At 51.1% G+C, this 57671-nt stretch carries 59 protein-coding genes and 3 pseudogenes (1 of these 62 running past the window's edge); 33 read left to right on the forward strand and 29 right to left on the reverse strand.

Features of this window, described 5'->3' with window-relative positions; all coding sequences use genetic code 11:
- Positions 1 to 199: 199 nt before the first annotated feature.
- The 4 genes from dnaA to UNDKW_RS00020 all read left to right on the forward strand — a co-directional run bounded on the left by dnaA (position 200) and on the right by UNDKW_RS00020 (position 7496).
- On the forward strand, positions 200 to 1594 hold the full coding sequence (dnaA, locus tag UNDKW_RS00005; protein ID WP_162057057.1) for a chromosomal replication initiator protein DnaA: 1395 nt from the start codon (positions 200 to 202) through the stop codon (positions 1592 to 1594).
- A 445-nt stretch (positions 1595 to 2039) separates the two neighbouring features.
- On the forward strand, positions 2040 to 3146 hold the full coding sequence (gene dnaN, locus UNDKW_RS00010) for a DNA polymerase III subunit beta (protein WP_110254682.1): 1107 nt from the start codon (positions 2040 to 2042) through the stop codon (positions 3144 to 3146).
- Positions 3147 to 3408: 262 nt separating this feature from the next.
- Positions 3409 to 5904 (forward strand): DNA topoisomerase (ATP-hydrolyzing) subunit B, encoded by a 2496-nt coding sequence (gyrB, locus tag UNDKW_RS00015; RefSeq protein ID WP_162057058.1) that lies wholly within the window; start codon positions 3409 to 3411, stop codon positions 5902 to 5904.
- 248 nt (positions 5905 to 6152) lie between these two features.
- Positions 6153 to 7496 carry a hypothetical protein gene (locus UNDKW_RS00020; RefSeq protein ID WP_162057059.1) on the forward strand — a complete coding sequence of 448 codons (1344 nt, stop codon included), beginning with the start codon at positions 6153 to 6155 and terminating at the stop codon, positions 7494 to 7496.
- A gap of 42 nt (positions 7497 to 7538) precedes the next feature.
- Here UNDKW_RS00020 and UNDKW_RS00025 read toward each other — a convergent pair whose 3' ends face one another.
- The 6 genes from UNDKW_RS00025 to UNDKW_RS00050 form a co-directional block, all read right to left on the reverse strand.
- Complete coding sequence (locus tag UNDKW_RS00025) at positions 7539 to 9491, reverse strand: DUF2075 domain-containing protein (protein ID WP_162057060.1); 1953 nt, start codon at positions 9489 to 9491, stop codon at positions 7539 to 7541.
- Positions 9491 to 9715, reverse strand: coding sequence for a helix-turn-helix domain-containing protein (locus UNDKW_RS00030; RefSeq protein ID WP_162057061.1), 225 nt, complete (start codon positions 9713 to 9715; stop codon positions 9491 to 9493). The genes UNDKW_RS00025 and UNDKW_RS00030 overlap by 1 nt, the downstream gene beginning before the upstream one ends.
- Before the next feature lie 367 nt (positions 9716 to 10082).
- Positions 10083 to 10463, reverse strand: coding sequence for a hypothetical protein (locus tag UNDKW_RS00035; protein ID WP_162057062.1), 381 nt, complete (start codon positions 10461 to 10463; stop codon positions 10083 to 10085).
- 89 nt (positions 10464 to 10552) lie between these two features.
- On the reverse strand, positions 10553 to 11131 hold the full coding sequence (locus UNDKW_RS00040) for an ATP-dependent Clp protease proteolytic subunit (RefSeq protein WP_162057063.1): 579 nt from the start codon (positions 11129 to 11131) through the stop codon (positions 10553 to 10555).
- Positions 11132 to 11204: 73 nt separating this feature from the next.
- Complete coding sequence (locus tag UNDKW_RS00045) at positions 11205 to 12401, reverse strand: M20 aminoacylase family protein (protein WP_162057064.1); 1197 nt, start codon at positions 12399 to 12401, stop codon at positions 11205 to 11207.
- A 265-nt stretch (positions 12402 to 12666) separates the two neighbouring features.
- A complete protein-coding gene (locus UNDKW_RS00050; RefSeq protein ID WP_162057065.1) occupies positions 12667 to 13143 on the reverse strand; it encodes a hypothetical protein in 477 nt (158 codons plus the stop codon).
- Positions 13144 to 13402: 259 nt separating this feature from the next.
- Here UNDKW_RS00050 and UNDKW_RS00055 point away from each other — a divergent pair, with 259 nt between their 5' ends.
- The 6 genes from UNDKW_RS00055 (at position 13403) to UNDKW_RS00080 (ending at position 18904) form a co-directional block, all read left to right on the forward strand.
- Positions 13403 to 14380 (forward strand): ABC transporter permease, encoded by a 978-nt coding sequence (locus UNDKW_RS00055; RefSeq protein WP_162057066.1) that lies wholly within the window; start codon positions 13403 to 13405, stop codon positions 14378 to 14380.
- Between the two features lie 5 nt (positions 14381 to 14385).
- Positions 14386 to 15297: an ABC transporter permease gene (locus UNDKW_RS00060; protein WP_162057067.1), complete on the forward strand. Its 912-nt coding sequence runs from the start codon at positions 14386 to 14388 to the stop codon at positions 15295 to 15297.
- Between the two features lie 41 nt (positions 15298 to 15338).
- A complete protein-coding gene (locus UNDKW_RS00065) occupies positions 15339 to 16325 on the forward strand; it encodes an ABC transporter ATP-binding protein (RefSeq protein ID WP_162057068.1) in 987 nt (328 codons plus the stop codon).
- The gene (locus UNDKW_RS00070; RefSeq protein ID WP_162057069.1) at positions 16318 to 17322 is read left to right on the forward strand and encodes an ABC transporter ATP-binding protein; all 1005 of its coding nucleotides are present in this window, start codon (positions 16318 to 16320) and stop codon (positions 17320 to 17322) included. Before UNDKW_RS00065 ends, UNDKW_RS00070 begins: the two co-directional genes overlap by 8 nt.
- Positions 17323 to 17435: 113 nt before the next feature.
- A complete protein-coding gene (locus UNDKW_RS00075) occupies positions 17436 to 17729 on the forward strand; it encodes a hypothetical protein (RefSeq protein WP_162057070.1) in 294 nt (97 codons plus the stop codon).
- A gap of 632 nt (positions 17730 to 18361) precedes the next feature.
- Complete coding sequence (locus tag UNDKW_RS00080; RefSeq protein WP_162057071.1) at positions 18362 to 18904, forward strand: hypothetical protein; 543 nt, start codon at positions 18362 to 18364, stop codon at positions 18902 to 18904.
- A 328-nt stretch (positions 18905 to 19232) separates the two neighbouring features.
- Here UNDKW_RS00080 and UNDKW_RS00085 read toward each other — a convergent pair whose 3' ends face one another.
- Entirely contained in the window at positions 19233 to 20078 is an 846-nt protein-coding gene (locus UNDKW_RS00085) for a DUF817 domain-containing protein (RefSeq protein WP_162057072.1), read from the reverse strand.
- 351 nt (positions 20079 to 20429) lie between these two features.
- Here UNDKW_RS00085 and puuE point away from each other — a divergent pair, with 351 nt between their 5' ends.
- The 12 genes from puuE (at position 20430) to nuoB (ending at position 29436) form a co-directional block, all read left to right on the forward strand.
- The gene (gene puuE, locus UNDKW_RS00090; protein WP_162057073.1) at positions 20430 to 21383 is read left to right on the forward strand and encodes an allantoinase PuuE; all 954 of its coding nucleotides are present in this window, start codon (positions 20430 to 20432) and stop codon (positions 21381 to 21383) included.
- A 123-nt stretch (positions 21384 to 21506) separates the two neighbouring features.
- Positions 21507 to 22604 carry a porin gene (locus tag UNDKW_RS00095; protein ID WP_370529066.1) on the forward strand — a complete coding sequence of 366 codons (1098 nt, stop codon included), beginning with the start codon at positions 21507 to 21509 and terminating at the stop codon, positions 22602 to 22604.
- A 219-nt stretch (positions 22605 to 22823) separates the two neighbouring features.
- Positions 22824 to 23315 (forward strand): DUF2589 domain-containing protein, encoded by a 492-nt coding sequence (locus UNDKW_RS00100; RefSeq protein WP_162057074.1) that lies wholly within the window; start codon positions 22824 to 22826, stop codon positions 23313 to 23315.
- A 91-nt stretch (positions 23316 to 23406) separates the two neighbouring features.
- Positions 23407 to 23985: a DUF2589 domain-containing protein gene (locus UNDKW_RS00105; RefSeq protein ID WP_162057075.1), complete on the forward strand. Its 579-nt coding sequence runs from the start codon at positions 23407 to 23409 to the stop codon at positions 23983 to 23985.
- Positions 23986 to 24056: 71 nt separating this feature from the next.
- Positions 24057 to 25256 (forward strand): hypothetical protein, encoded by a 1200-nt coding sequence (locus UNDKW_RS00110; protein WP_162057076.1) that lies wholly within the window; start codon positions 24057 to 24059, stop codon positions 25254 to 25256.
- Positions 25257 to 25337: 81 nt separating this feature from the next.
- Positions 25338 to 25547, forward strand: a complete 210-nt coding sequence (locus tag UNDKW_RS00115) for a hypothetical protein (protein ID WP_232063173.1) — start codon at positions 25338 to 25340, stop codon at positions 25545 to 25547.
- Between the two features lie 41 nt (positions 25548 to 25588).
- The gene (locus UNDKW_RS00120) at positions 25589 to 26167 is read left to right on the forward strand and encodes a hypothetical protein (RefSeq protein ID WP_162057078.1); all 579 of its coding nucleotides are present in this window, start codon (positions 25589 to 25591) and stop codon (positions 26165 to 26167) included.
- Between the two features lie 277 nt (positions 26168 to 26444).
- On the forward strand, positions 26445 to 27344 hold the full coding sequence (gene sigJ / locus UNDKW_RS00125; protein ID WP_162057079.1) for an RNA polymerase sigma factor SigJ: 900 nt from the start codon (positions 26445 to 26447) through the stop codon (positions 27342 to 27344).
- 99 nt (positions 27345 to 27443) lie between these two features.
- The gene (locus UNDKW_RS00130; protein WP_162057080.1) at positions 27444 to 27887 is read left to right on the forward strand and encodes a carboxymuconolactone decarboxylase family protein; all 444 of its coding nucleotides are present in this window, start codon (positions 27444 to 27446) and stop codon (positions 27885 to 27887) included.
- 133 nt (positions 27888 to 28020) lie between these two features.
- Complete coding sequence (locus UNDKW_RS00135) at positions 28021 to 28620, forward strand: hypothetical protein (protein WP_162057081.1); 600 nt, start codon at positions 28021 to 28023, stop codon at positions 28618 to 28620.
- Positions 28617 to 28853: a CPBP family intramembrane glutamic endopeptidase gene (locus tag UNDKW_RS00140; protein WP_162057082.1), complete on the forward strand. Its 237-nt coding sequence runs from the start codon at positions 28617 to 28619 to the stop codon at positions 28851 to 28853. Before UNDKW_RS00135 ends, UNDKW_RS00140 begins: the two co-directional genes overlap by 4 nt.
- A gap of 232 nt (positions 28854 to 29085) precedes the next feature.
- On the forward strand, positions 29086 to 29436 hold the full coding sequence (gene nuoB / locus UNDKW_RS30040) for an NADH-quinone oxidoreductase subunit NuoB (RefSeq protein ID WP_197893059.1): 351 nt from the start codon (positions 29086 to 29088) through the stop codon (positions 29434 to 29436).
- A gap of 53 nt (positions 29437 to 29489) precedes the next feature.
- Here the strand turns inward: nuoB and UNDKW_RS30045 are convergent, their stop codons facing one another.
- The 7 genes from UNDKW_RS30045 to UNDKW_RS00170 form a co-directional block, all read right to left on the reverse strand.
- Positions 29490 to 29654 carry a hypothetical protein gene (locus UNDKW_RS30045; RefSeq protein WP_232063174.1) on the reverse strand — a complete coding sequence of 55 codons (165 nt, stop codon included), beginning with the start codon at positions 29652 to 29654 and terminating at the stop codon, positions 29490 to 29492.
- A 72-nt stretch (positions 29655 to 29726) separates the two neighbouring features.
- Positions 29727 to 30044: a hypothetical protein gene (locus UNDKW_RS00150; RefSeq protein WP_162057083.1), complete on the reverse strand. Its 318-nt coding sequence runs from the start codon at positions 30042 to 30044 to the stop codon at positions 29727 to 29729.
- Positions 30035 to 30316: a hypothetical protein gene (locus UNDKW_RS00155; RefSeq protein WP_162057084.1), complete on the reverse strand. Its 282-nt coding sequence runs from the start codon at positions 30314 to 30316 to the stop codon at positions 30035 to 30037. Before UNDKW_RS00155 ends, UNDKW_RS00150 begins: the two co-directional genes overlap by 10 nt.
- 70 nt (positions 30317 to 30386) lie before the next feature.
- Positions 30387 to 31541, reverse strand: coding sequence for an HDOD domain-containing protein (locus UNDKW_RS00160; protein ID WP_162057085.1), 1155 nt, complete (start codon positions 31539 to 31541; stop codon positions 30387 to 30389).
- A gap of 140 nt (positions 31542 to 31681) precedes the next feature.
- Positions 31682 to 32077, reverse strand: a complete 396-nt coding sequence (locus UNDKW_RS00165) for a gamma carbonic anhydrase family protein (protein ID WP_232063175.1) — start codon at positions 32075 to 32077, stop codon at positions 31682 to 31684.
- Positions 32061 to 32255 (reverse strand): hypothetical protein, encoded by a 195-nt coding sequence (locus UNDKW_RS30205; protein WP_232063176.1) that lies wholly within the window; start codon positions 32253 to 32255, stop codon positions 32061 to 32063. Before UNDKW_RS30205 ends, UNDKW_RS00165 begins: the two co-directional genes overlap by 17 nt.
- 74 nt (positions 32256 to 32329) lie before the next feature.
- Positions 32330 to 33022, reverse strand: coding sequence for an MAPEG family protein (locus UNDKW_RS00170; RefSeq protein WP_162057086.1), 693 nt, complete (start codon positions 33020 to 33022; stop codon positions 32330 to 32332).
- 254 nt (positions 33023 to 33276) lie between these two features.
- Between UNDKW_RS00170 and UNDKW_RS00175 the strand changes: the two genes are divergently transcribed.
- The 3 genes and pseudogenes from UNDKW_RS00175 to UNDKW_RS30215 all read left to right on the forward strand — a co-directional run bounded on the left by UNDKW_RS00175 (position 33277) and on the right by UNDKW_RS30215 (position 35232).
- Entirely contained in the window at positions 33277 to 33588 is a 312-nt protein-coding gene (locus UNDKW_RS00175) for a hypothetical protein (protein WP_162057087.1), read from the forward strand.
- Positions 33589 to 34405: 817 nt separating this feature from the next.
- A complete protein-coding gene (locus tag UNDKW_RS30210; RefSeq protein ID WP_232063177.1) occupies positions 34406 to 34642 on the forward strand; it encodes a hypothetical protein in 237 nt (78 codons plus the stop codon).
- Between the two features lie 16 nt (positions 34643 to 34658).
- Positions 34659 to 35232 (forward strand): annotated as a pseudogene (locus UNDKW_RS30215) (NAD(P)/FAD-dependent oxidoreductase).
- Positions 35233 to 35259: 27 nt separating this feature from the next.
- Here the strand turns inward: UNDKW_RS30215 and UNDKW_RS00185 are convergent.
- The 10 genes and pseudogenes from UNDKW_RS00185 to UNDKW_RS00230 all read right to left on the reverse strand — a co-directional run bounded on the left by UNDKW_RS00185 (position 35260) and on the right by UNDKW_RS00230 (position 45070).
- On the reverse strand, positions 35260 to 36288 hold the full coding sequence (locus UNDKW_RS00185; RefSeq protein ID WP_162057088.1) for an adenosine deaminase: 1029 nt from the start codon (positions 36286 to 36288) through the stop codon (positions 35260 to 35262).
- Positions 36289 to 36585: 297 nt separating this feature from the next.
- On the reverse strand, positions 36586 to 36843 hold the full coding sequence (locus tag UNDKW_RS00190; RefSeq protein ID WP_162039201.1) for a DUF3567 domain-containing protein: 258 nt from the start codon (positions 36841 to 36843) through the stop codon (positions 36586 to 36588).
- A 207-nt stretch (positions 36844 to 37050) separates the two neighbouring features.
- The gene (locus UNDKW_RS00195) at positions 37051 to 37446 is read right to left on the reverse strand and encodes a GTPase (protein WP_162057089.1); all 396 of its coding nucleotides are present in this window, start codon (positions 37444 to 37446) and stop codon (positions 37051 to 37053) included.
- Positions 37447 to 37509: 63 nt separating this feature from the next.
- Positions 37510 to 38232: a response regulator gene (locus UNDKW_RS00200; RefSeq protein ID WP_162057090.1), complete on the reverse strand. Its 723-nt coding sequence runs from the start codon at positions 38230 to 38232 to the stop codon at positions 37510 to 37512.
- A gap of 227 nt (positions 38233 to 38459) precedes the next feature.
- Positions 38460 to 40874: an ATP-binding protein gene (locus tag UNDKW_RS00205; protein WP_162057091.1), complete on the reverse strand. Its 2415-nt coding sequence runs from the start codon at positions 40872 to 40874 to the stop codon at positions 38460 to 38462.
- Complete coding sequence (locus tag UNDKW_RS00210) at positions 40871 to 41458, reverse strand: DUF4390 domain-containing protein (RefSeq protein ID WP_162057092.1); 588 nt, start codon at positions 41456 to 41458, stop codon at positions 40871 to 40873. Before UNDKW_RS00210 ends, UNDKW_RS00205 begins: the two co-directional genes overlap by 4 nt.
- Positions 41459 to 41514: 56 nt before the next feature.
- The gene (gene rsmB / locus UNDKW_RS00215) at positions 41515 to 42981 is read right to left on the reverse strand and encodes a 16S rRNA (cytosine(967)-C(5))-methyltransferase RsmB (RefSeq protein WP_162057093.1); all 1467 of its coding nucleotides are present in this window, start codon (positions 42979 to 42981) and stop codon (positions 41515 to 41517) included.
- Between the two features lie 217 nt (positions 42982 to 43198).
- Positions 43199 to 44082, reverse strand: a pseudogene (locus UNDKW_RS31015) (lysophospholipase).
- A gap of 4 nt (positions 44083 to 44086) precedes the next feature.
- Complete coding sequence (locus UNDKW_RS00225; RefSeq protein ID WP_162039206.1) at positions 44087 to 44431, reverse strand: DUF1840 domain-containing protein; 345 nt, start codon at positions 44429 to 44431, stop codon at positions 44087 to 44089.
- A gap of 135 nt (positions 44432 to 44566) precedes the next feature.
- Positions 44567 to 45070, reverse strand: coding sequence for a hypothetical protein (locus UNDKW_RS00230; protein ID WP_162057094.1), 504 nt, complete (start codon positions 45068 to 45070; stop codon positions 44567 to 44569).
- Here UNDKW_RS00230 and UNDKW_RS00235 point away from each other — a divergent pair.
- Genes UNDKW_RS00235 through UNDKW_RS00245 form a run of 3 tightly spaced genes read left to right on the forward strand, consistent with a single transcriptional unit; the run spans position 45069 to position 46191 of the window.
- Positions 45069 to 45296, forward strand: a complete 228-nt coding sequence (locus UNDKW_RS00235) for a hypothetical protein (protein WP_162057095.1) — start codon at positions 45069 to 45071, stop codon at positions 45294 to 45296. The genes UNDKW_RS00230 and UNDKW_RS00235 overlap by 2 nt on opposite strands.
- 51 nt (positions 45297 to 45347) lie before the next feature.
- Positions 45348 to 45686 (forward strand): hypothetical protein, encoded by a 339-nt coding sequence (locus UNDKW_RS00240; protein ID WP_162057096.1) that lies wholly within the window; start codon positions 45348 to 45350, stop codon positions 45684 to 45686.
- A 10-nt stretch (positions 45687 to 45696) separates the two neighbouring features.
- On the forward strand, positions 45697 to 46191 hold the full coding sequence (locus UNDKW_RS00245; RefSeq protein ID WP_162057097.1) for a GNAT family N-acetyltransferase: 495 nt from the start codon (positions 45697 to 45699) through the stop codon (positions 46189 to 46191).
- Between the two features lie 85 nt (positions 46192 to 46276).
- On the opposite strand, the gene UNDKW_RS00250 is transcribed toward UNDKW_RS00245, so the two are convergent.
- Positions 46277 to 46537, reverse strand: coding sequence for a DUF1161 domain-containing protein (locus tag UNDKW_RS00250; RefSeq protein ID WP_197740961.1), 261 nt, complete (start codon positions 46535 to 46537; stop codon positions 46277 to 46279).
- Between the two features lie 399 nt (positions 46538 to 46936).
- Between UNDKW_RS00250 and UNDKW_RS00255 the strand changes: the two genes are divergently transcribed.
- Entirely contained in the window at positions 46937 to 48841 is a 1905-nt protein-coding gene (locus tag UNDKW_RS00255; RefSeq protein WP_162057098.1) for a PAS domain S-box protein, read from the forward strand.
- A complete protein-coding gene (locus tag UNDKW_RS00260; protein ID WP_162057099.1) occupies positions 48829 to 49197 on the forward strand; it encodes an ATP-binding protein in 369 nt (122 codons plus the stop codon). Before UNDKW_RS00255 ends, UNDKW_RS00260 begins: the two co-directional genes overlap by 13 nt.
- On the opposite strand, the gene UNDKW_RS00265 is transcribed toward UNDKW_RS00260, so the two are convergent.
- From UNDKW_RS00265 to UNDKW_RS00280, 4 genes and pseudogenes are all read right to left on the reverse strand, one after another.
- The gene (locus UNDKW_RS00265; RefSeq protein WP_162057100.1) at positions 49169 to 50371 is read right to left on the reverse strand and encodes a DUF1501 domain-containing protein; all 1203 of its coding nucleotides are present in this window, start codon (positions 50369 to 50371) and stop codon (positions 49169 to 49171) included. The two genes, UNDKW_RS00260 and UNDKW_RS00265, sit on opposite strands and share 29 nt — an antisense overlap.
- A 19-nt stretch (positions 50372 to 50390) precedes the next feature.
- A complete protein-coding gene (locus UNDKW_RS00270; protein ID WP_162057101.1) occupies positions 50391 to 52106 on the reverse strand; it encodes a DUF1800 domain-containing protein in 1716 nt (571 codons plus the stop codon).
- A 204-nt stretch (positions 52107 to 52310) separates the two neighbouring features.
- Complete coding sequence (locus UNDKW_RS00275; protein WP_162057102.1) at positions 52311 to 53054, reverse strand: DUF2076 domain-containing protein; 744 nt, start codon at positions 53052 to 53054, stop codon at positions 52311 to 52313.
- A gap of 80 nt (positions 53055 to 53134) precedes the next feature.
- Positions 53135 to 53818 (reverse strand): annotated as a pseudogene (locus UNDKW_RS00280) (ATP-binding protein); the annotation flags it as partial.
- Between the two features lie 88 nt (positions 53819 to 53906).
- Between UNDKW_RS00280 and UNDKW_RS00285 the strand changes: the two are divergent.
- From UNDKW_RS00285 to UNDKW_RS00295, 3 genes are all read left to right on the forward strand, one after another.
- Entirely contained in the window at positions 53907 to 54611 is a 705-nt protein-coding gene (locus tag UNDKW_RS00285; RefSeq protein WP_162057103.1) for a TnsA endonuclease N-terminal domain-containing protein, read from the forward strand.
- On the forward strand, positions 54601 to 56358 hold the full coding sequence (locus UNDKW_RS00290; protein WP_232063180.1) for a Mu transposase C-terminal domain-containing protein: 1758 nt from the start codon (positions 54601 to 54603) through the stop codon (positions 56356 to 56358). Before UNDKW_RS00285 ends, UNDKW_RS00290 begins: the two co-directional genes overlap by 11 nt.
- Before the next feature lie 196 nt (positions 56359 to 56554).
- Positions 56555 to 57671 carry the 5' portion of a hypothetical protein gene (locus tag UNDKW_RS00295; RefSeq protein WP_162057104.1) on the forward strand. Its footprint extends 122 nt past the window's final position, so 1117 of the gene's 1239 nt are visible here — the first part of the coding sequence; it begins with the start codon at positions 56555 to 56557; its stop codon lies beyond the right edge, outside the window.

Genomic DNA, 57671 nt, shown 5'->3' on the forward strand with positions numbered 1-57671 from the left:
AGAATAAATTTAAACCCAAACCTGTGGATAACTCGGTCAAGCGGGGTTAAAATAGCGGATTAGCGCGGCACCGTTTTATGTCTTTCAGACAACTTACCAAGCGATAAGGCTACCAGCCTCTTAGTAATTCTTACTAAATATCGCCAGGGTAGAATTTAATTCGGCACCGCGCATTTGCATTTAATAATTAAAGTCATACATGGAAAATTTCTGGCAGGCCTGTTCTTCCCAACTTGAGCAAGAGCTTCCACCACAGCAATATAGCGCCTGGATCAAACCGCTAGTACCGCTTGACTTTGAAAACGGCAAGCTGCGTATCGCTGCGCCTAACCGTTTCAAGCTCGACTGGGTCAAAGCCCAGTTCGCTGGCCGCATCACCGACCTGGCTAACCAGTACTGGGATGAAGATGTCGAAGTACAGTTCGTGCTTGACCCGCGTGGTAACAGAAAAACTGCTCCCGCAGCAGCGGCCGCGCCACGCCCGCAGGGTTTGAATGCTGACCTGGATGCCCAGGGCAGCGTGCCAGAAATGATGTCTGAACCCGCCGCGCCAGAAGTATCACCGCGCCGCGAGCAAAGCCGTATCAATTCCGACCTGACTTTTGACAGCTTCGTCACCGGTAAGGCCAACCAGCTGGCGCGCGCTGCTGCCATCCAGGTGGCAAATAACCCAGGCGTATCGTACAACCCATTATTCCTGTATGGCGGCGTTGGCCTTGGTAAAACGCATTTGATCCACGCCATTGGCAACCAGATTCTGGTTGATAACCCTAACGCCAAGATACGCTACATCCACGCTGAACAATATGTGCGCGACGTAGTGACCGCTTACCAGCGCAAGGGCTTTGATGAATTCAAGCGTTATTACCATTCGCTGGATTTATTGCTGATCGATGATATTCAATTCTTTGGCGGCAAGAGCCGCACCCAAGAAGAATTCTTCTATGCCTTTGAAGCCCTGATCGCCGCCAAGAAGCAGATCATCATTACCAGTGATACTTATCCCAAAGAAATCACCGGCATGGATGACCGCCTGATCTCCCGCTTTGACTCTGGTCTGACGGTTGCGATTGAACCGCCAGAGCTGGAAATGCGCGTAGCGATTCTGCTCAAGAAAGCCCATTCAGAAGGCGTCAATATTTCCGACGACGTCGCCTTCTTCGTCGCCAAGCATTTGCGCTCGAATGTGCGCGAGCTTGAAGGTGCATTGCGCAAGATTTTGGCTTACTCACGCTTCCATGGTAAAGAAATCACCATCGACGTGGTGAAAGAAGCCCTGAAGGATTTGCTGTCGGTACAAAACCGCCAGATATCGGTAGAGAACATACAGAAGACCGTGGCTGACTTTTTCAACATCAAAGTCGCCGACATGTATTCGAAAAAACGTCCGGCCAATATCGCCAGACCGCGCCAGATTGCGATGTACCTGGCCAAGGAATTGACCCAAAAGAGCCTGCCAGAAATCGGCGAACTCTTCGGCGGCCGCGACCATACCACGGTCTTGCACGCAGTACGCAAGATCGCGGCAGACCGTACCAAGAACCCTGAGTGCAATCATGAGTTGCATGTATTAGAGCAAACTCTCAAGGGTTGATGGGCTGGATGTTGTAGGATGTGCAATTGGGATGGTTTTGCGTCTGGTTGCGGGTAATAAATGTTTGTAGGGTGCGCCATGCGCACCATGGCAGTAAAGTCAGCTAAAACGGTGCGCACGGCGCACCCTACGTGTTGGCAAGGGTTTTGCTCTGGAATCAGCGATATGCGTGAATAATGAAATACGTCGAATACGCGAAATCGTATTCACGTCATCCCTGCGAAGGCTGGGATCCATTTGCGCAAAAGCCGTTTGCCCAGAGCGACGAACAAAGTTTGTAGGGTGCGCCTGCGCACCAAAGTAGCAAAAGCCCTGAAGGTGCGCACGGCGCACCCTGCGAGGCAGCAAGCATGACAGTAGCAAATAGATGAAGTAGTAAAAAAAAGAAGCAAGGGAGCAAGCTAGCTTACTCCGATCCTTTAAACAAAATAGTGAGGATATTCAAATGCAATTGGTTAAAACCCACCGGGACACCCTGCTCCGGCCTTTGCAAATTGTGAGTGGTATTGTCGAGCGTCGGCATACATTGCCGATTCTGGCCAATATCCTCATTCGCAAAGACGGTGAACAGGTGTCGTTCCTGTCGACCGACATAGAAGTGCAGATCACGACCAAGGCAGCCATCGGTTCTGGCGGCGACAGCATAGCCACGACAGTTGCAGCCCGCAAATTGCTGGATATTTTGCGCGCCCTGCCAGATGACAATGATGTTGTCTTGAAGCTTGAAAACAAAAAGATGAGCGTACAGTCAGGCAAGTCGCGCTTCTCCTTGCAAACCCTGGCGGCAGAAGAATTCCCTACCGTGGCCCAGGCCGAGCATTTCAATGCCAGCGTCAACCTGCCACAAAAAACCCTGAAGCACCTGTTCAACATGGTGCATTTCTCGATGGCCCAACAAGACATTCGTTATTACCTGAATGGCTTGCTGCTGGTCGTCGATGGCAAGAACGTCATCGCCGTGGCAACTGATGGTCACCGTCTGGCGTTTTGCCAGGTTGAAGTCGAACAAGAGTTCCCGCGTCATGAAGTCATCATCCCACGCAAGACCATCATCGAGATGCAGCGCCTGCTGGAAGACAAAGAAGACCCGGTACAGATAGACATCGCCAACAACCAGGTCAAACTGACTTTTGCCGATATCGAACTGATTTCCAAACTGGTTGAAGGCAAGTTCCCTGACTTTAACCGCGTCATCCCCAAAGGCTATAAAAACAGCTTCACTTTGGGCCGTGAGCAATTGCTGCGTTCATTGCAGCGTGCCGCGATCATGACGTCAGACAAGTTCAAGGGCGTGCGTTGCGTCATCACCCCTGGCCTCATGCAGATATTATCGACCAATGCCGACCAGGAAGAAGCGATAGAAGAAATCGAAATCGACTACGGTGGCGACAGCGTGGATATCGGCTTCAACGTCAGCTATCTGCTCGATGTATTGAACAACCTCAAATGCGACCAGATATCGGTCTCTTTGGGTGACTCCAATTCATCCGCACTGATCACTATCCCCGACAACACCGACTTCAAATATGTCGTCATGCCGATGCGGATATAGTCCAGCGCAAACCTGAGCTTATTCCCTCCCCTTCAAGGGGAGGGTTAGGGTGGGGATGGGTTTCGGTTGATTAACAATGCAAACAAATTGCGTGGGAACCCCATCCCCATCCCAGCCTTCCCCAAGGTTCAATAAAATTCGAGGGAAGGAGCTTGGTAAATTCAAATCCTAGCGTCTTGTAAGTCCCTAGTTTTTTGCAGTTCGTTTTTGAACAAGCAGTAATCCAGAAGTGAAACAGTTGTAAATATTTCAGAAGGTAGCCATGTCCGATAACACCCAAGACAACACTCCAGCGCAGCCAAGTCAATATGGCGCATCCTCAATCCAGATTCTGGAAGGCCTGGAAGCCGTGCGGAAACGCCCCGGCATGTACATCGGTGACACCTCGGACGGCACCGGTCTGCATCACCTGGTTTTTGAAGTGCTGGATAACTCCATTGATGAATCCCTCGCAGGTCACTGTACCGAGATCAATGTCACTATCCATAGCGACAACTCCATCTCCATTACAGACAATGGCCGCGGCATCCCTACCGGCATCAAATGGGATGACAAGCACGACCCAAAACGCAGCGCCGCAGAAATCGTCATGACCGAGCTGCATGCTGGTGGCAAGTTCGATCAAAACTCTTACAAAGTATCCGGTGGCCTGCATGGCGTGGGTGTGTCCTGCGTGAATGGCCTGTCCAAGTTGCTCAAGCTGACCATCCGCCGCGACGGCAAAATGCACACCATGGAATTTGCCAAAGGTGTAGTGCAAAACCGCGAACTCGAAACCGTTGATGGTGTGCTCACTTCACCGATCAAGGTCGTTGGTGACACCGACAAGCGCGGTACCGAAGTCCACTTCTGGGCCGATGAAGAAATCTTCACCCACGTAGAATTCCATTATGAAATCCTGGCCAAGCGCATACGCGAATTGTCCTTCCTGAATAATGGCGTACGCATCAAGCTGAACGACCACCGCACAGGCAAAGAAGAATTGTTTGCCTTTGAAGGCGGCACCCGTGGCTTTGTTGAATACATCAATAAAAACAAAAGCATACTCAACCCAACGATATTCCAGGCCACAGGCGAGCGCCAGTCTGACCAGAACACCACCATCACGGTCGATGTCTCCATGCAATGGAACGACGCCTACAATGAACAGGTATTGTGCTTCACCAATAACATCCCGCAGCGCGACGGCGGCACCCATCTGACTGGCCTGCGTGCCGCGATGACCCGCGTCATCAACAAGTATATTGAAGAACACGAATTCGCCAAAAAAGCCAAGGTAGAAGTCAGTGGCGACGACATGCGTGAAGGCCTGACCTGCGTTTTGTCCGTTAAAGTGCCAGAACCAAAGTTCAGCTCCCAGACCAAGGACAAACTCGTCTCAAGTGAAGTGCGCGGCCCGGTAGAAGAAATTGTCGCCAAGACCCTGACCGACTTTTTGATGGAAAAACCCAACGACGCCAAGATCATTTGCGGCAAAATCGTTGAAGCAGCCCGCGCCCGTGAAGCAGCCCGCAAAGCCCGCGAACTGACACGCCGCAAAGGCGTCATGGACGGCCTGGGCCTGTCATCCAAACTGGCAGACTGCCAGGAAAAAGACCCGGCCCTGTGCGAACTGTACATCGTCGAAGGTGACTCTGCGGGTGGATCAGCCAAGCAAGGCCGCGACCGCAAGTTCCAGGCGATTTTGCCACTGCGCGGTAAAGTCCTCAACGTAGAAAAAGCCCGCTTTGAAAAAATGCTGTCCAGTGAGCAGATCACCACCCTGATCGCCACCCTGGGCACCAGCATAGGCCCGGACGAATTCAATGCCGACAAACTGCGCTACCACCGCATCATCATCATGACCGATGCTGACGTCGATGGCGCCCACATCCGCACCCTGCTACTGACCCTGTTCTATCGCCAGATGCCACAACTGGTAGAACGCGGCCACATCTACATCGCCCAGCCACCACTCTACAAAGTCAAGGCAGGCCGCGATGAACGTTATCTGAAAGATGATGCAGAAGAAGCCACCTACATGATGACCGTGGCCCTGACTGGCGCATCCCTCACGCCAGGCACAGGCGCAGCCCCCATCACTGGCGAAGCCCTGGGCGAACTGGTACGCCAGTACAACCTGGCCAACGCCATCATGATGCGCCTCACCCGCGTCATTGACCGCGCCGCCCTCACCGCCATCATGACCGGCGTCACGCTCAAACTGGACACCGCAGAAAATGCAGAAGCATCCGCCATCGCCCTGACCGCCGCCATTGGTGACAATGCCGTCAAAGCAGTAGTACGCAGCGACGAACTCTCAGGCGCATTCAGCCTGCGCATAGAACGCCTGTACCACGGCAACATCAAGGTCAGCAGCATCGACGCCGACTTTGTCGATGGTGCCGATTACCAGGTACTGGAAAACGCCGCCACCACCTTCAAAGGACTGCTCACAGAAGGCGCATTCATCCGCCGTGGCGAAGGCGAAAAAGCCAAGGAAATCGCCGTCCACGACTTCCACCAGGCCATGCTCTGGCTGCGCGACGAAGCCGAACGCGGCGTCAGCAAACAACGCTATAAAGGTCTGGGCGAAATGAACCCAAGCCAACTCTGGGAAACCACCATGGACCCCACAGTCCGCCGCCTGCTCAAAGTACAGATCGAAGACGCGATTGCCGCCGACCAGATCTTTACGACACTGATGGGCGACGACGTGGAACCACGCAGGGCGTTTATTGAATCGAATGCGTTAAGGGCGGGGAATATTGATGTTTGATAATCAAGCGCTTTTTAGATTGTAAAGACAACGACAAAGGCCCGTCATGCTTAATGCATGACGGGCCTTAGTTTTTGGGGCACAATCAATTTTAATCAGAAAACAAATTGAATAGAAAAACGATACGCTTGTTCGTTCATAAAATCATAAATAAGCCCATCGACTTTCGTTGTCGCGCCTAAAACATCTATAAAAATTACACCTATTTGCTATTTTCCATCAATTGCCAGCGATTAAATATTATCGACATGATCGAACTTGATATCTATTCCAATACTCCCGATGAGATTTCTATAGTTGAGCGTTATTGGGCCATGAATTCTGATGGTAAATTCAAAGAGAGCGTAAAAGATCTTCTTCCGTTTTACCATATCACAAGCACTACACAGCTATCTGCATTTATCCGAAGTATTTCGCAAGCTTGGGATATGAATCAAATTTGCAAACAGTGTGGCAGATACCAAGAAGTCGCTAGTCGATCTGAAATAAAAGCATCACGTCAAGAAATGCACCAACCATGTGCTGCCTGTCAGCGGGTCATCGATGAAGAACTGCGCGAGGCTGAAGCAAAAATTGGAGCTGACTTGCAACGTCGGTTAGCTACCGCTTCTGAATTGGCTTCATCACGCAAAATCGCTTACATCGACTTACCTGATGACATCGCTCTGATCTTAATTGCGCTAGAGCGAGCAATAAATCCACGTCTATTTACAAGTACATTTATGCGTTCCGACTGCCGAGCACTTGTACCGTGTTATGTAGGAGATTTCATAAAAAAATTGTACAAATCTGTAGCTATTATTGATAATCCGAGTGAAGCAGTAGCTGGGACATATTTTGTTAAAGACAATCAGCTTTGGCATAAGTCTGATCAAGTAGTTTATTCCCTAACTCCAAATTCTACTTTGGTTGCCAATGAAGATGCATTTAATACTCTAGTTTTACGGCCATTCGATAATAACAAAGCAATTCTAAATCTCTGGCTTGATTATGCAACTACCGACTGCATGCGTTATCTTTTGGATCAATGCGAAATGCACGGCCTTTACACAACAGCTGAAGACGATGAAGAAATTCAAAGTATATTTCGAACCGCGCTTAGGACTTACAGCGTTGCGCATATGTGGTCAGCAATTTGGAAGATTGTGAAGGATGCTGCCTCGCTATCTACTAGGACTTACTATAATCGAGAAAAAGCCGCCGCAACCATACCAGGGAAAATCTCACGATTCCTTGAAAAGGTGCAAGTGGGTCAAGTTACATTAAAAAGGTGGAATCGCCCCGAGAGCCAGCCTTCGGGAACGCTGGGACAAGTATTTAAGGAAATATTTGGAATAGATGAAGAAACGGAAGGCACAACGGTCATGTCTATTTTCGCAGATACAGAATTGCCTTATAGTGTGGATTCCAAATTGTCGATCGGTGAACTTGCTGAGCCAACTCGACAGCTCATGACTTGTGCTTTGGCTCGCGGGATGGAAGCTCAAGTTATGTTGTTATTTGCAGATATGGTCAGAAATGGGACTGATACTGCAAGCGCAATCAATTCAGTTTTTAAGGCATTTCCTGTATTTAAAAAACCGGAAAGCTAGATTTGAACAAAAATGAGAATATCCATAATAAAGTAAACATGGTTATATTACATCTAGTTCACACTTCACCAAATACGCAAAAGTCTCATCTAAATACTCGGGCAATCGTGTCCCGTCTTCTACAACACCCTCGGGCACAAAAATCACCATTCCTTGCCGCGCCCTTGTCAACAAGACGCGATATGCATTTTCCAAGTAACGCCGTTGCTTTTCATTCTGTCGACGTTTCCAAGTTGTGCCGGTAAATTTCCAATGCTCAAACTGTCCGTCCACATAGCGATAATCGGCATCCCATCCAATGAGACACCAATCGAGTTCTAAGCCTTGAATATCAAATTCGGTAGCTACATCTTCTAAGAAATGACATGAACGTATATCGTCTTGTTCATTCAAAAACCAATCAGCCGCGGAGAGCCTATTTTTTACGAATATACCTTCAGGTTTTAAACGTACTGCACCCGCTGAAGCAATAACTCCTTTAGTTTCATTAGCGCGAGCACGTTGTTTGATCCACGCTTTGGCTTGTTGTAAATCACGAGTGACGACAATGGGAAATTTATCTTTGAAGTTTTGGTAGCATGCACGCGCTTTTTCTGGCTCGTTATGTATCAAGTAATGCGCCATGTGCGAAAGTTTTTCTGCTCGAAAAGATCGCATCGATGTGGCTAGATGAAAACTATTTTGTGGTTGCGCTCTTGCAATGCCTGCAAAGCTAATGTCGCGCCCAGCATATTCGACTTGAGAGAGTTTGTTCGAATAGAAGACATGCCAATAAGAAAAATCTTTTTCCAATGCATCGACCCACCCTTGCAAACCTGCTTCACCTGTATTGATTTCTTGCCCACCGCCGATCAATGCAATGATTACACACCAATCGTGACGATCCATCACGCTGATCAAGAACTCTGGCTCAGATTGGGAAAAATCTTTTTGACCACGTTTAGTGGTCATAAATTTTGAAGTATTTTCTTGATCCCATGCTCGTTGTGCTTCATCAAAGATCACTACGCGCTCTGATGGGGCAGTTTTGTCTTTAATGTATTCGTCTCGGAATTTGTGAATATTTTGGATGGAAGCTGTCGCTGCACGTAAAGCCTCTGCTTTATTTTTATGCGCTTTGCGTGTTACCGAATCACGCGCAAGTGCCTCTGTCAAAACCTCTACCAATGGTCCGTTACCTGATAAGAAGACAGCATGCTCTTCTTTTTCGGCGCTGACATCTGTAGCTATATTTAGTCCGACTAAAGTCTTACCAGCACCTGGCACGCCTGTGACAAAACAAATAATTTTTCGTTGATATATTCTGGCTTGATGAATTACTTCTTTTAGTGCTTGCGAGGTGACATACAAGTTTTGTGCGCCCGCATCGTTGCGGGCAATGTCACTCACATCGTGACTCGCATAAAGTGCTTGCGCTGCTTCGACAATTGTAGGTGTAGGCTTATAGGAAGAATGGAGCCATGTATAGAACTCAATTGGCGGCGGATTGCTAATATGGTCAACACAATATTGCAATGTGTTACGTAAAGTGGTGCTATTGGCTCGCAATGGATCATAAACACTATCGACTTGCTGCATAGAGCCTCTTTGCCTTACTGATGCACGCGTTGCCACTAATATTGGAACGATAATCTTGTCGTGACTTCCTTCATGAAAATGGTGCAGATCAATAGCATAACCGTGTACTTGCCTGATATCTTGCGCGGCATAGTCTTCGGCGCCAACCTTAAATTCCAGAACAAAGATAATATTTTTGTAGATAAGCACTGCATCAGCACGCCTGCCCATACGTGGGATTTGAAACTCAAAAAATAAATAGCCTTCGTTAAAGCCTTGCATACTCTCTTGCAAGATATCTATCTGACTTAGCCATGCGCCAGTTTGCTGATGTAATAATTCCTGAGAATGGTTTTGTGTGATTTTGCCGATAATCGAATCGGTCGATTCATTCAAAAACGATGTCACGTCGGCTGTATAAAAAGCACGATTCGACATTATTGATTTTCTTTCGACGGAAAGAGTGTTGCTACTGATAAACCAAGTGCTTTGGCGATACGATAAATATTTACAAGACTGACGTTCCTCACACCTCGCTCTATACCGCTAATATAAGTGCGATCTAATTCTGCTATGAGTCCCAACTGTTCTTGGCTTAAGCCACGTGCAATACGTAACTGTTTTAGATGAAGTCCAAACTCGATTAAATTTTGATCCGCCATCACTTTACCAATTGTTGATTCATAAGTGATGATGTCGGCATGTGACTTATAGATCTACGGACTATGAGTCACATAATTAATTGAATGACAAAATTCAGCCATCACCTGCAAGATTTTTGGAATTTTAATTTCAGAAATTTGAAGGACAGGTTGAAGAACGCGTTGCCATGGGTGATAGGTGGTAGTGCCTAAACCGTGGGAAGAGTCTGGTCTAGCTATCAAGAAGCAATGACATGCTAGTGCCACTTAGCGGCGCGGCAACATGATTGCAAATACTTATCAAGTATAGATTGTTAATCAGCATGCGCTGATCGTAGGCTTCTAATAAGCCGGATTTGGTGCGCTAGCAACACTAGCAACAAGAAACTCATTGCTGTTGCCGCACAAAAAACTCCCAAATTATCTCCGCCCCATTCGGAGCCATCGGCGACGTGCCTAGCAGGCGGGCACGTCGGTAGTAGGGTTGCGGTAAGCCATGTCCACCGCCGTGGATGGTGACGAGTTCAACTTCGGTTCTGGCGTCCTGCTTCCAGCTTACTTGTTCTACATAGACACCTGATATGGCGTTGGTTTGCGCGGTTGGTGTGCTGGTGATCTTGTTCAGGTCTGCGATATATTGCGCGGATGCGCGTGCGTTGAGTACGTCGCCGCATTTGTAGAACAGGCCAAGCAGGTTCACTTCGCCGCCGTTGTAGGGCACCAGCGGGTCTTTGGTGCTGTTCATGATCATGACGGATAATTTGCCCAAAAAAAATGGCCCGCTAAACATAGCGAGCCATATCCTGATCCTGAGGGAGGAAAGCCTGTTCAGTGAAAACTGTTCAGTAAAGGCGGGTCTTAGGACAGTTCACTTTGATTGATGATAATCCGTGACACCAGGCCATATTCCTTGGCTTCAGCAGCGCTCATCCAGAAATCGCGGTCTATATCTGTCGTGACTTTTTCCAGGGTCTGGCCGGATTCCCTGGCGATCAGGGCGGCGATGCGTTCGCGTATCTTGACGATTTCGCGTGCCTGGATGGCGATGTCGGTTGCCTGGCCGCCTATGCCGCCGCTGGGCTGGTGTATCAAAAAGCGGGTGTTTGGCAGGCAGACACGGCGCTCTTTGGGGACAGACAGGAACACATTGACGGCAGCACTACCTACCCAGCCAGTGCCGACGATATTCACCGGTGCATCGATGAACTTGATGATGTCATGGATGACATCGCCAGATTCGACATGGCCGCCGGGGGACGATACCAGGATGGTGATGGGGTCTTTGGACTCTGCCGACAGGGCGATCAGGCGTTTGCTGACTTCAGCCGCCAGTTTGTCATTGATGGTGCCAAATACCAGCACGGTGCGGGATTTGAAGGCCTTTTCTTCGAGGAAAGGGCTGCGTTGTACTTCGTTGTTGTCTTTTTCGTCGGCCATGAAAGTCTTCTTAAGGTTGGACTGCTAGATGTAGATGGTATTTTTAGGGAATACAGGCTGGGTAAATGGCAGCTCAGGTGCTTTTTTTCAAGTAGGCCTCAGCCAGCCTGACCCAATAAGTTGCGCCTATGGGCAGCAAATCATCATTGAAGTCATAACTGGGGTTGTGCAAGTTGCAAGGCCCGAGGCCGTGGCCCATGTCGCGGTGGCCACCGTCACCATTGCCCAAAAACGCATAGCAACCCGGTTTGGCTTGCAGCATGAAGGAAAAATCTTCCGCGCCCATGGTGGGTTCTACCCTTTCATCGACATTGTCTGCACCGACCACGCTGCGCATGACTTCTGCCGCAAAGGCGGTTTCTTTGGCGTGGTTGATCAGGGGCGGGTAATTACGCTTGAAGCGGAAATCTACCTGGGCATCAAAAGCCGCTGCCGTATGCTCGGCAATGGTGCGCATGCGTTTTTCGATGAGGTCTATCATCTCGGTGCTGAAGGCGCGTACCGTGCCTATCAGCGTTGCTTCATCGGGGATGACATTGGTGGCACTGCCGGAATGGATTTGCGTGACTGAAAGCACGGCAGACTCCAGCGGGCTGGCATTGCGGCTGACGATGGTTTGCCAGCTCTGTGCCATCTGTATCGCTACGATGATGGGGTCTATGCCCTTGTGCGGTTGCGCCGCATGGGCACCCTTGCCCCTGACGATGACTTCAAATTCATTTGACGAGGCCATCATGGGGCCAGGTGTGACACCAAAAGTGCCCACGGCGGCGCCCGGCCAGTTATGCATGCCAAAGACTGCATCCATGGGGTATTTGTCGAACATGCCTTCTTCTATCATGCGCCGTGCACCGCCGCCGCCTTCTTCGGCAGGCTGGAAGATCAGATAGACCGTGCCATCGAATTCCTTGTATTTGGACAGATAATGCGCCGCTCCCAGCAGCATGGCTGTGTGGCCATCATGGCCACAGGCATGCATTTTTCCATCGTGTTTTGAGGTGTGGGCAAAGGTATTGATCTCTTGCATGGGCAGGGCATCCATATCGGCCCGCAAGCCTATGGCACGTTCGCTAGTGCCATTCTTGAGTACACCGACGATGCCTGTGCCTGCCAGGCCGCGGATGATGGGTATGCCCCAGGCCTCCAGCTTTTGCGCGACGACTTCAGAAGTGCGGTGTTCTTCAAAGCAAAGCTCAGGGTGGGCGTGGATATCACGCCGGATTTGCTGGATTTCGGCCTGGAATTGGACGATAGGGTCGATCAGGTTCATTTTTTGTCTCCGGATTGCATTGCATCAATGCGCTGGCAATAAGCTACTGGCACATATGCACAAGCTATTCTTTGCAGGATGTTATCCTGTTGATAAGAAAAATGATAGTCAGCACGGTATTGGGCTCAATACCCGCTGACGACATGTTTCTTCAGTATAGAGAAAGATACCAGATTCCGGGCAAACTGGTAGTGGTCCATCTGTGCCAGGATTGCATATGCATACTACAAAAACTGCTTTGACTAAATACTTTGACCAGCTTACCTTACCAGCGCATTCCAGACATGGCACTCATGCCCGCGCCATAAATGGCGAGCATGCTCAGAATCAGGCCTATGGGGCCAGACACCAGGCTGCTCCACAGGCAGTTGATTGCGAGTGCCCTTTGCATGCGCAGCCGGGCAATGGCAGCCGCAGGCAGCATGATCAAGCCCAAAATGGCAGGCAACAAGAGCATGATCAGAGGGGTAGTGCGGCCACTGGCATCGAGCATGAAGAAAGAGATCGTCAGCATGGCGATCAGATGCAGCAATATCAGTCTGGCGCGGTCGCTATGCAGGCGTGTTGCCAGATAAGAAAAATAAGCAGGGTAACTGAGGCCACCAAGCATGAGTATGCCAGGCACATTGCTGAGATTGGTGTGGCTGATGTAGTCATAGACCAAAGGTGGCAGTATCAGGACCAGCAGGATCAGGAAAAGATGCAGGCCAATACGCAATGCAATACGCTTGTTGATGGGCATGTAAGCTCAGTTTATACGGGTAGAGTCGCAGGCAAGGCCCGCAGCTTGCTTAGTGTAGCAGATGGCACGGCTTGCACGAGTCTGCGCACGAGCCTGCGCACAAGTCTGATATAAAGCCTGTAAAATTCGCTAAAAGACGGTAAAACATTTTATATACGCAATGCAGATACTCATGAAACTTTCATGCCGGAAAACCAGCCATGGGCCAGCCCAGGCGGATTCCCTGTGTCTGCCGATAATCTCAAGGCAGGTCTGATACATGCCAGGATTCATCTTGCGCCGCCTGCTGCAAAGCCTGGCTGTTTTGCTGCTTATGTCACTGCTGGTATTTGCTGGCGTGTATGCAATAGGCAATCCCATCGATATCCTGATCAGCCCTGAGGCAGACCAGCTTGAGCGTGCGCGCATCATCGCTGCATTTGGCCTGGACCAGAGCCTGCCGCAGCAATACTGGTTATTTTTGAAAAATGCCCTGGCTGGCGACATGGGGCGTTCCTTCGCTTATGCGACACCCGCCTTGGGTCTGATCCTGGAACGCATGCCCGCTACGCTGGAGCTGGCGGTGTTTGCCATCTTGATTGCGATAGCTCTGGGCATACCGCTGGGTCTGCTGGCCGGTTTGCGGCCAGACAGCATTGCTGCAAAAAGCATCATGGCGGTATCGATACTGGGTTTCTCCCTGCCTACCTTTTGGGTAGGGTTGATGCTGATCATGGTGTTTGCCGTGCAACTGGGCTGGCTGCCTTCCAGCGGGCGTGGCGAGACTACGCTGTTGCTGGGCATACCTGTGAGTTTTTTGAGTATCGATGGCCTCAAGCATTTGCTCTTGCCTGCGCTTAACCTCGCGCTTTTCAACATCGCCATGGTGATACGCCTGACGCGCTCTGGTGCGCAAGAAGCGCTGCTGCAAGACTATGTACGCTTTGCCCGCGCAAAGGGTTTGCGCAATAGCCGCATCATCGGTGTGCATGTACTCAAGAATATCCTGATCCCTATCGTCACCGTGATTGCCTTGCAATTCGGTTCTATCATCGCGTTTGCGATTGTCACTGAATCGGTGTTCGCCTGGCCAGGCATGGGCAAGCTCATTATTGATTCTATACGTGTGCTGGACAGGCCGGTCATCGTTGCCTATCTGCTGTTGATCGTCAGCCTGTTTATTCTCATCAACCTGGTGGTGGATGTGGTGTATTCATTGCTGGACCCGCGCGTGCGTTTGTCAGAAAGCCGGGGCTGATTGTTATGACGGCGATGACTGAAACGATCACTCCAAAAATTGAAACGCCTTTGCAGCGTTTTTTGCGCGACTTCTTTGCCAGCCGCATCGCCAGTCTGGGTAGCCTGATTTTATTGCTACTGGTTTTGCTGGCGATATTTGCGCCACTGATCTCGCCGCAAAACCCGTATGACCTGATGGCGCTGGATGTCATGGATTCACGCCTGGAGCCCGGCAAACTCTCTGCCGATGGCAAGCATACCTTTTTACTCGGTACTGATGAACAGGGGCGCGACATGTTGTCAGCCATCTTTTATGGTCTGCGCATTTCGCTCATCGTTGGTTTTTCCAGCACTGTGATTGCGCTGGTAATCGGGCTGAGTCTGGGCTTGCTGGCGGGTTATCTGGGTGGCCGTGTCGAAGCCATTATCATGCGCATTGCTGACATACAGTTATCTTTCCCCGCCATACTGATCGCCATGATTTTGCTGGCGCTGACAGGGCAGGGCGTGGGCAAGATCATTATCGCTCTGGTGCTGGTGCAATGGGCTTATTATGCACGCACTGCCCGCAGTGCGGCACTGGTGGAAAGACAGAAAGAATATATAGAAGCGGCAGTCGGTCTGGGCTTGTCACCGGCGCGCATTATCTGGCGTCACTTGCTGCCTAACTGCTTGCCACCGCTGATCGTCATCGCGGCCTTGCAGGTGGCGTCGGCGATTTCGCTGGAAGCGACCCTGTCATTTTTGGGACTGGGTTTGCCAGTGACTGAACCCTCACTGGGTTTGCTGATCGCCAATGGCTATCAATACCTGTTGTCTGGTAAATACTGGATCAGTTTTTATCCCGGCCTGGCTTTGTTGCTGACGGTAGTGTCCATCAACCTGGTGGCTGACCATTTGCGCGATGTGCTTAACCCGCGCTTGCAGACGCAATAGCTGGAATAGGTGGAATAGGTGGAATAGGTGGAACAGACAACATGACAATCGCGACTCTGGAAGTACAAAACCTGCAGACTGAATTCGCCAGCCGCGCCGGTACTGTGCGCGCGGTGAATAATGTCAGCTTCCGCGTGCAGCCAGGGCAAATCATGGGCCTGGTCGGTGAATCCGGTTCTGGCAAATCCATGACGGCTTATTCCATCATGGGCCTGATCGACCCACCCGGCAAAGTCACGGCGGGCAAGGTCTTGTTCAAGGGGCAGGATTTGCGCAGCCTGTCGGCAGAAGCCATGCGGCAAGTCCGTGGCAACCGCATCGCCATGATATTCCAGGACCCGATGATGACCCTGAACCCGGTCTTGCGCATCGATACGCAAATGATGGAAACCATCTTTGCCCATCAACAGGTCAGCCGCGAAAAAGCACGCGACATGGCACGCGCCGCCCTGGCCAAGGTTGGCATACCCTCGCCAGATGAAAGACTGCTGGCCTATCCACACCAGTTTTCAGGCGGCATGCGGCAAAGGGTGGCGATCGCCATTGCACTTTTGAATGAGCCTGAGCTGATTATCTGCGATGAACCAACCACTGCACTCGATGTGACCATACAGGGTCAAATCCTGTATGAAATGCAAAAGCTATGCCGCGAATCTGGTACCGCACTGATCTGGATTACCCATGACCTGTCCGTCGTGGCTGGCCTGGCTGATACTGTCGCCGTCATGTACGCAGGCAAGATAGTCGAGAGCGGCAGCGTGCAACAAGTATTGGAGCAGGCTATGCATCCCTACACCCACGGCCTGATCGCCTCATCACCATCACGCAACCTGCATGGGCAAAGCTTGCGTCAGATACCGGGGGCAACTCCATCCTTGCTGAATTTGCCGCAAGGCTGTGCATTCCGCCTGCGCTGTGAACGTGCCACTGCGGTTTGCGAACAAGACCCGGTGGCAGAAAATCTGCAAGGCCACAGTGTATTGTGCTTTCACCCCATGCACGCAGTCGCAGAGGTGACGCATGACTGATATCCGCCAGCCAGCCTTGCTGGAACTGCGCCAGGTCAGCAAACGCTTTGCCAAACCTGTGGCTCTTACTGACAAGCTCACGCAGCTAGTTGGTGCTGATAGCAAACAGCAAATCGTCCACGCCGTTGATCAAGTTGATTTGAGTCTGCAAGCCGGTGAGGTAGTCGGCCTGGTCGGTGAATCCGGTTGCGGCAAATCTACGCTGGGGCGCATGGCCGTGGGGCTGCACAGTTTGTCTGATGGTACGCGCTGGTGGCGTGGTGAAAACCTGGCAGATATGGACCAGGCCAAACGCAGGCAAATGCAACTGGCCGTGCAAATGATATTCCAGGACCCGTATGCCTCGCTGAACCCGCGCCTGCGCGTGCAAGACATCGTCGGTGAAGCACCGGTCGTGCATGGCATCATCAAGGCGGCAGAACAGCAGGAATATGTAGAACACCTGCTGCAAAAAGTAGGGCTGGACCCGGCTGTACTAAAGCGCTTCCCGCACCAGTTTTCTGGCGGCCAGCGCGCCCGCGTCGGCATCGCCAGGGCACTGGCCGTCAAGCCTGAACTACTGGTGTGCGATGAGGCAGTAGCTGCGCTGGATGTGTCGATACAGGCGCAAGTCCTGAACCTGTTTATCAAACTGCGTGATGAACTGAACCTGACTTATCTGTTCATCAGCCATGATCTCGGTGTCGTCAGGCATGTGTCTGACCGTGTACTCATCATGTACCTGGGCCGCGTGGTGGAATCCGCCGCGACGACAGAAATTTTTGAACGGCCTAATCATCCCTACACGCAAGCCTTGCTGGCTTCTGCCCCGAGGCTGGAAGTGCGCAAGATGGAATATGTCGCCATCAAGGGTGAAATTCCTTCCCCGCTTAATCCACCGACCGGCTGCCATTTCCATCCACGCTGCCCACATGCCATGCCCAGGTGTGCTGTAGAGCAGCCTAAGCTCAAAGAAGTTGCTCCTTTACACTTTTCAGCTTGTCATTTGAATACCTGATTGTTGTCTTGTTTATATCTGCGCATAAACTGCCAGAGTTGTTTACGCTTTCGCTGACAGGCAGTAAAGCGGCAAAGAATTCAAATCAATAGAATAAAGTACGGGAGATGTGAATGTCTGAGAACAAATGTCCTGAATGTGGTTTCGGTATTTTTAACAGGCGTTGCGCCAAATGCGAAAAATGTGGCATTGCCTTGCCTGAGTCCATGGTCATGTCCAGGCAAGAGTTACATGCCGTCCGGGAGCGTGAACGGCAAGAAGATGAGTTAGCGGCAGAATTAAAGAAAGACCTCGCCAAGCGCTCTTTGCGCAAGACTGGCCATGACGGTAGTTACAGTTACTTTGATGGCGGCAGCTCTGGTGGTGCAGCCGATTGCGGTTCTGGTGGCGGTGATTGCTCTGCTTGACCCGCTGTCCTGGATTATTTCACCAGCATGTAATTCCAACACAGTGTGGTCAGGTAGTAATAATAGGACTTACGCAAAACCGCCCCAACTGCGTTGTTAGCTCCTAGCCGTACTAAAGTACTGTCTTCGTCGCTACGCCTTGTTGGGACAATTTTGCGTAAGTCCTAAATAATAAAGATATGTGAATCAGTGATAACGCTTATGTCAAAAATAAAGAAGACTTATTTGCTGCAGTGCGATAAAGTAGTACCTGTCTCCTCCAACACCTCCTAAGGTTTGGATTTAACCCGCAACCGCAAGGTCGCGGGTTTTTTTTCGTCTTTTTAATTTTTTTCCTCTACAGCATTTAAATTCCACGAATATTGTAATTCTATGCAGAAATATTCTAAGCGCCCTGATATGTGTTTTGTGAATGATTGATATGCATAAATAGATCTTGGTAAATTTGTTGCGCTGCGATATAGTTACACCTGTCTCCTCCAACACCTCCTAAGGTTTGGATTTAAACCCGCAAAGTTTGCGGGTTTTTTTTTGCCTTTTTTTGTCCGCCCTTCTTTGCGCAACTGGTGCGCTATCCGCCCTCGTCTTGTATGGTCAGGGTATTGATTTGTTAAAATGATATGATTACTGTCATGTCAATTTCCTTTCAGAACTTCATGCTCTTGCAACGCCAACTCATCTCCCGCACCCTCATTTGTCTGGCACTGTCTGCGCACTGCTTGTTTGCAGAGGCGGCGCAGCCAGACAAATCTGAGCAGGTAGCAGTTTCACAAGCAGTAGTAGTGACCAGGGAAATGCGCGCGGCATTGCAACAGTTTGTCAGCCACTATGCGGGCAATGCAAAAGCCAAGCCTCAGCATATTTATATCGCGAGCATCAAAACCGAGACCGGTGAAAATGCTTTGTATGCGTATTGGAAAGAGGACCAGTCCATCCTCCTCATGAATTTCTTTACGCAAGCAGTGGAAGAAGAAGGCTTATCGTGGCTGCATCATAAAGCCAGGGTAGATTTAAAAACCGGTGTTGTTGCCACCGAAGCAGAGATGAGTGGCAGTAACTATCTCGTCACCAAGGCATGGGCCGACAATATCATTCAGGCTTGTCGCGAGCGCGGGCAAGTTCTGGTGCTCAAGGCTATGCCTCGTCGCAACAAATCAGCATTAAAGCCGCATTAAAGCCGCATTGATAGCAGCCAGATGCTGGATATGCCTGAGCTGTTTTGCACACAGAATGTCAGTTTGAGTATTCACTCTAGAGATGGATAAAACATAACTGGTATCTATGCTTTGGCTTTGTTTTCCTAAGAAGAAAATTCAGTGGTATTTGTTGTTGCAGAGATATTCAAAATATGTATACCTGATATATGGATAATAAAGCATACAGATATGCTGCACCGCATTAAAGTAGTACCTGTCTCCTCCAACACCTCCTAAGGTTTGGATTTAAGCCCGCTAATAGCGGGCTATTTTTTTGCCTGGAGACTTTAGAAATCAGCTCGGTGATTTATTCAGCGATATGTATATGCCGCTTGATATGCTTGAGATGGGCAACAATGGTGAAGGTCATGATAACCAGTAAAGACCACGAACTCCATTTGCCCACATGCACGGTTGACCAGGCACCCAGTTGATTCGGGTAGCGCCAGATACCAAAGAAGGTCCCCATATTTTCTGCCAGCCAGATAAAGAAACCGATCAGCACAAAGGAAAGCAGCAAAGGCATGCTGCGGTCACGGTCTAGCGGGCGAAATACCACCGATGAACGCGCATACAAGCCCAGCGCACAGGCCGCCAGATACCAGCGATAGTCACCGATATAGTGGTGAGTGAAAAAATTCAGGTAAATCAGTATGCCTATCAGGCCAGCCATCCAGTAAGGTGGATGGTGGCGTATGCGCAAATCAAACAAGCGCCAGGCCTGGATGATGTAGCTACCTATGCTGGCATACATGAAACCGCTGAACAGCGGCACGCCCCATAGCTTGGTATAGCCAAATTCAGGATAAGCCCAGCTCTGTATCTGGCCCGATACCTTGAACACTTCCAGCGCAAAACCTACCATGTGGAACAGGGTTACGGCCTTGAGTTCATCGACGGTTTCCAGCTTGCTCCAGACCATGCCAGCCTGTATCAGCAAGGCAATCACAAACAGCACATCGTAACGCGGCAGGCCAAACAAGCCAGCCTTGGGCACGATGAGTATCGATGCAAAGAACAGGCCGACGAACAGGCAGGCACGCACTTCTTTTATGCCGAAATACCAGAACTCCAGTAAAAAACGACGAAAACCTGCGAGGTTTTCAGGCCGGGGAGGTTCGATAAGAAATTGGTCTATGGATTGCAGGCGCATGGGCTGTATTGTAACAAGCCTGCTGCGCTTGTCGTCACGAAGATGAGATGCTTGCCTTTGTTACAGGGCACTTACACAGCATTTAATGAGCACTTATTTGCGCACCTATCTGAACACTTATTGCTTGTTGCGAAAAAGACTATGTTGTTTAATTGATGCGTAATAGAACATATACTAAAAGCAGTATATCTAAGCTTGAAAAATTGCTGACAATCGTAAGCGAATTTGAAAAATGATTTAGTGCAAATGCAAAGATGGCACGTCACTTGCATTCCTTAAATCAGTTTCAGCGTTGAACCAGAATAATGGGCATCCACTTGCCCGAGTATTATGCATCCGGAGAATAAAAGTATGACGCAGTCCGCGCAATTTAGTGACTACCCTCGCGACCTCATAGGCTATGGCCGCCATGTCCCGCATGCGCAATGGCCAGGCCAGGCCAGGATAGCCCTGCAATTTGTCCTGAACTATGAAGAGGGTGGCGAAAACTGTGTGCTGCATGGTGACCGTGCGTCCGAGCAGTTTTTATCCGAGATCGTTGGTGCAGCAGCTTATGAAGCGCGCCATATGTCGATGGAATCCATATACGAGTATGGTTCCCGTGCCGGTGTCTGGCGCATCTTGCGTGAATTTGAAAAACGCCAGTTGCCGCTGACCGTGTTTGGTGTCGCCATGGCTCTGCAGCGCCATCCAGAATTGACTCAGGCTTTTGGCGAACTCGGCCATGAAATCGCCTGCCACGGCCTGCGCTGGATACATTACCAGAGTATGGAAGAGTCCTTGGAGCGTGAACACATGCAGCAAGCCGTGCAAATCATGCGCGAGCTGACTGGCAAAGCGCCGCTGGGCTGGTACACCGGGCGCGATTCACCGAATACCCGCAAGCTCGTCGTTGAACATGGCGGCTTTGCCTATGATGCTGATTACTATGGCGATGACCTGCCTTTCTGGACACAAGTGACGACCAGCGATGGTCAGCAGCATCCCCACCTGGTCGTGCCCTACACCCTGGACAGCAATGACATGCGCTTTGCCACGCCCCAAGGTTTTAATACGGGCGAGCACTTCTATGATTACCTCAAAGACAGTTTCGACCTCTTGTATGCCGAAGGTGACCCTGAGGGCGACAATGCACCAAAAATGCTATCCATAGGCATGCATTGCCGCTTGCTGGGGCGTCCCGGACGCTTCCGTGCCTTCCAGCGCTTTCTGGATTATGTGCAATCGCATGACAAGGTGTGGGTATGCCGCCGCATCGATATCGCTGAACACTGGAAACAAGTACATCCCTATGTAGTTAAATAAATGCAGCGCCTGTTGATCAGGCCGGGCGTATCCAAACCCTGCCTGCCCAAGATTAAGCTGACAAAGTTTGATTTGCCACCACGCTGAAAAAATTGTTGTTAAACCTGTGAGAAGGAAAAAAAGATGAAAATGCAGATGAAAGCCCTGGTTTTGGCAGTTGCTTCATGTTTGTGCGCAGGCAGTGCGCTGGCGCAATCCAGTGTCACCGTGCAAGGCCTGATGGATTTGTCGGTAGGCTCGGTCAAAATGAGTGGTGACAAGGCCAGCACGGCTGCCATCACACCCGGCGGCATGACCACGTCCTGGTTTGGTTTTAAAGGAGTAGAAGATCTCGGTGGTGGCCTCAAGGCAGAATTTGCATTGACTGCGTTTTTGCGTCCAGATACCGGTGAGTCTGGCCGCTTTGGTGGTGATACCCTGTTTTCTCGTGATGCCAATGTCGCCCTGTCCGGCAGCTTTGGCCGTGTCTCGCTGGGCCGTGACCTGGCACCGAGCTTCTTGCCTGTCGTGATTTTCAATCCCTTTGGTGATTCTTTCGATGTTTCGCCTCTGGTGTTGCACTGGTACGTACCATCCGGCGGTTTTGCTTCACGTACCTGGGCCAATTCAGCAGCAGGGGACTCGGGCTGGAGTAATGAAATCATTTATAGCACCCCGAATTTCTCCGGCTTCAGTGCCAATATGCATTATCAGTTTGGTGAAAAAGCCGGTGATACAGGCACGCGCAACATAGGCCTGAATGCCCTTTACTTCAATGGCCCGCTGGCCCTGAGCGCCTTCTATCAAAAAGTGCAGGTGTCGAACCCTCTCGGTGGTTCGGCGATTGTTGATGCCACATCCGCACCTGTGAATTTTGCCTCTATCAATAACCAGACCGCTTACTTCGTCGGTGCCAGTTATGACCTGACAGCCGCCAAGCTGTATGCGACTTATACTTCCAGCAAAAACGACAATGCCGCTGGCAAGCAGATGGATGACAAGATTTATAGCCTGGGTGCCAAAATCCCTGCAGGTGGTGGCGACATCCTGCTGGCTTATGCAAACACCAAACGCAATGGCACGCTGACCGCCAACACGGAATACAAGCGCGATACCCTGTCGGCTGGTTATGACTACAACCTGTCCAAGCGTACCGACGTCTATGCAGTGCTGATGAGTGACAAGATCAGTACGGCTGATCGCGCCACCAGTGTTATTGCTGGCATACGCCATAGGTTTTAGATAGAAACACTGATGCCTTGAAGCCTTGATATCGACGACGCGACATTTGTGTCGGAAATGCCTCCAGTAAAAATGGAGGCATTTTTTTTGAGTTGAATTTTTATGTGCATTAGCTGCTTCTGCTTTTTATTATCAGAGCCGGGGGGAAACTTCATGTCTTACGATCTTATTACGTTACATGTTTAGAATGAAAGACATTAAGGCAATTTAGAGATCTTCATGTCTACCCAAGAAAACAAAAAGAGTGTCAACGCCGTTGAGAGTCAGAATCACGACGTAAATGCAACGCTGGAAAGGATGCTTGCGGCAGTCTATGAGGCAGTCAAACGCGCTCAAGTGGACGTGCAGCGCGGGGCTAGTAAAAAGCTTGAATGGTTTTTCCCTCATGACGAAAACGGCAAAGTCAGTGCGCGTTGTGTGCAAGTGCCAATTCCCAGCGACAGTGGTTCAGTAGAGATTAAGGAAATTCCTTTGTTTGCGTTGGTTCCCCATCATGATCTGATGATAGAGCAGGTCAATATCAGATTAAAGCTCGACCTGCTGCGTTTAACCTCAAATTCGGGCAAACCGGATGTTCCGGAACTCTCCTCCAAATTACCTAAAGCAGGCGGCGATGCAGATCAGTATGCAGAAATTGAAGTGAGGCTGCGTGGCATAGAACCAATAGAGGGGATTGCTCGGCTCAATGATGCCATCGTGAAGCGCATATAGACGAATCTAAGCGACCTTGACAGCTAGTGCCTGTGCAATCAATCGTAGGAAATTGGTAGTTCTTTTTTTAACACAAACAGGAGAAATATAAATGCCAGATACCGATAAAATCGCCAATAATTTTAACAACCTGCCTATGGAATCCCTGATAGGGGCACCATTAGTGGCTGCAGGAAAATCCAATATTCAACTCGCCCTGGCGACCTACGAATTCATAAGTACGGTCTGGTATGAGAAGGATAGCGACCCGGCCAAAGGCGGCAAAGCACGGATGCTTAAATTCCCTCTTGAGCGCTCCGATGAAACTGGACAAAAGCGCCAGTTTGAAGTCAACGCTCCACTCGCTGCCTTGATAGAAACTCCTAACTTGATGGTGCGGAATATCGATATCCAGTTCAACATGGAAGTTAAGGATACGGTTAAAAATGAGAACTCTGTCGATACGAAGGTTGGTGCCGATTTCAACGTTGGTGGCTTGAACTGGGGTCTCAAACTCAGCGGCTCCCTCACAACGCATACTAACAATACGAGGGAGACAGATCAAAGCGCGAAATATGAAATCCGCCTTAATGCTGGCCAGGCCAGTCCGACGGAAGGCATGAATCGCCTGAGTCAGGTATTTGCTTCTGTGATTGAACCTATGCCATTGGGAAATAGTAAAGGAAACTGACGAGTGTCGTCAGCGCATGTAATGCGCATTCATGCGCTGACCCAACATCACGGTAACGGTTACTTGTCTACATGGGCTTACTGAATTCATCAATTACCCGATATCAGGGAAGTCTTGGTTCAGCGCTGGTCAAGCTTGCCTACCGCAGAAAAAAGCAGCAAGGAGTGCAAGAGGAGATCATGCCAGGCAAGCGTAGTGAGTCGTCAATATTAGTGATACTGGTGTGGACGATCGGTCTGTTAATTTTTTCAGCTATATTTTCCTGGCTGCTTTTTACAAGGATACTGAACGCGTTACATACCTTCGTGGCGGTATGGCTGTTGTTGACGGGTATCACCATGCTTGTACGGAAATCAGTATTCACCAATTCTCTGGAAAGGCTTAGTCTCTCCAGGCTGTTTATGGCGAACTGGCTTGGGTTGGCAATTGCTATCAATATGTCTGCCCATCAGTTGGATATGCACAAAGGGCTGAGCGTGGCGGGCGGGTATGGTTTTTCCGCCGCACTTCTCATTAGCATATTGACGGCGATCGCCATGCCCGCAATTTTCCGTCGCAAGAGGCGTTTCAGCCCGCAGGCGGGTGTATATCAGCGGGTGGCAGACAGGTGGAACTGCGATGTAGCGGACATCACCAGTCAGTCAGAAGGTCTATTGCTAAGCCTGCCATCTGCCAGAACCAGTTCTTTGTTGCTGGCATTGCGTGGTACAGAATTGATGACATCACACAGGTTTGATTTTGCGAGAGTACAGTTCGCTCTCACTTCTACACTTATACCCTGGATTTATGGGGTCCAGTGCTTGATGCAATTGTATGGAATGAAATCGGGTTCTACGGAAACTATTCCTGTCTTCCCGCCAGAACTACTCGCTTTACTGATTGCCAGCCACAGTCTTTACCTGGCGTCAGAGTGGGTTTGCCATACTCCGCTGACCGGTGACGCAGAAATTCATGTTGGCGTGCCCACACTAGCCGACGAGGCTTTGGCTAGCCTACTCAGCAGCATCACGCATGTCGAGACCATGATCCGATCTATAGAAAGAAATAATGCCAGCCAGTTGCAAGGCACTCAGGATTTGCTCGTCGTTCTAGGCAGAATGGTGGAGCGTCTGAGTCAACAGCAAGGCCGGGGAACAGATTCAATGGAAACCGCGATTCGATCACTGTGCGAAAAGCTCGACTACCTCGAACGCAATATTTCCGTTCAGGAAAGAAATGCTGATGCTATCTCGCGCATGCTCCGGAAAGCTGAGTCGAATTTGCGGCGTTGACTTCCTTTGATTTTCAAAAATTTAAGTGCGACATAAGCCTGCCTCATCAATTGGGGCCGGCAATTTTTAGTGTGGACAAAAATGATGAACCGACCAGAATTGATAGACCTAGATTATTCAGGTGATACCAGCATATTTGGTGAAAAATACATGGAAGTCATTATCGGCCCAGGCACCACAGCAGCCAGGCACAGAACCAGAAGCAATAACAAATTATTTAATGCCTTGAATGCAGGGTTTCGGGAAGAGAGTGGCAGCCGTGCAGCGGGCTGGATCTGGGGCACTTACTAAATGCCGAGTTGGGTGGCGACGCAAGCGACAGAAATCAGACCTTGCTGACAGCAACCGGGAACGGTAATTCGGCAAACCAGAAACACAGCAGCATAGAAAGCAAGGTCAAAAACGCAGTGAGAGCTGGAGAGTTGGCTTCCCGTGCCTACAAAAATCACGACTACTGGCTCTGTGTTTATTATAAAGTTGAAGTACAGAAAAACAATTCGAGACTTGACAGCGAGTTATATGAGTTAAGTAAGCAGATACCATATGGAATCAATGTTAACGCCTATCCTATGCTGGTTTCCAAAACGGATCTGAGCGATAGAACGCCTCTTAAATTCGGTTTGCGAAAAAACCGTGCCATACTGGATCGATTATGTCCTGGTATTTCGCACGAAACACAGGATTATTATCTGAATTGTTATACCAGTAACGAACTAATACGAAATTTTATAGCCAGTCAAACGCAGGTACTACTGCCTTCGGATTTGGGTACCGGAACCAATTCTGCTCCTGGCGGCGCCAGAGTGGTGCGAGGCATACGAAAGCAAAAGAAAACAAAAAGAAAACAGGCGCCAGGCAGCTATACCTATGTACCAGGGTATCCCCGAACAGCAAGGAAGAAGCGCCAATAGTATACTTGTCGTGATGTCATAAACGGCGCATGATCTGCATCATTGTGATTAAGTGCTCATCAAGAAAACTGAAACTCATTACATAAACAGGACGAGAGGTGTTTGGTTCATAACGTGGGCTGTCAAGGTGGACGAGGCATTCAATGGTGTTGCTATTGACAAGGAATCCAACACTTTAGGCCTTAGGCAAGTGGCAAATACTCCGTGAATTGACGATCAAGGCTGTCACAAACAAGGGGCCTGTGTCGTCTTATAGTTTTTCAAGATGAGATATGTCATGATAAACCGCCTGCAAAGCTTTACTGACCACAGATCCCGATTGTTTGGCATTGCCTATCGCATGCTGGCTTCGCGTGCCGAGGCTGAAGACCTGGTGCAAAACACCTATCTGCGCTGGCATGCGCTCAGCGATGAAGAGTTATTGCAAATCCGCGAGCCCCAGGCCTGGCTGGTGACTGTCATCAGTCGCCTTTGCGTGGACAGATTGCGTGTCCTCAAGCGCGAGCGCGAAAACTATACTGGCCCGTGGTTGCCAGAGCCCATGATAGAAGTCGATGAGCAGACGCCAGAGCTGATGGCAGAATTCAGCAGCGATGTCTCGCTGGCATTTTTGACGATGCTGGAACGACTATCGGCAGAAGAGCGCGCGGCTTTTCTTTTGCATCAGGTATTCGACGTCGATTACCCGGAAGTGGCAGGCATGCTCAACAAGACGGCAGCCGCCTGCCGCCAGCTGGTGCACCGTGCCAAAGAAAGGGTGCTGCAAGAAAAACCGCGCTTTGCGGTCAGCCGCGATCATCACAGGCAATTGCTGCAACGCTTTAGTCTGGCCGCACAAAGCGGTAATTTAAAAGAGCTCAGTGCCTTGTTTGCCGACGATGCGCAAATGATAGGGGATGGCGGCGGCAAGGTCGCCTCCGTCAACCGCATCCTGCATGGCGCAGCCCGCATTGCGCGCCTCTACCATGTCGTCGCCAGAACTTACCCACAGCGTATGCAGTTTGTCGAAGTCAGTATCAATGGCGAACCTGGCTTGCTGCGCTTTATCGATGGCAAACTCGATGCGACTATCTCCATCGTCAGCGATGGTGAAAAAATCCTTGATCTGTACACGATACGTAATCCGGATAAATTGCAGGCTTATCAGGGCATGACTTTGCCAGCGACAACTGTTTAAGAAATTATTCAAGCAGTCTGTCACAAACCGATTTTCTCCAGCGTCTTATAGATGAAGAAAGCAATTTCGCTGACTCATTCAGAAAACTGGAGAATTATCATGACACTCAAACTCAATTTCCCTGGCCTGGCACCTGCTGCTTATCAAGCCCTTGCTGGCGTCAACACGGTGCTGGATGCCAGCAGTCTTGGCAAATCCCTTATCGACCTGGTGTTCTTGCGGGTATCGCAAATCAATGGCTGTGCCTTTTGTGTCGATAAACATGCGCATGATCTGCTCGAACATGGCGACAATTTCCAGCGTCTCAACAGTCTCGTATGCTGGCGCGAAGCTCCTTGTTTCAGTGAAAAAGAAAGGGCTGCATTGGCCTGGAGTGAAGCCTTGACCAATATCGCAGGCAAGCATGTCGATGAAGCGCTGCAACATGAATTGCCCAAGCATTTCACGGAAAAAGAACTGGTGGATCTGGCATTTGTCATTGGCCTCATGAATGCCTGGAACAGGGTGGCGATAGCTTGTGGGAAAAGTTTCAGCGTGCGTTAAAGTGTCGTGGTGTCGTTGTCTGGCGAGATGAGTTCTAGATACAAGGCCAGGGATAAATATTGACATTTTTATAAAGTTATTTATCCTTGGCGGTCTTGTATGACCTGAACAACTGCCTGACAGGATTATTCCCATGACTACAGTGCCTGAGTTGCCACTCCTCCAGATACTTCCCTATCTATTCTTGTATGCGGCCATCGCGGCAGCCTGGTTACCTGCAATAGTTTTGGCCGGGCCTGTCAAAAATCTGGTACCCGGTCACCTGCTTGCTGTGCTCGCAGGACTACTGGCTTTGATCAGCGGTCTGATCTCACCCGTGGCAGCGGCGGTATTGCTGGTACTGGCAGTCTTGCTGTGGGCGAGCGTCAGGAATACTTTTCCACTTGCCTTGCGCATAGTCGCCGGTGTGCTGGCACTGCTGGTGGCGCTGCTACTGGCGATGCACAAAGTGCCCGGTTTCCACAATATCCTGTTGCTGGACAAAGTCAGGTTCAGTGATGACGCCATCCCTTTTACCCTGTATGCCAATTTTGATAAGGGCATGGCGGGTTATCTGATGCTTAGCCTGTTTTGTTCGCGTGTCAGCAACTGGAAGCAATTCCTGGCCGATGGCAAGCGCATTGCCTTGCCAGCTCTGCTGACTATTGCTGTCTTGATCGTGCTGGGGCTGGCGACACAATTTTTCCGCTTTCCCCTAAATTGCCGGAAGCGACTTTCCTCTTTCTTGCCGTGAATCTGTTTTTGACTTGCGTCGCAGAAGAAGCTTTTTTCCGTGGGCTGATGCAGGAAGCCATTTATCGCCTGGGCAATAAGCCAGCCTATGGCTATCTGGCGATAGCCGTGTCAGCAATCTTGTTTGGCGGCCTGGCACACCTTGGCGGCGGCACGCAGTATGCTGCCCTGGCGACAGTGGCAGGGCTGGGCTATGCCTCATCTACCACCAGACCCGCAGGCTGGAGTGGGTGATACTCACGCTGCTTTTAATCTGTCACTTCATCTTGTTCACCTATCCGAAGTTGGCCTGATGTTGGCTTGATTTTTTACAGGCCATGACGTGTCGGTACAAATCCGTCGCACTGGTACAAGTATGAATCAATTGTCATGGCTAGACTGCCCTGTCGCTAATACCGGGAGTATGATGAACTGGAAGTCATTAGAGAAATAATTTCTGCTGACGCGTCTGGACGACGTCAGTAAATTGATACAAACCAATAGTCTGTGGTACCTGACTTTTGGCCTGGCCTGCTGCGCTGTGGAAATGATACAGGCAGCTGCATCACGTTATGACATGGAGCGCTTTGGCATGATACCGCGTGCCAGCCCCAGGCAGGCTGACCTGATGATCGTGGCAGGTACATTGACCAACAAGATGGCACCGGCCCTACGCCGTATCTATGACCAGATGGCAGAGCCGCGCTATGTCATTTCCATGGGGTCATGCGCGAATGGTGGCGGCTATTATCACTACTCATATTCATCGTACGTGGTTGTGACCGTATCGTGCCTGGATGTGTATATCCCAGGCTGTCCGCCTACGCAGAGGCGCTGATTTACGGGATCATACAATTGAAGAAAGATACGCAGCAGGAAAATGATAGAGCGCTAGGCAAGGACAATGAGCTTGTAGCGCAGCATGTAAGGCAGGAGATAATCGTAGCCAGGCCGGGCGTTACCGCAATTCTCGCAGGCGTCCATCCTGGTAGTACATGGTGATGGCACTGCCATCATGTCTTGATTCCAGATGGACATGTCAGACGTGAAATTCATGTAATGCCATGTGCCATCTGCTTCTGACAAACCATCCCATATCAGGCGCGCTAATTCATCGCCCCGGCAAAATCAGCCCAGTCTATGGTTTGATCTCCATTTTGGGGCTTGATCTCTAATGCTGTCATCAGCCCCGGCTTTGATACACCACTTATCAAGGCTGGCTTCACCAAAGGCATCGGCATTGCTGAGGTAATCATCAAAAGGGCCGAGCTTGCTGATTTCTTTGCCATTGCGGAAAACCAGTTGCAAGCCATTCTCCACATCCCAGTCGCAATCGCATTCCACTGACACATACACCGTCTTGTCGCCATTCGGACGCTGGCTGACCAGGGCTTCATAGCCATACTGTATGTGTTGCCAGACATCAGATGGTTGTGCTATCTGCACGACGTCGAGTTTTTCAGACTTGCGTAGTTGGCTGTGTCCTGATAATAGGCAAAGATATCTGCTTCGGCTTTGAGCAGTGCGGCTGGATCAAGCTTGATGAAGTTGGCAATGGCAGTGTGAAAATCTGCCTTGCTGGTGTCATCGGCTTCATCATAGCCTTCGAGCAGGAATTCATATTCTTGTTCTTGCAGGGCGGGGATGAGTACAGGCTGGCTGATGTACCAGCCATTTTCTTCATCTTTTTCTACTGGCCCAATTCCGGGGATATGCATGATGAGTTTTCTTTAGTGTTAGTGAGTCGGGCAAGATTTGCCGTAACCACTATTGTCCCACACTAAGCGCTCAAGTTTGTGCTTCAGGATGCTGTTGTACCCCAGTTGTGTCATATAACTGGATTTCATTCAAGTGATCGAAGCAACTGACTTCCGCCGGAGTCAGGCCTATCCTGAGTTTTTTATCGCTACTGTTCAATTGTCCATGGTTGACCAGCAGGCGCATTTTGGCGATCAGGTCGGCGGTGTGCAGCAAGTGGCCCAAGGGACTCCATTCTATGGCTTTGCGGCCCCCGGCCTGTTGCTGCAGTGCCAGTATCACATGCTCAGGAAATTCCCAGCGCTGGGCAATACGGTAAGACAGGGTCGCTGCGACGGACGAAAAGATAGGCTGGAAGGCCGGGGAGTATTTGAATTTCCCCTGCTCGCAAGTCTGGTCCAGCAGGCGGAAGGCGATGATGAGACCGACATTTTTCATCAAGCCCGTCAAAAACGCATGGAAAGGGTCCATATCTCGCGCCAGGGTATGGCAGGCGACCGCACATTTCTCTGACTGACCCCAGATATGGGGTGCTGCACGGCGGGTGAATTGGCCGGCATTGAGGTTGATGATGGGGCGGAAAGCGACCTTGGCGATGACCAGGCGCAAGCCTTCTTCACCCAGGACCATGACGGCTTTTTCCAGACTGTTGATACGGTCAGCCGGGTTGTACAGGGCGCTGTTGACGGTATTGATGACTTCACCCACCAGCACCACGTCCTTGACGATCTGGCGTGACAATTCACCGGCAGAGACGGTCTTGCTGCGCAGGCTGTTCAGCAATTGCGGGATGACGCTAGGTACGCGTGGCACAATGACGGCATCGTTCAGGTCAGATGCCAGCAATTTGTACAGTGCTTGCATGACAGTCTGTTCAGTTTCAAAACTGCCGCCTTCGCCAGGGTAGCCCATGACCCAGTCAAAAAACAGGCTGTCTACGGGCAGAGCGGGTTTCCAGGCGACGAGTTTTTCTGTCGTGGTTGTACTGCTTGCCGGGGATTCTACTACGGGAACTGGCTCAGGCTGAGGTGTTGCAATCTCTGGTTCGGGTTTTGCCGTCACTACTGCTTCAGGTGTCTTTGGTGCAGCGACAACCTCAGGCGCTGGCGTGGATTGGCTGCTGACAGGCGCGGCTTGTTCTGCACCGAACAGGCGGTTAAAGAATTTGCTCAGGGTATTCGCCACGGCTGCCCTTTCGATTCAAACTGAGAGCGCATCTTGATACTCATGAAGCGCCAGAGCTTTCAGTGTGTATATTTGCCGTGATCATGTCAATCCCAAGCGCCAGCTATCGTGAATTAGTTGCCCGCTTTTAACTTAAATTGTTATTCCCCAGCGGTAAGCTGGGCATTCAGTATGGCAATTTCTGCCATTATTTCTGCGGGAAATTCTTCCCTGGCCCATTCCCTGTATTCACCGCGCGCATACGCCAGGCCATTCTTGTAATACATATAGGCATTCAGTCGGTTGCGCACATAATTGTTTTGTGTGCGTATGACCTTGCCTGGTGTGCCCATGACGATGGAATTGTCAGGGATGACAGTACCTTCCTTGAGGAAAGTATGCCCCGCAATAATGCAGTTATTGCCGATCACGCAGCCATCCATGATGGTGGAATTGATACCTATCAGGCAGTTATCACCGATGGTGCAGCTGGATGGTGCATGGGTAATGGGCAATGGCTGGTAGATGGTCGGAGTCTGGTCACCGATATGCAGCATGACAAAAATCCTGGATATTGGTGTACGGGCCTATGATGATCTCTTTATGCTCAGACCTGGCAACCACATTCATCCAGATCGAGGCATTTTGCCCCACACTGATCTTGCCATACAGTTGCGCCGTATCATGGATATATGCTGGCATGTCGAGTTTGACATCCGGACCGATGAAAGCCATTTGCTCCCCCAAAAATAAACTGAGATAAACTGAGATAAACTGAGTCAGCTAATCAAAGATAACAGCATACTGCTTTACAGATGCATTTGCTGGAGTATCCCGATAGCGATCATCCAGCACACCGCCATGCCAGACAGATACAGCATTGCCCGCCAGGGTTGCAGGCCACGCAGATAGACGATAGTGTGCAGACAGCGTATCAGGACATAACTGCCAAACAGCCAGCTGGCGCTTGCTTGCGGGCCACCGAGCAAGGTATAAGTCAGCGCCAGGGCCAGGAAGAGCGGCAGGTTTTCTACATCATTGCGCCAGACGCGGGCGCAGCGTTGTACCAGGTCGGCCTCTGCTTCTACAGAGCGCAGGCCAAACATACCTGCATCCTCTGGCAAGAGATAGCGGCGACTGCGTATGCGGCTGATGACCTGTACGCCGCTCAACAGGCTGGCTTTCAGGAACAGTGCCAGCAGGGCCAGTACAAAGCTCGACAGTGCGGGATAGTTCATCATGCTGCCCCTTCTGCGTTTTGCTTGTTGCCGTGCATCCCTGGCAGCCGTAAATTGTGCGATTTGTTGACTTGAGGGGCGCAAGCCACTCATGGACCAGCCCTCGGCTTCGCTTTCCTGGATATTGATCCAGACTGACTTCTTGAACTCCGGGTTGCCACCACCTTCAATTTCTACCAGGGCATCGGCAATTTTTTCCAGCAGGCGCTGTTTCTGCTCCGTGTTCAGCATTCCTTTTATCGTGTTGATTTGCACGTAGGGCATGTCGTACTCCTTGTCTGTTTGTAAGAGACTGCATTGTGCTGTCTGCAGAAAAGTACTACCATTGGCTGAATCGACAAAAAAAGGTGTTTATTGGACAGGGCAGCCAAATGACAATGAAGACAACAAATGAAGGAATCATACGCATAGGCGTACTGTCTATCCGGTTGCCTGCGCAGCGGAGCAGTCATGCCGCTGGATGTATTTACCATTGCCAATACCCTGGCGGGCATACGCCCTGCGGGTAGCAAGAGCCTGTGCAATTCGAGGCTTTCTGGGTCAGCGCCCGCGGTGACATTTTGCAAGAGGTAGATGGCCTGCATTTCCAGGCGCGTGACATCTATCAGCAAATACAGACGCAGAAGCTTGATGCCCTCATGGTGCCAGGAGTGGATCACAGGGACAGCAGCCAGCTTGATGGCTTGCTTGATGCGCTGGCACCTGAGCAGTCATTGATGGAAACTTACTTGCAGCAAGAAAGCCTGCTGATTTCCAGTTGTTCCAGCACCAGCCTGCTGGCGCGTACCGGCAAGCTTGATGGCGCCGTGCCACGACGAGCTGGTGGCTAAGCGCATATTTTCGCAAAAATTTCCCGCAGGTTTTATTGGAGGCAGAAGAGCTCATCGTGGTGGATGGCAAACTGGTATCTTTGGCGGTGACTTCGTATATTGATTTGTCGCTATGGCTGGTCGGCCATTTTGCCGGGAAGAATTGCGGCAGATGACGGCCAAGATACTGGTCGTTGATGCGAATAGAAATAGTCAGGCACCCTATGTCGCAAGGCTATCATGCAGGAGGGCACATAGAGCGCGCGAGGCGCTGGCTGAACAAGCGCCTGGATCAACAATGGGATGGCTGACCTTGCCAGTTATTGTAATGTCAGCCAGCGTACTTTGCTCAGGCGTTTCCAGGAATCGATGAAACTCAGTCCCATCCACTATGTGCAACAATTGAGGCGCCAAGGCCTGCTGAAACAGCGCCTGAAGATATAACGAGCACGTTGTATGAAGATCGAGCTTCAGTAAAACGCGCCAAGGATTACCGGCGCAGGTTTGGATTGAGATTCTAGAGGGCATAAGGATGACAATGGATAACAGACATATAGTGATCGTTGGTGGTGGCGTCATCGGCAGTGCGGTGGCGTACTTTTTAGCCGTGCATCCCCTCTTCCAGGCAGGATCACTGTGCTGGAACGCGACCCTACTTATACCCACGCTTCATCTGCCCTAAGTTCCATACGCCAAATTCACGCCGCTGAATATACAGAAATTCGCATCACCTTCCTGCGCGACCTGCATCAGCACCTCGCGTTGATGGCGAGTTGCCGGAACTTGGCCTCAGCGAACATGGTTATCTGTATCTTGCCAGCGATGCTGTGCTGCCACTTTGCATGAAAATCATGAGATACAAAAGCATGAAAATGTTGATGTCGCCCTGCTTGATCAACATGGACTGCAGCAGAAATTCCCGTGGCTGAACGTCGATGACCTGGCTTTAGGTTCGTTGGGTCTCAGTGGTGAAGGCTGGTTTGACGGCTATGCCTTGCTGATGGCATTTCGCGCAAGCCGCTGGGTGTCAGTTATCTGCAGGCGGATGCGCAAGGTTTTGAACATGAGAAGGTAGAGTAACTGGCGTACGTTTGCAGGATGGTGCAGTCATTCAATGTGATGTTGCCGTCAATGCCGCCGGTGCCTGGGCGCGCCCTTTACTGGCAGGTACCGGTTTTGATTTGCCTGTGGTTGGCCGCAAGCGTACGGTGTTCGTGGTATCCAGCCCTGCGCAGACGCCGTCTTGCCCGCTCATCATTGACCCATCCGTTTATAGAAGGCCAGCACTGGATATGTGGCTTGCCACCGGAAGATGATCCCGATGATGCACCGCTGGAAGCTGACTATGAACAGTTCGATGCAGTCTGGCAAATCATGGCGAATCGCGTTCCCGCTTTTGAAGCCCTGCGCATGCAGAGAGCCTGGGCTGGTTATTATGAATACCATGTGTTTGACCAGAATGCCGTCATCGGTGCGCATCCGCAATTGGTGAACCTGATACTGGCGAATGGCTTTAGTGGCCATGGCATGCAACACGCACCCGCTACCGGGCGCGGTATTGCAGAGCTATTGATAGATGGCGCTTACAGCAGCCTGGATTTATCACCTTTGTCTGCTCAGCGCATACTTGATGGCAGGCCGCTGCTGGAAAAGAATGTGATTTAAGAGCGTGATTTGAGCGCGTAATTCAGATCAATGAGCTGCAGCATAAGCATCCAGCTCATCGAGCCAGACCTGCTTTTGTTCAGGTGTGACAAACGAGGCTTCAAAGGCATTGCGCGCCAGCTGTACCAATTCTTCCTTGCCCAGTTCGAGCGCATCGGCGGTGGCGATGTAATTCGCATTCATGTATCCACCAAAATACGCCGGATCATCTGAGTTGATGGTCACGCACAAACCGGCACGCAGCATGCGCGCCAGGTTGTGTTCGCGCATGTCCTTGACCACGCACAGCTTCAGATTCGACAGCGGGCATACTGTCAGCGGCATACGGCTTTGCTGCAACCTGGCCATGAGGGCGGGATCTTCTTCTGCACGTACACCGTGATCTATGCGTTCCACCTGCAAGACATCCAGGGCGCTATGGATATAGGCTGGCGGACCTTCTTCGCCGGCATGTGCGACCAGGCGAAACCCCATGGCTTGTGCGATCGTGAACACGTGGGCAAATTTTTCTGGCGGGTTGCCGACTTCGGCAGAATCCAGGCCCACACCTGTCCACAGATCAGCGTATTCATCGCGCAGGGGCAGGGCTGCTTCCAGCGTGGCAATGGCATCTTCTTCACTGAGGTGACGCAGGAAGCACAAGATCATGGCACCAGAAAACCCGTGTCTGGCGCGTGCTTCGCGCAAGGCGCGGGCGATGCCGGAGAACACAGTAGTAATAGGTATGCCGCGTGCAGTATGGGTTTGCGGGTCAAAGAACAGTTCCACATGGCGCACATTGTCAGCCAGGGCGCGCTCTATATAGGCATGCGTCAGGTCAAAAAAATCCTGTTCGGTTTGCAGCACGGCAGCACCGGCATAATACAGATCGAGAAAAGACTGCAAGTCTGCAAAGTCGTAGGCTGCGCGTACTTCTTCTACGCTGGTGTAGGGTAATTGCACGCCGTTTTTTTGTGCCAGGGCAAACATCAGCTCAGGTTCCAGTGAACCTTCTATATGCAAATGTAATTCTGCCTTGGGCAGGCCGCGGATAAAGTCGTGCAGTTGAGTACTCATAGTCTTGAACCTGATTGAGGGTAATGCCGGATAAAAGTATGGCAATGATACGCTGAAGATATCACTGCACCCTTTTCAGGATATCAAAACCAGATGATGTTCTGTATAGATGGCCGCATATTGATACTGGCCGGTGCTTGATGGCGTGGGATTTTTACAGTCAGCAGGTTAACCGGCGCAAAGCAGTATGGACGATGGCCACAGCCATCGCCCCTGTTCATCGCCGCTATTGATTATCGCGTTGTTTTCATCGTTTGCTGGTGACGCCTGATACCTGTCAGTACAGATTGGTGCAGATTAGTGCAACAACACGCTTTGACCCATATAGCCATCAAACTGGCCAAGGAAGTCGTCGATTTCTTCTATGCTGGGTTCACTGGCGATGAGGTCAGTCACGTCCTTGCGGAAATTGATGGCTAGCGGGCCACCAATAAACCATTCGCGGCGTACTGCCTTGTCAGTGATTTCATAACCGCCAAAGCGCAGGGCTTCGTGGTCAGTATCGGCGCCATATTCGATGACGCTGTATTGATCGCTGTTGTAGATGAGATTCATTTTATGCATCCTTTCTGGCGGGAGGATATTTCCTCTGGTTAACCGTTCATGGTGCTTACATGATGTTGCTTACAGCGAATTTCAAGCAATTGCTGTCGATGAAGCTACTACTCTTATTTCCGTAACGCAAAGTTCATAGGGCTATTTTGTGCTGCTATGAAGTATTACGGCACGGCAACGTCTCGACTTTAGCGACTTAACATTGGTTCACAAGCTGGTGTGAGCATTGATCTCAAGCAAGTTAGTATAGGTGGGGTCCTGAAGTGTGAGCAGAAGTTTATCCAGGTGGACATCGCTGGCGATACCTAGGTATATATTAGCTGGTTTTTGCCTGAGGGCGCGGTTCAGTGTGACGCGCAGGCTGAGGTTGCCTATACAACAAAAGCAGCCGGGGGCAATGCGGCTGATGTGTAGCAGCTCAGTGGCTTGCAAGATATCTTGCCCATCAGGCAAGCCTTCGAGGATGACGACATTTTTGTCGGTGGCAGCGCTGTTGTCTGCGCTGTTACCAGGTAAACGGGCAAGGGAGGCTGCAATTGCCGCCTCCCTTTCGGTATAACTTGCGCCGTGTATCAGATGTAATTGCGCTTTTGCTGCCGTCACTTTGCACTCACGCAGTACTCACATTCTACTCACGCACTACTCATATCGTACTGTGCTGCAATATTATTCACCACGTTTCGCATATTTCATGGACTCAACGCCAAGTTGCTTGAGTTTGCGATACAGGTGTGTGCGTTCCAGGCCGGTTTTTTCTGCCACCCTGGTCATGCTGCCGCCTTCGCGGTTCAGGTGGTATTCGAAGTAAATACGCTCGAACGCATCCCTGGCTTCGCGTAGCGGCAAGTCAAACGACAGGCTGGCGAACTGATTATTTGGCGCAGCAGCAACAGGCTGGGCAGCAGAAAAATGCCTGGCTTCATAGGCTGGCGCGGCACTGCCAAAGCTGCCGGACATGCCCGCACTGGCAGGATTATCATTGCTGATCACGCGCAAGGCTGGAGCAGCCGGTTTTGCGGGCTCGGTGCTGCGGGTCAGGCCTTGCTGTACTGCTTTCAACAGTTTTTGCAGTGCGATGGGTTTTTCCAGGAAATTCAATGCACCTATCCGTGTTGCTTCAACCGCTGTATCTATCGTGGCATGCCCTGACATCATGATCACCGGCATCGTCAGCAAGCCGTCACGCTGCCATTCTTTTAACAGGGTAACGCCATCCGTGTCCGGCATCCAGATATCAAGCAAGACCAGATCCGGCCTGGCTTCTTGCCGGGCAAGACGCGCCTGCTGAGCATTTTCAGCAAGTTGAACCACATGACCTTCATCACCGAGAATTTCAGACAACAATTCACGGATACCCATTTCATCATCTACGACCAATATATTTGCCATAAATCTACCCTATTACCGCCTCTATGTTTTTTTGGGTGCTTCTTACCGTTCGATGTTCAAGTCTGCACATGGCCTGCCCCAGACTGACTGGTGAAGACGATGTACTTGTGTTGAATGACAATTTCAAAGTGCCCCTTCTGCTCTTTAGCCGTATTCCTCTTTTGGGAATATCGGAACAACTACTGCGCAACAAATACTGCACAACTATTACCGCAAGTACGGCGAACTTATGCCGTATTTGAATCCGGTGCTAACTTTAACAGCAAAATCGCTACTTTTGCACCGTTTGTATCGCTACGATTTTGAATATCGATCCTGCCGCCGTGCTCATCGATGATTTTCTTCACCATTGCCAGCCCCAGACCGGTGCCGCGTGGTTTGGAAGTGGCATAGGGTTCAAAAGCCCTGGCCAGGATTTTGCTGGAAAATCCCGGGCCGTTATCGATAATTGACAGGCGTACCGCAGAGTGTGCTATCTGGTCAGTTCCAGTGTAGCGCACTACATCGGTGATGACATCAATACGTGCCACAAAACCGGGAGTGATATTGTCGGCAACAGCGTCCTGGGCGTTTTGTAAAAGATTGTGAATTACCTGGCGCAACTGGGTGGCGTCGCCCATGACCTTGGGTAAATCTGCTGCCATGGTCAGCTTGATGGCGTCCCGGCCATCTCCAGCGATATACAGGTGCAGCACTTCATCAATCAGGCCAGCCAGATTCAAGGGCATCAACACTGCGGGCGGCGTACGCGCATAGTCACGGAAGTCATCGACCATGCGCTTCATCGACGTCACCTGATTGACGATGGTGGTTGTGCTCTTATTGAGTATCAGTACATCGGTTTCGCTGAGCTTGTCCTGTAATTTCATTTGCAGACGCTCTGCTGACAGCTGTATCGGCGTCAGCGGGTTCTTGATTTCATGTGCGAGGCGGCGCGCCACTTCACCCCAGGCGATGGAACGCTGGGCAGAAATGATATTACTGATGTCATCGAACACCACCACATAACCACTGCCCGATGCCACCGGCAGGTGGGAACCACGGGCCAGCAGGGTAATGCTTTGTTCTTCTTCTGCCGCTACCGCTTCTGCGGGGGCTCCCGCTGCTCCTGCAGTTCCAGATACGGCAGGGCCAGCAGTCTTCTTGCCTTTATTCGGGCGCGGCACTTCAATTTGCTGTTGCCAGTGTTGTTCGCGTTCGTTTTCGCCGCCGGCAGCTGACTGTGCATGCTGTTCAGAAAAAGCCTTGGAAATCGCAAAGGCAAAGGCCTGCATGCCATCAATATCGGCCAATGGCTTATTGATTTCGCTTTCCAGCCTGCGCTGCAGGATACGTTCTACCGATTCATTGCAAGTCACCAGATTGCCATTCTGGTCCAGTACCATCACACCGGCGGACATGTTCGCCAGCACAGATTCCAGATAGGCCTTGGCGTTTTCCAGTTCATTGCGGTTTTTTTCCACCGTGGCACGGGCGTCAAACAATTGCCTGGTCATGGTGTTGAAAGACTTGGTCAGGCTACCCAGCTCATCGGTACTGGTGACGATAGGGCGGGGCGAGAAATTACCTTCGGTCACGGCCTTGGTACCCTCTGCCAGCAGCAACAGCGGTCTGGCCAGCTCACCCGAAATCAAAAACGCGCTGGTGATTGCTGCAACTATCGCCAGCAACAAGGTCAGCGTCAGGGTGATGATGTACATCTTTTTCAGGTTCACCCGGCCTATGGATCGTACCTGGTATTCACGGGAGGCATTGCTCAGGGCTTCGGCATGCATCGCCAGATTCGCTGGTACTGGCTGTATCAGTTGCAGGTACAGGGCTTCGTTTTGCAGGGATATCCAGCCCGTCGTCATGCGCAAAGGTACTACCACGCGCGAGCGCAGGATGCGGGCAGGTTCAGGTGCCAGTGCCGGTCTGGTAGCACCACGGGTTTCTGCACTGCTGGCAGAACTTGCCGGGCTTGCAGCAGGATCATCTGCCGCTGGCTGTATCAGTTTTTCATCCCTGGCAGCGTAATAACGCGACAGCTTGACTTGCCTGATCATTTCAGGAGTAGGCAATTCAGGCAGCAGGCTGCTGACATTGTCATTGGCAGAGGCGATCAGGCGGCCCTTGCTATTGACGATTGTCGCTTCCTGTATCTGCATGCGTTCACGCAGGCGCGACAGGTGGATGGACATTGAGCTCTCAGACGGATCAGACAATTCTGACGCCATGTCATTGGCCTTGGATTGCAAGTCCGCCAGCAAGAAATCAAGCGCAGTCAGCCCCATGTTCTTGCCAGAATCGAGTGCAGACTCGACCTTGACGTCAAACCAGGATTCGATGGAGCGCGAGACAAACTGTACTGACACCAGGTAAATCACGCTGCCCGGCAAAATACCAACGAGGGCAAACAAGACCACCAGCCTGGTCATCAGCTTGGAACCAAACTCCTTGGCACGGAAACGGCGGAACAAACGCAGTACCAGGGTCAGCACCAGGACCAGCAAGGCCAGGGCAACCACGGCATTGGCGTCCAGCAGCCATTCATAGTAACGCTCAAAACGCGCAGAATTTTCCTGTACTGTGGTCAGGAAAAACAGCAGGATGCTCATCAGAGCGCCGCCGATAATCAGTGCATACCGCAAAAATCTTGTCACTTGTCTTCAGCCTTGAAGGAAAAACGCTTCCACTCGGTTTTCTGGCTCCAGTGACTGTCGTTGAAGCTGGGTATCTGCAAATGCATGGGAATCTTGCTCAGGCCCATGCGCAATTGCAAGGCAACATTGTAGGTGGCACCAGCCGAGAGCAGGGATTTGTCAGCGATCAGCCAGCGATTCGGGCGTGTCACCAGGTTCAGTGCCGTATCCAGAGAGGGGAAGTTTTGTTGCAAGCCATTATTAATGGTGACGGTATATTGCTGCGTCCACTCATTATAGGCAATCCTGACCAGGTATTCGCTGCGCACGACCTTTTCATCCACCCAGTACCAGCGTGAACGGGTCAGCTCTACCTCGGTCGTGAACGATACCGGGATACCATCGCGGATAGCCTTGCGCAGGCTGTCACTGAGTTCCAGTGAGAAACTGGCAGCCAGGCGGTAACCCTCGTCACTGGCTTCTATCCTGGCGGTTTTGACTTCCACATCGGCAGCCTGGGCCGCAGGCACCACTGCCATTGCCAACAGCGCCAACATCAAAGTCAGCGAAAACTGGCGCAGCAGGGAAGCGAAACGTCTGAACATGCAATCAATACGGAAACAAAAGTCTGCTAATGATAGCTTGAACTTGTTGGCATTCGTTAATTTTGCAGTGGTTTTTGAAACAATGCATAGAACAAACCATCATGTTCGTTGTTGCTTTCGGACGTATTGCCCATGCTGGGCAGTAATTGGCCTGGTGCATCCAGGCGTTCAGCCCCGTTGCGGGTGGCAAAGGCGGCGGCCTGGGCTTCGGATTCCAGTGGCCAGATTGAGCAGGTGACCATCAGCATCTTGCCGCCCGGTTTCAGCATGCGCCACAGATTGTCAAGGATGCGGGCGGACAGGGCCGCCAACTGGGCAGCATCGGTCTTGCGACGCAGCCAGCGGCTGTCCGGGTGACGCCTGACCACGCCAGAGGCCGTACAAGGCACGTCAGCCAGGATGCGGTCATACGGCTGGCTATCCCACCAGTTATTACGGGTGGCATCGCCTTCCTTGATGGTCGCAAACAGTTTCAGGCGCGCCAGGTTTTCATGGATGCGCTGGATACGGGCCGGGTCGGTATCGACGGCGGTCAGTTCAATATCGGCCAGTTCCAGCAAGTGACCAGTTTTGCCACCGGGGGCCGCACAGGCGTCGAGCACCCGCATACCTGCGTGCACATCCAGCAAAGGTGCAGCCAGTTGCGCTGCGGCATCCTGCACGGACACCACGCCAGCTTCAAAGCCAGGAATGTTCAATACCGGCATGGGACGGTCAAGGCGTACGGCAAACGGGCCTATCTGGCTGGCACCAATTTGCTGGCTGGCCAGCAATTCCAGATAAGCAGCGACCGTACTGGCACGCTGGTTGACCCGCAAAGTCAAAGGCGGGGCATGGTTGCCACAGCTTAAAATCGCTTGCCAGTCTTGCGGGTAGGCTGCCTTGCACTGATCCACCCACCATTGCGGGTAATTCCAGGCCGCTGCCGGTTGCTTCATGACCAGCTTCAGTAACTCATCTTTTTCACGCAGGTAGCGGCGCAGCACGGCATTCACCATGCCCTTGGCAAATACCATGTGCGGGCTGGAGGTGGCGGCGTTCACTGCCTGATCCACCACCACAAATTCTTCATACGCTTTCTCTTCATCGCCTTCGTTGCCCACCAGCAAGGTCAGGGCGCAGCACAGCAGGCTATACAACAAGGCCGGTTCCGGCGTCTTGTTGGTCATGATTTTCAGCAAGGCATCAACCCGGCCCACCTGGCGCATGGTACGGTAGGCAATATCCTGTATTGCGCCACGGGCTTGCGGCAAGGGGTTGGTTTGCGTAAATACCCTCGTCAATGCCTGTGGCAGCGCCGTACCTTCCAGCACATAGGCCACTGCCTGTGCTGCACCGACCAGGCTGAAAGCCAGCGAATCTGTCTTGACTTCTACCGTCTCAAATTCGACCTGGGGCTTATTGCTGTCGCGCGATGTACTACCTGCGCGCGCAGTACTGTCATTCGCATTGTCACTCGCTGCATTTGTGCTGCGGGCAGGTTTGGCTGGTCGGCCCAGAGTTTTTCTTGGTTGATCTTGCATATTTTTATTGGATGGATTCGCAATACTGCTATAAATTGCCTTTGTGGCAATTTAACATAAATTCGCACGCCAGCACATTCTGCCCATAAAATTGGCAGGCCGGATCATGGCGAAAGGGCGCTAGTGTAACAGCCTTGCTGCCTTAATCTGTTTTCTTCGGGGCGAAACCATGCCTGGCTGGTTTCCAATTCCCTGTTCACCATCAGATAAACTGCGTTCAGGCGGCTTTTTGTATCAGTTCCAAAGGGGTAAATTGCTGGAGTTCCAGCCAGGTGCGCAAGTCGTCGAATACCTGGGTGGCATCGAGCTCATTAAATATCTCGTGATAGAAACCGGCGTAAAAATACTCTTTGAACCGGGATGCATCCAGTTTTTCCAGAAAGCGCCTGCTGCCGGCAGGATCGACCAGGTGATCATCCTCTGCCACCATCATCAGCAGGGGGATGCTTAATTCAGCAGCATGGGCATGGCAATAGTCCATGGCCTGCAACATGCTGGTCAGCAGGCGTGCACTCAGGCGTGTATGTACCAGGGGATCATTTTGATAGGCGAGTACCACTTCGCCATCATGGGATAAATAGCGGGTTTGCAAGCCGTTTGGCAAGCCAACGCCGGGGATCAGGCTGGAAGCCACTTTCAGCAAGCCATGTTGCAGGCTGGACATGCGTATTGCCAGCGCGGGGAAGATAAAATCAGGGCACGCAAGGGGCTCAGTTGCTCCAGTGCGTAGCGGGCAGCGAACAGGCCACCCATGCTGTGTCCTAACAGGATGGGCGGGCCAGCCAGAGACTGGCTAAAGTCGCTGATGACCATCTGGGCATCACGCAGCAGACACATGGAGTCCGGTACGTCACCGCTGCCACCATCAGACTGGCCATGACCACGGTGATCATAAGTACGTACGACAAAACCCAGGGTATTGAAAAACCTGGCGACATGGGCATAGCGGCCACAGTGTTCGCCCAGGCCGTGCATGATGACCACCCCTTGCCGGGGTTGCTCCATGAGCGCTTCCGCGAGTGGCCAGTCACGCACAAAAATCGCCTTGCCGTCGGCGCTGCTGAGTTCGAATTCCCTGGTATTTTCTACGTGGGAAGTCATGGCTTTATACGCCCCACATGACTTCACGCTGCATCTTGTTGGCGGCGTGCAGCATCTCAAGCACAGGGAAGGCCCTGGTGGCAAAGCTCACGGGTTCTGGAGCTTCATGCTCATTATCATCACCATTTTCATTGTGATGGGCATTCACATCGCGGCTCACTTCTTCAGAAATGGAATGTGCCTTGCTTTCGGCAACGGCAGCTTCTATCTTTTCTATTGCCTGAGGCAACTCTGGAGGTGTAATGATGCCGCGTTCTACATCCTTGTGCAAAAGATCCAGGATGCGACGCGCATGTTCTTTGTACATGGTGATTTCTGTAGCAGCTTTGGATTTAAACGTGATCAGCATGGGCGTTTCCCTTTTTTTCTAGGACATGTGGAGATAATGCGGCCAAACACCTGCATTGCGCTAGCGGCACTGGGCTGGCTGCGCGTCCTTATATAATAATCCCAAATCAGCGGCTTGTCGTTTCAGATTGTTGCTTCAGTTGGATTTGAAAGACGTCATATAGGTGTCGATGACATCCTGTTTCATGTCTTTTTGCTGACCAAGCATGATAATTTGATATACCCAGGGGCCACGTACCAGAAAACGCCCCACCATCGTGACAGGCTGGCCACTGCGCAGTTTGCCGTGCACTTGAAGCATGTCTGCACTCAGGCTTTTGGTGGTTTCCGGAGTTCCCTGAATGTTGTTGATCATGCCTTTTTTCATGGCTTCCATGATCAGGCCTGCCTTGCCGGCATCCTCCGCTTTGGTACTGCCAACGGCAAAACTGATGCCGCCGACTTCACCGGCCAGCATATCCATTTTCACTTTGATGCCTTCGAGCTGCATGTCCTTACTGTCACTCAGGGGTTTGCCCGGCATCAGGATGGAAAAAGGCGCATTGCTGCCGCGCGCATCGCGCCAGTCAAATTTAGGGCTGCAGGCATTCAACAGTAACAGACTGGCAAGCATCAAGGCACAACGGAGTACAGGTTTCATGGAGATCAAATCAATAAGATTGCAGGAAGACATTCATGTTTATGGCTTTCTTGCCGTCAATAACATGTCTCAAGTGCTACATGATAATTCCTTTGTACCGATTGCGCCTGTTTTTGCAAATAACGGCGGTCTCCGCAAATTGACAGGTGTTTTCCTCTCTGTCTTCAGCAACAAGCCATTCTGCGCAGGTATGCAGTGGGGTATCATGACAACTGCGCATAGATAAGTCTGGGCAGGTAGGGCCGGGTATGTTTTCATTTCATTTTTTGGTGTTGTGATGTCACTTTTCAAGTTCTCCGGGATTTTTTTGCTGATGCTGACATCGCTGACGGCTTGCGACCGCCTGGGTTTGCCTGACCCCGCGAAAGAAGCAGCGGCCCGCGAATCAGATGCCCGTGCCACCGGCAGCGCCTGCCGCCATGCCGGCCGCGCCATAGAAGACTGTTATGCCCTGAACCCTGATGCTGCCCGTTCAGCCGTATATGCCGGATGGAAGGAAATGAACGACTATATGCGGGAAAACAAGATCGATGTCGTTAAGCCCGAACTGGCGAAATCAGAAGCTCCCAACGCCGAAGAAAGCAGCGCCTCCGCCAGTGCCAAGGCATCAAAATAGAGAACATAGGATGTTGGTACGCACCATGCAGCCAGCCGACCTGGCAGCTGTCTATCATATACAGACCCAGGCTTATGTAGCCGACATGGTGGAAGCCCCTGCATTACTGGCCAGCCGCCTGGCGGCAGCACCAGCTTGCGCCTGGGTGGCTGAGCTTGGCAATCAGGTAGTCGCTTACCTTGCAGCCTATCCTTCACGCTTTGGGAAGATTTCTGCCCTGGGACAGGAATTCCAGCCCGCCCAGCCAGCCAATGCGCTCTACCTGCATGATATGGCTGTCGCAACAGAGCAGGCAGGGCAGGGGGTGGCCCGTGCCATACTGGCAAGCGCACTGGAATATGCAGCTGCGCAAGGCTGGCAATATGCCTGCCTGGTCTCCGTACAAAGTACCCGGTCTTACTGGCAAAAACTCGGATTCATAGCCCAGACTGACCTGGATGAAGAACAACAGGCAAAGCTCGACAGCTATGTGGGGCCTGCCTTTTATATGGTCAGGGCCTTGTAAAGCCGCAATGGGAAAAAGCGGATTTGCCAGCCAGGGTGGCTGGGCAAATCCGCTTTGCAGGCCTGGTTGTGATGAGTTCTAGCGGTTATTCTTCTGCCTTGCTGCCAGACTTTTCTTTTTTGTAGATAATTTTCTTTTTGCCACCTTCGCAGGTGCCGACCACGCGATGCTTGGTTTCAGTGTCTTTGGATACCACCTGCAGACTGTAATTGCTGACTCCTTTGCCCTCCAGCTTTGCTGCCACCTTGTCTTTGATTACTTCGCAAGAAGTGACTTCGGCCCAGGCCGGGGCGCTGCCGAGCAACAAACTGATGACCAGACCTTTGATCCAAACGCTTTTTCTCATTTTGCTTGCTCCCTCTCCAAGTTTTTATGCAATACCCGGGCAAGCCATCGTTGGCATGTATCCAGGTACATTCTTAAAACCGTAACATTTCCCGGATATTTTTAACAGGAATAAATAGTTACTTCATAGAAAGCGTGGTAAATCGTCTGCATATTTGCTGCCGACTGATAAAGTTCCGGTGTTGCAAGGTGTATTTCATCAACATGGTAGCAAGCCCTGATAGTCATGTTTGTGTATATTCTTGTCGATATAAAAACTATCAGTCACTGTTGAGTACCGGAATAGAATATATTTACATTACAGTATTATTTGAAAATCAAAATTTCATCACTTCAATATTTCAGGCAACATACGGGCCTATCAACTTGCCAGACTTGAGCACAAGGATCAGCTTTGAGCGTGACCGGACGACATGAATTGAAGCCAGCGGGATTGCCTACCAGCCGTTTAGCCATTGCGCTGGCGGCCAGTCTGGTGCTAGCCATTATCGTTGGTGCAGCGACTGCCATCTGGATGTTGCGCTTACAGGAAATCGGCAAATGGGAAAAGCAGACTGAAACCTTCAGTGTCGTGCTGGCAGAAACCGTTAGCCAGCAGATGGATTTTGCCTATACCGCACTCGACAGCATCGCCGAGCGCATCCAGGACCGCTGGAGCGTCAGCGCTGAATATCTGTCAGGCAAATTATCAACTCACGATTTTCACCAGTTCCTGCGTGAAAAAGCAGCATTGTCGCCCGCCGTTGAGGTTATCTCCGTGCTTGATGTTGATGGCAATGTCATTAATACTTCGCGCAATTTCCCCGCCCCTACCTATAGCCTTGCAGACCGCGATTACTTCATCGCCCAGCGTGACAATCCTGTGCAAGGCATCTTCCTGAGTTCTTCGGTACGCAGCAAGACCACCGGCAAATGGATGTTTTTCCTCAGCCACAGGCTGACAGGCAGTGATGGTGAATTCATCGGTGTCGTCATCCTCGGCATGTCACCCTCGTTTTACTCGCAGTTTTATGAAAAACTCAGTGCTGACGGCCATGCTTCCGTAGGTCTGCTGAGGAATGACTTTACTTATCTGGCGCGCTGGCCTGAACGTGGTGAAGTCATGGGCATGCGCAACCTGACCGGTAGTACCTATGAACTGGTGCATGAAAAAAACAAGAAATCAGGTGTGCTGATCACCAATAACCCGCGGATGTCAGAAGGTGGCAAAGCTGTGACACGGATGGCGGCCATACAGTCACTGGAAAAATATCCGCTGATCATCAATTTTTCTGTTGATGAAGACTTGTACCTGGCTGACTGGCGCAAGATCAGTACTGGCATCGTCATCGTCGCCATGAGTGGCATCCTGGCTATCGTCGCCGCTTTCAGCGTGCTGGTGAATTTGCTGGAAAGACGCGAGCAAGACCTGGTCGTGACAACAGAACTCAAGCAGCAGGCTGAGGTCATCAACCGCAACCAGGCCCACTTGCTGAAAAACCTGACCGAACAGCAAATTGCCCTCAAAGATTCATCTGACCGCCTGCAAGCCATCTTCCAGAATGCGGCAGATGGCATCATCATGATCGATCATACCGGCAAGATAGAAGCGCTGAATCCGGCTGCGGTGGCGATCTATGGTCATCCGGCCAATGAAGTGGTGGGCAAGAATGGCAAGTTCTTTTCTCCACCCGGCCAGCCTGATTTGCTGGGTCTGGCCATGAGCCGCCGCGAATTCCTGGAAACCGGCTGCCTGCGTACCGAGGCTGAACGAATGCGCAAGGACGGCAGCCTGTTCCCGGCAGAGCTGGCGATCACCGAGTATTACCATGCGGGCAGACGCAAACTGATCGTCATCGTCAGAGACATTTCCGAACGCCGCAAGATGGAGCGCATGAAGAGCGAATTCATCTCCACCGTCAGCCATGAATTGCGCACACCGCTGACCGCCATACGCGGGTCGCTGGGACTTATCATGGGTGGTGCCATGGGGGCTGTGCCTGACAAAATCTCTGCCCTGATGGGTATGGCGCACAAGAATAGCGAGAGCCTGACGCGGCTCATCAATGATTTACTCGATATCCAGAAAATTGAAGCCGGCAAGATGGACTTCGTCTTTGAATGTCTGCCCTTGCAAAACCTGCTGCAAACAGCGATCAGCAATAACCAGGCTTTTGCCCAAAGCATGAATACTGAAATCGTACTTGGCAGCCAACTGGAGCAAGCCATGGTGATGGTGGATACCGGGCGTTTTCAGCAAGTCATGGCCAATCTCTTGTCGAATGCCTGCAAGTATTCACCCGAGGGGCTGTGGTGCAGGTACTGAGCATGGCCAGGGACGACAATCTCATCCGTATCGAGGTGATAGACCAGGGGGCAGGCATACCCGAGAACTTCCGCGACCGCCTGTTCCAGAAATTCTCCCAGGCAGATTCTTCAGACACCCGCGCCAAGGGAGGCACTGGCCTTGGCCTGGCCATATCCCAGGCCATCATACGGCAAATGCATGGCGACATAGGTTATTACATGGCGCAGGATGCCGGCCATGACACTGTGCAGCCAGGTGGCGAAGGCCAGGATATCTTGCATACTGGCACACATTTTTATATAGACCTGCCCCTGCATACAGAAGGCAATGGCGGGCTGAAATTACCTACGCCAAACCCAGATCCCTTGCCTTGACACCGGCAAATACCTGATCAAGCTGGTTTGCGTTCAAGCCATAGATGCGGCCAAACAAGCCACCCAGCACGGCACGGTATTCGTTGAGCACAGGGTAATCACGGTTCTGGAACAACTTGCCAGCTTCCAGCGCGATCTGTTCACCGGCGACCTGCCCACCCTTGATGCCGCCGCCCAATACCCAATACACGCTGCCATGGCCATGGTCGGTACCATGCTTGCCGTTTTCACGAAAGGTACGGCCAAACTCACTGATAACCACTACCGTGGTATTGCGCCAGTTGTCGCCCATTTCCTTGCGATAAGCTGCCAGGCCGCGACCCAGTTCTTCAAACTTGACCGCCAGGGTGCCGCTTGAACCACCCTGGTTGACATGGGTATCCCAGCCACCGACATCAATAAAGCCTAGCGCATATTTTTCGCGCATGAGTCTGGCTATTCTTTGTGCTTCCAGCTCAAGACCCTTGGTCGAAATCGCATTGCGGTTGGCGCTGTTCATTTCTTCCTGCATTTCACGGGCGACTTCATCCCGCATGGCAAAACCATCCCTGACTGCCTGCGAGAGGCTGGTGTCGGCATACATTTGCAGGATCAGGTCGCGCTGGCGCTGATCAATATTATTCTTGCTGACATTGCGCAGCGCCGTATTGGCAATATGGGCGCTACCCTGCATGGCCAGTGGCAACTGGTCAGTGAAGGACATGGCGGTCATCTTGCCATTATTGCCCAGCACCTTGGCCAGCCGGTTCATGAAGCCGGAATGGAAATTCCTGCTGCCATTCAAGGGCTGGCCCATTTCTATGCTGTCCTGGGTTTCAAAATGGCTGCGCGTCAGGTCCTCGGTACCGGCAAAAGGGATGAAGGCAGCTTCACCCTGCTGGAACATAGTGTAAATCGTCTCGCGCAAGGCCGGGTGCAGGCCCCAGTCAGCATTCAGGGCGAGGGCTGCATCCGGTGTTGAACCTGGTCTGGCAATCGCGATATTGGGTCGTGATTCATAATAAAAATTGCTTGATGTCGGTATCAGCAGGTTACTGGCATCATAGCCACCGCGCAAAAAGACCAGCAGCAGGCGGTTTTGTGTGGCGGGCGCAGCCATGACCTGGCTGGATATGCCCAGCATGGCAGTCGATGGCAGCAAGGCCAGTGCTTTCAATAAGTCTCGGCGTTTCATGTCTGTTTCTCCGTGAGAATTAGCGGCGCATCATTTCAGGTGAGGCGAGGAACAAGGCATTCCACTCCTGCGGCGTACTTGCCTGGCTCAATGCAGTTTGCGTGGCAGGGCTGAATTGCTTGCTCCAGTTTTTTACATAGCCCGATGTTGCCAGTGCCGGTGGCGGTGGCTTAGGTGCAGCTGGCGCCGCAGGTGTTGCTGCCTGCGCTGTTACTGGTACTGCTGGTACTGCAGGTGCTGGTGACATTACCGGGGCTTGCATGCCACTTGCGGCAACTGGTGGTGCCATCGATGCTGCTGGCATGGCTGCCGCCGCTGTAGCAGATGGCGCTGGCGTATCGACTTTGAACAAACCAGGGTTGCCATTCGCGAGTGACCTGGCAATATCAAAGCGCACTGTCATCTGACCCGAGCTGGCCCAGGCGCTTTCATCAAGTGCGTAACCATCCGGTGTCTGCCGGCCGTTCAGTTGCTGGCCCATCATATTCAGCCAGTTCAGCATGGGGCCGGTATTGACGATGGTATTGCCGTCATAGGCGAGGCGTACCGAGGCCAGCATATAGTGCATCGGGTCCTTGAATTTCTTGCCCAGCGAGGCGACGAATTCCTGGCTGTCAAACATGGTACGCAGGGTCGCCGGGATATCGCCGTCAGTTTGCAGGAAGCGCTGTGCCATCTTCTCTACCAGGTCTTTTGATGGGTTGTCTGCCACAAAGAACTGCGCGAGTTTCTGGCTCACATAACGCGCCGTTGCCGGTTGCCTGGACAACATCAGCAAGACATCATCAAGTTCGGCAATGCCGCGCCCCTTGATGGTTTGCCCGAGGATTTGCTTGTCACCAAAATCATGGCGTTGCGGCTGGAATTCAAACATGCCTTTCCTGACATACAGCTTTTCCTGTTCAGGCTTCATGCGTGGTGCATCCTTGTTCAGGCTGACACCAACACCGGTGAGTACTCTGGCCAGTTCCTGCACATCTTTCTGGCTGTAGCCACCATTGACACCCATGGTGTGCAATTCCATCAATTCACGCGCATAGTTTTCATTGATGCGGTTGACGGCATTGTATTCATTGTCCAGATAACGCAGCATGGCCGGATGCATGACCGTGGCACGCAGCAAGTCACGGAAGTTGCCAAGGGCATTCGGGCGTATTGCCTGTTCTTCAAAGTCACCGAGCATCGCACGTATATTGTGCTTGCCGCTATGGATATTGAAATGGTTCATCCAGAACCAGCTCATCTGTTCCTGCAACTGATTGGAAGAGTAAATGTCACGCAGCAGGGCGCGGTTGGCAGCTTCCCTGGCCAGGCGCGTCATTTCCTGCTGGTATTCCTTGCGCAGCGTGTCGTCCGTACCTTTTTGCTGTTCTGAGGCGACCCGGCGTGCTTCGAGGTCACGCATGGTATCCATGAAAGGCTGGCGTGAAATGGTCATCGCATTGATCTGTGCCTGTATCGCAGCAGGCAGGGTGGCATTGCGCCCGCGCAACTGTTGGTCAAGGTAACGGTCCGGTCCCACGGCCTGCATGGCCTGCAATGTGGATGGATTGCTACCCCAGCTCAGACGGTTCAACAAGGCTTCTGGTGCCACTGCGGCTTTACTCAGCGTGTTGCCTACCGGCGGCAATTTGCTGTTATCCGTTGCCTGTTGCTGGGAGGTGGTGCTACAGGCGCTCAGCAAGACCAGCACGCTGGCGGCCAGGGCATGTTGCAAATTAAGTCGGGTCGTCATTTCGCTCTGCCTTTTCCGTTGACATCCATCTATAACGCATCAATCGATAAACCGTGATACGCAGTATATGTATATTTACCCACATTTTCGTAACGCGCTGTAACAAAAATGCAGTCTGCCAACAGAATGGGAAGGGCTACAGGCTTTCCTTGATGAAAAGCAAACCTGTTTGCATGCGGCGCTTACAATTTGACCACCCGAGGATCAGGCCAGATCCAGGTCATCACCATCAAAATAATTGTCATCCGCAAATCCAGACTCTGAAGGAGTAGCATCAGCCAGAGGAGATGCGTGGGCAGTGCCGTCAGTATTAGTGGCGCTGGTGTTGCTAGGATTGCTGGTATTGCCTGTATCAAAATAACCGGGGATCAGATCACCACCACCCTGGTTGAGTTGCGCAGCGGCATTGTCAGTGCTGGCCGCATGTTGCTGGCCACCCATCAAATGCCCTATGCCCTGGAATAGAAAGGCACCCGCAGCAACACCTGCCGCAGTGGCTGCCACCGTACCCAGTACATTGCCAGCGCCACCACCAAAAAAGCCTGACGCCGGTGCCGCCACAGGCGCTGCTGCATTCATATAACTTGCCGGGAGAGGCGGTGGCAATACTTGCCCACTGACGCTGTAGCTGGCCGCAGTCTGGGCACGGCTGCTGGCACTGTTGCCCCAGCCTGTCGTAGCCGGGTCAAGGAAGTTGCCTGCCGGTGCCGGGTTTCTTTGCGCCTGCACATCACGCAACTGGGTTTGCAGGCTGGCAATTTGCTGGTTGGCATTGGACAAAGCCTGATCCAGCAACAAGGCGCGCTGTACCAGCAGATAATGTGCATCTGGCTGCTTGCTGACGGCCTCATTGATCATCGCCAGCGCCTGCGCATCTTTATTGCTGTCTTGCACTTTCACCAATTGGTCGAGAAAGTTCTGTAAAACCTGGATTTCCTGCGGGGACATGATCAACTCCTGTTGAGAGATACATTAATGCTGTCCCCTATCTGGTCATGGCATTGATAATTTCAATGCCGTGGCCGGCTTTACTGATCCCGGAGTGCCCGCCGGTACTGGATAGCCTCGGCTACATGTGGCGTGGCGATATGGGCTGAACCAGCCAGGTCGGCTATGGTGCGGGCGACTTTCAAGACGCGGTGATAGGCACGGGCTGACCAGTTGAGCTTGGTCATGGCATTGCGCAAGAGCTGCCCGGCTTGCGCATCCGGTTGGCAGTGCAGGTCAATTTCTGTGGTTGATAACAGGTTATTCGCCTTGCCCTGGCGCTGTTGTTGTCGCTCAAAAGCAGTTTCTACCCGCGCATGTATGCTGGCACTGGCCTCGCCATCGGCCTGCTTGAGCAAGTCCGCATGCGGAAGTGCGCCAACTTGTATCTGCATGTCTATGCGGTCCAGCAAAGGGCCGGATATCCTGTCCTGGTAGCGGGCGATGATGTCAGGCGTGCAGCGGCATTTGCCATTGCTGTGCCCGAAGTAGCCGCAAGGACAAGGGTTCATAGCTGCTATTAATTGAAAGCGTGCCGGGAAATCAGCCTGACGCGCCGCGCGTGAGATGGTAATGTGACCAGATTCCAGCGGTTCACGTAAAACTTCCAGCACTTTTCTATCGAATTCCGGGAGTTCGTCGAGGAAGAGCACTCCCCTGTGAGCCAGGGAAATTTCACCTGGCCTTGGTGTTCCACCTCTGTAATATACTCCAATTAATGCGACACTCTGAACCATAAATCAATGGGTTAGCTAGCATTTTCATGCAATTATTGCGATGTATTTCATAAAAATACCTGCGACGAGGTGCTAATTGGACAGAATTAACTGCAACGCGTTAGAAATCCCCCAACAAACCAGGAAAATTCGCCCTACACGACGGAGCGTTTCTGGCATTTTTTCATTCAGGGGCCAGGTATCAATTCCATTTGAATCCACCCTGGAACGGGATTTTCTCGTCAGAAAAGAATTTAGCCAAATTGTTCTGGAAGTAATTCCCCAGCCAGTTCAGATTCCTTTCGTCGCGGGCAATGGTCGGATGTATACCTACACTCCAGACTTCCTGGTTTATTTCCGTGCTAGTGATTATGCATGGGGTGAATGCCTGAAACCTCTACTTGTAGAAGTTAAGCCAAGGGAAGTGCTGCGGGCAGACTGGAAGGACATGAAACCAAAATTTAGCGCCGCGCTTCGCTATGCTAAGGAGCAAGGCTGGGATTTTCGCATTCAAGACGAATCTCGCATTAGGGATCAGGTGTTTGAAAACATCATGTTCTTGAGGCGATACAAAAAGATGGAATTTCCCCGTGAAGAAACGCAATGGATACTGGAAAACCTTCGCGATATGGGCCAAGCACCATTTCAGTACCTATTGGGCAGGCACTTTAGCGGCAGTACGGAAACCGCAGTAGGCATATCTCATCTCTGGCACATGCTTGCAACAGGCTTACTGGAATGTGACCTGACTCTGCGATTAAATAATGATGTCGTTCTCTGGGTAGCTCGCCATGGAAAATAATGATGAAACCGTCGAAATGTCGATCGGTGTGACACTCAACCGTCAAAAGCTGGACCTTCGGCCTGGTGCCCACGTCTCGTTGAATGGGCTGATACATCGAATAGTCCAAGTATTGGATTTTGACACTGTTGTCGGGGTAGAGGTCGAAAGCGGCCGCAGCCGCTCACTCCGTATCGGAGAATTGTCACCTGTCACCGATGCCAGTCTAGAATTACAGGCAGTGGCATCCTACGATATGGAAGATATTGCTGATACAGACTGGAAAATTGCTGAGCAGCGATACGCGGCAATAAAACCCCTGTTGTCAGACCCGAATTGCGGGCGGACGATCATTTCAGAACGTGCAGCCGAAGTTGGGGTAGATACGGCGACGCTTTATCGATGGTTGCGCCGTTATCAAAGTCTCGGCGTTGTTTCTGCATTGATCCCAAGAAAGCGTGGCTGGAAGGCAGGTGGATTGCGCATATCTAAGGATGCAGAAGATCTCATCCAGAAGGTATTGCAGGACACCTATCTAACGAACCAACGCTCATCACCACAAAAAGTCATCCTGGAAGTAATGAGGCGATGCCAGATCGGCCATATTGAACCGCCACATCCAAATACTGTCCGTGCCAGGATAAGTGCACTTGGCGAAAAACAGCGATTGTTTGGACGCGGATTCAAAGAAAAGGCAAAAAACAAGTTTATGCCTGCCGCTGGCCGATTCCCTAATGCCGACTATCCACTGGCGGTTGTCCAGATTGACCATACCCCGGCTGATATCATCCTGGTCGATGATATATATAGAAAACCAATCGGGAGACCTTGGATAACTGTAGCAATTGACGTATTTAGCCGTATGATCGTTGGTTATTATCTTTCGTTTGATCCACCTAGCGAAACCTCTGTAGCGATGTGCGTAGCCCATGCGGTTTTGCCTAAAGATGAGTGGCTGGCGCTGCACAAAGTGGACGCCAGGTGGGATGTATGGGGCATCATGGATAAAATCCATACTGACAATGGCGCTGACTTCCGTTCAGATAATTTCACGCAGTCCTGCCTCATGCACAATATCGATCTAGAGTTTCGTCCGGTCAAACAACCACGGTACGGCGGACATATTGAAAGAATGCTTGGCACTCTGCTTCGTGAAATTCATGACTTACCAGGTACGACCTTTTCTTCGATTAAAGATCGTGAGGGCTACGATTCAGAAAAGCATGCTGCAATGACGAAATCTGAATTTGAAACCTGGCTCGTTACCCTGATTTGCAAGGTATATCATCAGCGTCTTCATACTGGTATCGGTATGACACCTGCGAGGAAATGGGAAATTGGGATGTTTGGAAATGCAGAGACCTCCGGTCGCGGCTTGCCACCACGGCCAACAGACAGGCTGGCTCTGCTGCTCGATTTTTTGCCAAACTTTAAACGAACCATCCAGACTTACGGTGTTGCCATTGATGGCCTTAGGTACTATGCAGATGTATTGCGGACCTGGATCAACGCATCAGATCCGAATGATCATTCCAAAAAGCGGGAATTTATTTTCCGACGTGATCCACGAGACATCAGCGCTGTGTGGTTCTACGACCCTGATCTGAAGCAGTATTTCAAAGTACCGTTTGCCAATCAGGCTTTGCCGTCCATGAGCATATGGGAATATAACCAAGCAAGTGACGCTGCGCGCAAAGAGGGAATGAAACCTGCCATATCAATGCGCTTCAATACTGGCTACCCCAAGAATTTGTTGCAAGCTGCGTAAGTCTTCAGTCAGATATCGACACGGTATTCTAGTGCCGTCCATTCAGTCTCAGTAAACATGGATGATGAGTTTTGTGAAAAATTTATATTCACCCCTAGCGACTGATGCAGGGCATACACGTAGCTGAACTGAAGAAAAAATCGATGTTTGTTAAGTAAATATAATCAGCACTTGTGAGACACCTAAGGAGGACCCTTTGGCCCATTCAGACTACCTATTCACCTTCAACTCCTGGAGTGCAGTTGAGGATAATCAAAGGCGGCAGATGACGAGTGAAATCGAAAAGATGGATCCTGACCGCCTATTAAATACTTCTGTGGACGATCTGGCCGGATATTTTGCTGAGAAGTTTCAGATAGAAGTCGCAAAGGTCGACGAAGAAAATTTGGTTGTCGATCAGCGAGAAAAAGATATTGATGTCAGTAGAGATCCACTGAGGTACATCAGTGATCGCACCAGGCCTTTCTATATTACCGGTTCGGAAATCGAAGTGGAAATTCCCTTTACTGGTGAGGCAGATACGTTGATGGTCCAGCCGAGCACTTTCACTTTGAACCCACCCCGCGCATCTATCCGCGGAAACAAAATAATTTTCTCAATAGTGGGTACAAATCTGGAAGCTACTCAGGTTAAAAGCGAGATTGATGGTACTGTCAAAAACATTCAGACCTATTTATCAAATCTTCGTATTAATTTTTCTGGATTGAATTCGCAGCTTTTTGGGGAAGCGCGGCGAATTATTGAGGCCCGGCGAAACAAGCTACTATCAAATCGCAACACAGTCGCTGCGTTGGGTTTCAAGATGAAAGAGCGGCCAAACGTTCCTAAGACCTACCTACCTGCAGAGATACGCAAGAAAATCACTCCTGTAATGCCTAAGGCATCTTCAGCACCATTTAGGCCAGAACCAGTGCTTGGGCAAATGGACTACGACCACATTCTTGGCATCATGCAAGGCATGGCACAGGTTATGGAATTGAGTCCATCAGCTTTCCATGATGTAAATGAAGAAGCATTGCGTTCCCATTTCCTTGTCCAGCTCAACGGACACTACCAAGGACAAGCAACTGGCGAAACCTTTAACTATGAAGGCAAGACCGATATTTTGATCCGCTCTGAAGGTCGAAATATTTTCATCGCTGAGTGCAAAGTTTGGTCGGGACCGAAGAAGCTGGCTGAGACGATAGACCAGCTGCTTGGATACAGTTCTTGGCGAGACACAAAAACTGCGGTGGTTGTATTTAATCGAAATCGTGACTTTTCAAGAGTTTTAACAGCTATACCAGATTCCGTTCGAGGGCACCCTCAGTATA

Origin of the sequence: Undibacterium sp. KW1 (assembly GCF_009937955.1) — a bacterium.
In the GTDB taxonomy this organism is placed as follows: Bacteria; Pseudomonadota; Gammaproteobacteria; order Burkholderiales; family Burkholderiaceae_D; genus Undibacterium.

Coding starts and splice junctions, on each gene's coding strand:
- dnaA (WP_162057057.1), top strand. CDS start 200: ATGGAAAATTTCTGGCAGGCCTGTTCTTCCCAACTTGAGCAAGAGCTT.
- dnaN (WP_110254682.1), top strand. CDS start 2,040: ATGCAATTGGTTAAAACCCACCGGGACACCCTGCTCCGGCCTTTGCAA.
- gyrB (WP_162057058.1), top strand. CDS start 3,409: ATGTCCGATAACACCCAAGACAACACTCCAGCGCAGCCAAGTCAATAT.
- UNDKW_RS00020 (WP_162057059.1), top strand. CDS start 6,153: ATGATCGAACTTGATATCTATTCCAATACTCCCGATGAGATTTCTATA.
- UNDKW_RS00025 (WP_162057060.1), bottom strand. CDS start 9,491: ATGTCGAATCGTGCTTTTTATACAGCCGACGTGACATCGTTTTTGAAT.
- UNDKW_RS00030 (WP_162057061.1), bottom strand. CDS start 9,715: ATGGCGGATCAAAATTTAATCGAGTTTGGACTTCATCTAAAACAGTTA.
- UNDKW_RS00040 (WP_162057063.1), bottom strand. CDS start 11,131: ATGGCCGACGAAAAAGACAACAACGAAGTACAACGCAGCCCTTTCCTC.
- UNDKW_RS00045 (WP_162057064.1), bottom strand. CDS start 12,401: ATGAACCTGATCGACCCTATCGTCCAATTCCAGGCCGAAATCCAGCAA.
- UNDKW_RS00050 (WP_162057065.1), bottom strand. CDS start 13,143: ATGCCCATCAACAAGCGTATTGCATTGCGTATTGGCCTGCATCTTTTC.
- UNDKW_RS00055 (WP_162057066.1), top strand. CDS start 13,403: ATGCCAGGATTCATCTTGCGCCGCCTGCTGCAAAGCCTGGCTGTTTTG.
- UNDKW_RS00060 (WP_162057067.1), top strand. CDS start 14,386: ATGACGGCGATGACTGAAACGATCACTCCAAAAATTGAAACGCCTTTG.
- UNDKW_RS00065 (WP_162057068.1), top strand. CDS start 15,339: ATGACAATCGCGACTCTGGAAGTACAAAACCTGCAGACTGAATTCGCC.
- UNDKW_RS00070 (WP_162057069.1), top strand. CDS start 16,318: ATGACTGATATCCGCCAGCCAGCCTTGCTGGAACTGCGCCAGGTCAGC.
- UNDKW_RS00075 (WP_162057070.1), top strand. CDS start 17,436: ATGTCTGAGAACAAATGTCCTGAATGTGGTTTCGGTATTTTTAACAGG.
- UNDKW_RS00080 (WP_162057071.1), top strand. CDS start 18,362: ATGTCAATTTCCTTTCAGAACTTCATGCTCTTGCAACGCCAACTCATC.
- UNDKW_RS00085 (WP_162057072.1), bottom strand. CDS start 20,078: ATGCGCCTGCAATCCATAGACCAATTTCTTATCGAACCTCCCCGGCCT.
- puuE (WP_162057073.1), top strand. CDS start 20,430: ATGACGCAGTCCGCGCAATTTAGTGACTACCCTCGCGACCTCATAGGC.
- UNDKW_RS00095 (WP_370529066.1), top strand. CDS start 21,507: ATGAAAATGCAGATGAAAGCCCTGGTTTTGGCAGTTGCTTCATGTTTG.
- UNDKW_RS00100 (WP_162057074.1), top strand. CDS start 22,824: ATGTCTACCCAAGAAAACAAAAAGAGTGTCAACGCCGTTGAGAGTCAG.
- UNDKW_RS00105 (WP_162057075.1), top strand. CDS start 23,407: ATGCCAGATACCGATAAAATCGCCAATAATTTTAACAACCTGCCTATG.
- UNDKW_RS00110 (WP_162057076.1), top strand. CDS start 24,057: ATGGGCTTACTGAATTCATCAATTACCCGATATCAGGGAAGTCTTGGT.
- UNDKW_RS00115 (WP_232063173.1), top strand. CDS start 25,338: ATGATGAACCGACCAGAATTGATAGACCTAGATTATTCAGGTGATACC.
- sigJ (WP_162057079.1), top strand. CDS start 26,445: ATGATAAACCGCCTGCAAAGCTTTACTGACCACAGATCCCGATTGTTT.
- UNDKW_RS00130 (WP_162057080.1), top strand. CDS start 27,444: ATGACACTCAAACTCAATTTCCCTGGCCTGGCACCTGCTGCTTATCAA.
- UNDKW_RS00135 (WP_162057081.1), top strand. CDS start 28,021: ATGACTACAGTGCCTGAGTTGCCACTCCTCCAGATACTTCCCTATCTA.
- UNDKW_RS30045 (WP_232063174.1), bottom strand. CDS start 29,654: ATGAATTTCACGTCTGACATGTCCATCTGGAATCAAGACATGATGGCA.
- UNDKW_RS00155 (WP_162057084.1), bottom strand. CDS start 30,316: ATGCATATCCCCGGAATTGGGCCAGTAGAAAAAGATGAAGAAAATGGC.
- UNDKW_RS00165 (WP_232063175.1), bottom strand. CDS start 32,077: ATGCTGCATATCGGTGACCAGACTCCGACCATCTACCAGCCATTGCCC.
- UNDKW_RS30205 (WP_232063176.1), bottom strand. CDS start 32,255: ATGGCTTTCATCGGTCCGGATGTCAAACTCGACATGCCAGCATATATC.
- UNDKW_RS00170 (WP_162057086.1), bottom strand. CDS start 33,022: ATGCCCTACGTGCAAATCAACACGATAAAAGGAATGCTGAACACGGAG.
- UNDKW_RS00185 (WP_162057088.1), bottom strand. CDS start 36,288: ATGAGTACTCAACTGCACGACTTTATCCGCGGCCTGCCCAAGGCAGAA.
- UNDKW_RS00190 (WP_162039201.1), bottom strand. CDS start 36,843: ATGAATCTCATCTACAACAGCGATCAATACAGCGTCATCGAATATGGC.
- UNDKW_RS00200 (WP_162057090.1), bottom strand. CDS start 38,232: ATGGCAAATATATTGGTCGTAGATGATGAAATGGGTATCCGTGAATTG.
- UNDKW_RS00210 (WP_162057092.1), bottom strand. CDS start 41,458: ATGTTCAGACGTTTCGCTTCCCTGCTGCGCCAGTTTTCGCTGACTTTG.
- rsmB (WP_162057093.1), bottom strand. CDS start 42,981: ATGCAAGATCAACCAAGAAAAACTCTGGGCCGACCAGCCAAACCTGCC.
- UNDKW_RS00225 (WP_162039206.1), bottom strand. CDS start 44,431: ATGCTGATCACGTTTAAATCCAAAGCTGCTACAGAAATCACCATGTAC.
- UNDKW_RS00235 (WP_162057095.1), top strand. CDS start 45,069: ATGGAGATCAAATCAATAAGATTGCAGGAAGACATTCATGTTTATGGC.
- UNDKW_RS00230 (WP_162057094.1), bottom strand. CDS start 45,070: ATGAAACCTGTACTCCGTTGTGCCTTGATGCTTGCCAGTCTGTTACTG.
- UNDKW_RS00240 (WP_162057096.1), top strand. CDS start 45,348: ATGTCACTTTTCAAGTTCTCCGGGATTTTTTTGCTGATGCTGACATCG.
- UNDKW_RS00245 (WP_162057097.1), top strand. CDS start 45,697: ATGTTGGTACGCACCATGCAGCCAGCCGACCTGGCAGCTGTCTATCAT.
- UNDKW_RS00250 (WP_197740961.1), bottom strand. CDS start 46,537: ATGAGAAAAAGCGTTTGGATCAAAGGTCTGGTCATCAGTTTGTTGCTC.
- UNDKW_RS00265 (WP_162057100.1), bottom strand. CDS start 50,371: ATGAAACGCCGAGACTTATTGAAAGCACTGGCCTTGCTGCCATCGACT.
- UNDKW_RS00270 (WP_162057101.1), bottom strand. CDS start 52,106: ATGACGACCCGACTTAATTTGCAACATGCCCTGGCCGCCAGCGTGCTG.
- UNDKW_RS00275 (WP_162057102.1), bottom strand. CDS start 53,054: ATGTCCCCGCAGGAAATCCAGGTTTTACAGAACTTTCTCGACCAATTG.
- UNDKW_RS00290 (WP_232063180.1), top strand. CDS start 54,601: ATGGAAAATAATGATGAAACCGTCGAAATGTCGATCGGTGTGACACTC.